40 protein-coding genes and 2 tRNA genes (1 of these 42 running past the window's edge) are annotated in these 45,028 nt (G+C 65.3%); 18 read left to right on the top strand and 24 right to left on the bottom strand.

The features are described from left to right. The 6 genes from D7325_RS17740 to cysM all read right to left on the bottom strand — a co-directional run. Window positions 1-537, bottom strand: the 5' end (the start) of a protein-coding gene (locus D7325_RS17740; protein ID WP_120997782.1) for an MltF family protein. Its footprint begins 888 nt before the window's first position; 537 of the gene's 1,425 nt are visible here — the first part of the coding sequence; the start codon lies at window positions 535-537; the stop codon falls past the left edge of the window. 174 nt (window positions 538-711) lie between these two features. Next, on the bottom strand, window positions 712-1,251 hold the full coding sequence (locus tag D7325_RS17745) for a DUF2058 domain-containing protein (RefSeq protein ID WP_120997783.1): 540 nt from the start codon (window positions 1,249-1,251) through the stop codon (window positions 712-714). 118 nt (window positions 1,252-1,369) lie between these two features. Then, a complete protein-coding gene (gene mazG, locus D7325_RS17750) occupies window positions 1,370-2,200 on the bottom strand; it encodes a nucleoside triphosphate pyrophosphohydrolase (protein WP_120997784.1) in 831 nt (276 codons plus the stop codon). An 83-nt stretch (window positions 2,201-2,283) separates the two neighbouring features. Continuing rightward, on the bottom strand, window positions 2,284-4,527 hold the full coding sequence (relA, locus tag D7325_RS17755; protein ID WP_120997785.1) for a GTP diphosphokinase: 2,244 nt from the start codon (window positions 4,525-4,527) through the stop codon (window positions 2,284-2,286). 93 nt (window positions 4,528-4,620) lie between these two features. Next, a complete protein-coding gene (gene rlmD / locus D7325_RS17760) occupies window positions 4,621-5,976 on the bottom strand; it encodes a 23S rRNA (uracil(1939)-C(5))-methyltransferase RlmD (protein ID WP_120997786.1) in 1,356 nt (451 codons plus the stop codon). 53 nt (window positions 5,977-6,029) lie between these two features. Beyond that, window positions 6,030-6,932 (bottom strand): cysteine synthase CysM, encoded by a 903-nt coding sequence (gene cysM / locus D7325_RS17765; RefSeq protein WP_120997787.1) that lies wholly within the window; start codon window positions 6,930-6,932, stop codon window positions 6,030-6,032. 198 nt (window positions 6,933-7,130) lie between these two features. On the opposite strand from cysM, the gene D7325_RS17770 reads away from it, so the two are divergent. The 3 genes from D7325_RS17770 (at window position 7,131) to D7325_RS17780 (ending at window position 13,889) form a co-directional block, all read left to right on the top strand. Further along, window positions 7,131-9,878, top strand: a complete 2,748-nt coding sequence (locus tag D7325_RS17770) for a response regulator (RefSeq protein ID WP_177431811.1) — start codon at window positions 7,131-7,133, stop codon at window positions 9,876-9,878. Between the two features lie 103 nt (window positions 9,879-9,981). Then, window positions 9,982-11,622 (top strand): VRR-NUC domain-containing protein, encoded by a 1,641-nt coding sequence (locus D7325_RS17775; RefSeq protein ID WP_120997788.1) that lies wholly within the window; start codon window positions 9,982-9,984, stop codon window positions 11,620-11,622. Further along, window positions 11,619-13,889, top strand: a complete 2,271-nt coding sequence (locus D7325_RS17780; RefSeq protein WP_120997789.1) for an ATP-dependent DNA helicase — start codon at window positions 11,619-11,621, stop codon at window positions 13,887-13,889. The genes D7325_RS17775 and D7325_RS17780 overlap by 4 nt, the downstream gene beginning before the upstream one ends. Before the next feature lie 8 nt (window positions 13,890-13,897). Here the strand turns inward: D7325_RS17780 and D7325_RS17785 are convergent, their stop codons facing one another. Beyond that, window positions 13,898-15,943 (bottom strand): TonB-dependent receptor, encoded by a 2,046-nt coding sequence (locus D7325_RS17785; protein WP_120997790.1) that lies wholly within the window; start codon window positions 15,941-15,943, stop codon window positions 13,898-13,900. Between the two features lie 229 nt (window positions 15,944-16,172). Between D7325_RS17785 and zigA the strand changes: the two genes are divergently transcribed. Continuing rightward, window positions 16,173-17,378 carry a zinc metallochaperone GTPase ZigA gene (gene zigA / locus D7325_RS17790; RefSeq protein ID WP_120997791.1) on the top strand — a complete coding sequence of 402 codons (1,206 nt, stop codon included), beginning with the start codon at window positions 16,173-16,175 and terminating at the stop codon, window positions 17,376-17,378. Between the two features lie 396 nt (window positions 17,379-17,774). Next, window positions 17,775-19,025, top strand: a complete 1,251-nt coding sequence (locus D7325_RS17795; protein WP_120997792.1) for an OprD family porin — start codon at window positions 17,775-17,777, stop codon at window positions 19,023-19,025. Between the two features lie 88 nt (window positions 19,026-19,113). On the opposite strand, the gene rssC is transcribed toward D7325_RS17795, so the two are convergent. Further along, window positions 19,114-19,596, bottom strand: a complete 483-nt coding sequence (gene rssC / locus D7325_RS17800; RefSeq protein WP_120997793.1) for an anti-sigma factor antagonist RssC — start codon at window positions 19,594-19,596, stop codon at window positions 19,114-19,116. Further along, window positions 19,593-20,777, bottom strand: coding sequence for a two-component system response regulator RssB (rssB, locus tag D7325_RS17805; protein WP_120997794.1), 1,185 nt, complete (start codon window positions 20,775-20,777; stop codon window positions 19,593-19,595). Before rssB ends, rssC begins: the two co-directional genes overlap by 4 nt. Before the next feature lie 193 nt (window positions 20,778-20,970). Here rssB and D7325_RS17810 point away from each other — a divergent pair, with 193 nt between their 5' ends. Next, window positions 20,971-21,270, top strand: coding sequence for a PilZ domain-containing protein (locus D7325_RS17810; RefSeq protein ID WP_120997795.1), 300 nt, complete (start codon window positions 20,971-20,973; stop codon window positions 21,268-21,270). A gap of 78 nt (window positions 21,271-21,348) precedes the next feature. Here D7325_RS17810 and D7325_RS17815 read toward each other — a convergent pair whose 3' ends face one another. Next, window positions 21,349-22,032, bottom strand: a complete 684-nt coding sequence (locus tag D7325_RS17815) for an MlaA family lipoprotein (protein WP_425452329.1) — start codon at window positions 22,030-22,032, stop codon at window positions 21,349-21,351. Window positions 22,033-22,233: 201 nt separating this feature from the next. Between D7325_RS17815 and D7325_RS17820 the strand changes: the two genes are divergently transcribed. Then, window positions 22,234-22,500 carry a DUF4404 family protein gene (locus D7325_RS17820; protein ID WP_120997797.1) on the top strand — a complete coding sequence of 89 codons (267 nt, stop codon included), beginning with the start codon at window positions 22,234-22,236 and terminating at the stop codon, window positions 22,498-22,500. A gap of 9 nt (window positions 22,501-22,509) precedes the next feature. Here D7325_RS17820 and queF read toward each other — a convergent pair whose 3' ends face one another. The 3 genes from queF to D7325_RS17835 form a co-directional block, all read right to left on the bottom strand. Continuing rightward, entirely contained in the window at window positions 22,510-23,340 is an 831-nt protein-coding gene (gene queF / locus D7325_RS17825; protein ID WP_120997798.1) for an NADPH-dependent 7-cyano-7-deazaguanine reductase QueF, read from the bottom strand. Between the two features lie 72 nt (window positions 23,341-23,412). After that, complete coding sequence (locus D7325_RS17830) at window positions 23,413-24,192, bottom strand: ABC transporter permease (RefSeq protein WP_120997799.1); 780 nt, start codon at window positions 24,190-24,192, stop codon at window positions 23,413-23,415. Continuing rightward, window positions 24,189-25,121, bottom strand: a complete 933-nt coding sequence (locus tag D7325_RS17835; protein WP_120997800.1) for an ABC transporter ATP-binding protein — start codon at window positions 25,119-25,121, stop codon at window positions 24,189-24,191. Before D7325_RS17835 ends, D7325_RS17830 begins: the two co-directional genes overlap by 4 nt. Window positions 25,122-25,336: 215 nt before the next feature. Between D7325_RS17835 and D7325_RS17840 the strand changes: the two genes are divergently transcribed. Together D7325_RS17840 and D7325_RS17845 are read left to right on the top strand one after the other, a co-directional pair. Then, window positions 25,337-27,784, top strand: coding sequence for an acyl-CoA dehydrogenase (locus D7325_RS17840; RefSeq protein WP_120997801.1), 2,448 nt, complete (start codon window positions 25,337-25,339; stop codon window positions 27,782-27,784). Between the two features lie 58 nt (window positions 27,785-27,842). Further along, on the top strand, window positions 27,843-28,250 hold the full coding sequence (locus D7325_RS17845; protein ID WP_120997802.1) for a PA2817 family protein: 408 nt from the start codon (window positions 27,843-27,845) through the stop codon (window positions 28,248-28,250). Window positions 28,251-28,360: 110 nt separating this feature from the next. Here the strand turns inward: D7325_RS17845 and D7325_RS17850 are convergent. Together D7325_RS17850 and D7325_RS17855 are read right to left on the bottom strand one after the other, a co-directional pair. After that, a tRNA-Gly gene (locus D7325_RS17850) sits at window positions 28,361-28,436 on the bottom strand. A 2-nt stretch (window positions 28,437-28,438) separates the two neighbouring features. Further along, a tRNA-Glu gene (locus D7325_RS17855) sits at window positions 28,439-28,514 on the bottom strand. A 216-nt stretch (window positions 28,515-28,730) separates the two neighbouring features. On the opposite strand from D7325_RS17855, the gene D7325_RS17860 reads away from it, so the two are divergent. Together D7325_RS17860 and D7325_RS17865 are read left to right on the top strand one after the other, a co-directional pair. Continuing rightward, a complete protein-coding gene (locus D7325_RS17860; RefSeq protein ID WP_177431812.1) occupies window positions 28,731-29,498 on the top strand; it encodes a hypothetical protein in 768 nt (255 codons plus the stop codon). Between the two features lie 29 nt (window positions 29,499-29,527). Further along, the gene (locus tag D7325_RS17865) at window positions 29,528-30,196 is read left to right on the top strand and encodes a glutathione S-transferase family protein (RefSeq protein ID WP_120997803.1); all 669 of its coding nucleotides are present in this window, start codon (window positions 29,528-29,530) and stop codon (window positions 30,194-30,196) included. 34 nt (window positions 30,197-30,230) lie between these two features. On the opposite strand, the gene D7325_RS17870 is transcribed toward D7325_RS17865, so the two are convergent. Both D7325_RS17870 and D7325_RS17875 read right to left on the bottom strand, forming a co-directional pair. Further along, window positions 30,231-31,112, bottom strand: a complete 882-nt coding sequence (locus tag D7325_RS17870; protein WP_120997804.1) for an ATP-binding protein — start codon at window positions 31,110-31,112, stop codon at window positions 30,231-30,233. A gap of 28 nt (window positions 31,113-31,140) precedes the next feature. Then, entirely contained in the window at window positions 31,141-31,626 is a 486-nt protein-coding gene (locus D7325_RS17875) for a glutathione peroxidase (protein WP_120997805.1), read from the bottom strand. A gap of 219 nt (window positions 31,627-31,845) precedes the next feature. On the opposite strand from D7325_RS17875, the gene D7325_RS17880 reads away from it, so the two are divergent. The 3 genes from D7325_RS17880 (at window position 31,846) to htpX (ending at window position 34,501) form a co-directional block, all read left to right on the top strand. Beyond that, a complete protein-coding gene (locus D7325_RS17880) occupies window positions 31,846-33,057 on the top strand; it encodes a pyridoxal phosphate-dependent aminotransferase (protein WP_120997806.1) in 1,212 nt (403 codons plus the stop codon). Between the two features lie 6 nt (window positions 33,058-33,063). Next, a complete protein-coding gene (locus D7325_RS17885; RefSeq protein ID WP_120997807.1) occupies window positions 33,064-33,501 on the top strand; it encodes a hypothetical protein in 438 nt (145 codons plus the stop codon). 112 nt (window positions 33,502-33,613) lie between these two features. Continuing rightward, the gene (gene htpX, locus D7325_RS17890; RefSeq protein ID WP_120997808.1) at window positions 33,614-34,501 is read left to right on the top strand and encodes a protease HtpX; all 888 of its coding nucleotides are present in this window, start codon (window positions 33,614-33,616) and stop codon (window positions 34,499-34,501) included. An 83-nt stretch (window positions 34,502-34,584) separates the two neighbouring features. Here htpX and D7325_RS17895 read toward each other — a convergent pair whose 3' ends face one another. Further along, on the bottom strand, window positions 34,585-35,244 hold the full coding sequence (locus tag D7325_RS17895; RefSeq protein ID WP_120997809.1) for a thiopurine S-methyltransferase: 660 nt from the start codon (window positions 35,242-35,244) through the stop codon (window positions 34,585-34,587). 150 nt (window positions 35,245-35,394) lie between these two features. On the opposite strand from D7325_RS17895, the gene D7325_RS17900 reads away from it, so the two are divergent. Next, complete coding sequence (locus D7325_RS17900) at window positions 35,395-35,712, top strand: ABC transporter substrate-binding protein (RefSeq protein WP_120997810.1); 318 nt, start codon at window positions 35,395-35,397, stop codon at window positions 35,710-35,712. Window positions 35,713-35,722: 10 nt separating this feature from the next. Next, window positions 35,723-36,313 (top strand): ANTAR domain-containing response regulator, encoded by a 591-nt coding sequence (locus D7325_RS17905; protein WP_120997811.1) that lies wholly within the window; start codon window positions 35,723-35,725, stop codon window positions 36,311-36,313. A 95-nt stretch (window positions 36,314-36,408) separates the two neighbouring features. Here D7325_RS17905 and D7325_RS17910 read toward each other — a convergent pair whose 3' ends face one another. The 6 genes from D7325_RS17910 to pqqA all read right to left on the bottom strand — a co-directional run bounded on the left by D7325_RS17910 (window position 36,409) and on the right by pqqA (window position 41,653). Further along, the gene (locus tag D7325_RS17910) at window positions 36,409-38,307 is read right to left on the bottom strand and encodes an alpha/beta hydrolase family protein (protein ID WP_120997812.1); all 1,899 of its coding nucleotides are present in this window, start codon (window positions 38,305-38,307) and stop codon (window positions 36,409-36,411) included. Window positions 38,308-38,384: 77 nt separating this feature from the next. Beyond that, on the bottom strand, window positions 38,385-39,539 hold the full coding sequence (gene pqqE, locus D7325_RS17915; protein WP_120997813.1) for a pyrroloquinoline quinone biosynthesis protein PqqE: 1,155 nt from the start codon (window positions 39,537-39,539) through the stop codon (window positions 38,385-38,387). Continuing rightward, window positions 39,511-39,789: a pyrroloquinoline quinone biosynthesis peptide chaperone PqqD gene (gene pqqD, locus D7325_RS17920; protein WP_120997814.1), complete on the bottom strand. Its 279-nt coding sequence runs from the start codon at window positions 39,787-39,789 to the stop codon at window positions 39,511-39,513. Before pqqD ends, pqqE begins: the two co-directional genes overlap by 29 nt. A gap of 39 nt (window positions 39,790-39,828) precedes the next feature. Then, window positions 39,829-40,581, bottom strand: coding sequence for a pyrroloquinoline-quinone synthase PqqC (gene pqqC, locus D7325_RS17925; RefSeq protein WP_120997815.1), 753 nt, complete (start codon window positions 40,579-40,581; stop codon window positions 39,829-39,831). A gap of 43 nt (window positions 40,582-40,624) precedes the next feature. Then, complete coding sequence (gene pqqB / locus D7325_RS17930) at window positions 40,625-41,536, bottom strand: pyrroloquinoline quinone biosynthesis protein PqqB (RefSeq protein WP_120997816.1); 912 nt, start codon at window positions 41,534-41,536, stop codon at window positions 40,625-40,627. 45 nt (window positions 41,537-41,581) lie between these two features. Further along, a complete protein-coding gene (pqqA, locus tag D7325_RS17935) occupies window positions 41,582-41,653 on the bottom strand; it encodes a pyrroloquinoline quinone precursor peptide PqqA (protein WP_072432761.1) in 72 nt (23 codons plus the stop codon). A 264-nt stretch (window positions 41,654-41,917) separates the two neighbouring features. Here pqqA and D7325_RS17940 point away from each other — a divergent pair, with 264 nt between their 5' ends. Further along, on the top strand, window positions 41,918-43,819 hold the full coding sequence (locus D7325_RS17940; protein ID WP_120997817.1) for a sigma-54-dependent Fis family transcriptional regulator: 1,902 nt from the start codon (window positions 41,918-41,920) through the stop codon (window positions 43,817-43,819). A gap of 1,089 nt (window positions 43,820-44,908) precedes the next feature. Beyond that, window positions 44,909-45,028 (top strand): transposase (locus D7325_RS17945; RefSeq protein WP_162988071.1); only part of this gene is annotated, 120 nt, incomplete at its 3' end.

Genomic DNA, 45,028 nt, shown 5'->3' on the forward strand with positions numbered 1-45,028 from the left:
GCTCAGCACCGGCCCCGCAGCGCTGCCGGCCGACAACGCAATGCTGCGGCCCGACAGCTGATCGAGCGAACGGTAGGCTGGCCCGCCCTTGCGACCGACCAGCAGCAGGCGCACGTCATCGACCACCGGCCGTCCGCCGACCACATCCTGCTTGCCGCCACGGGGCATGCGCTCGCCGGGCGCAACGAGGTCGCCCTCGCCGCGCCGTAGCGCACCGAGCAACTGGTCCTTGGGCTTGGGAATCAGGCGGAGCCGGATCTGTGGCTTGCCAGGGTCGCGGTTGAGGTATTGCTCGAAGGCACGCAGGCGCGCGTACTCGACGCCAATGGCCTGATCCTTCACTTCGCCGGAGCTGTTGCGGCTCTGGTTGATCAGCACGCGGAGCTCGCCGACGCGCCGGATATCGGCCAGGTCGCGAACCTCCCGCGCTTGCTGGAAGGCCTCCACCGGGCCGACCGCCATGCGTGCCGCCGCCTCGCCGGTAAGGGACACCAGCAGGCAGAAAAGCAGCAGCGTCAGTCGCCGTGCGCAGACCATGTTTGCATTTCGAAAAGCCCCGTTGAAATCGCGGCTGCCGCACCGCAAGCCGCGGAGGGTCTCACACGGCGTGCCCGCCGCCAACCGCCGCCTCGTCCTTCACTTCACAAACAGCTTGCAACCGCTTGATTCATAAGGACAAGAGCAGGCGACCGCCAGTCGGGCAACGCCGTATCACCACATCAGATCGTCCGGCACCTTGTAGGCTGCGTACGGATCGTCGGCATCCGGTTCTTCGGTCTGGGTGTTCAGCAACACGACCCGACGCGGATCGCGCTCCTGGATCTTCACCGCCGCCTCGCGCGGGATGACCTCATAGCCACCGGCGTGACGAACGATGCCCAGCGAGCCGCGCGAGAGCTTGTCGCGCATCATCGCGTTGACCGACAGGCGCTTGACCTTCTTGTCGTCGACGAAGTTGTAGTAGTCCTCGGTCGTCAGCTTGGGCAGCCGGCTGCTTTCGATGAGCTGCTTGATCTGCGCGGTCCGCGCCTTCTGTTCGGCCTTTTCCTGCTGCTGGCGATTGAGCTCACGGTCACGCTCCAGCTTCTCGGCCTGGGCGGCGAGTGCGGCCTGACGCTGGGAGTCGTCCTTCTCGGCCTGGCCCTTGTTCTCCAGACGCTGCTGTTTCTGCTTCTGCTTGGTGGCCTGCTTGGCCTGCTTCTCGTTGACCAACCCAGCCTTGAGGAGCTGGTCACGGAGGGAAAGACTCATGGTTCGGCTCGTCTCGTCGTGATGTGAGGTGGGACCCAGGGCGATCGCTTCATCGACCCGTGCGTGATTGTGGTGGATGTGAAAAGCGACATCCACCCCACGGAGTCGCCAAGGGCCGTCAATCGCAAGAAAGCGGTCGTTCGGATTTTTTCGCCTCGACCCAGAGGGCTTCGAGGGTGTCGAGGTCGCTGTCGGCAATGCCGCGCCCGCTGTCGCGCAGGGCCTGCTCGATGAACCGGAAGCGTCGCTCGAACTTGCGGTTCGCCTGGCGCAGCGCATGCTCGGGATCGACCTTAAGGTGGCGCGCCAGGTTGACGACCACGAACAGCAGATCGCCGACCTCCTCGGCGATGGCCGGCGCGTCGGCCTCGCTCATCGCCTCGAGCACTTCGTCGAGTTCCTCACGCACCTTGTCGACCACCGGCAGGGCATCGGGCCAATCGAAGCCGACGGTGGCCGCCCGCTTTTGCAGCTTGGTCGCCCGGCTGAGCGCCGGCAGCGCCGCAGGCACGTCGTCCAGTAGCGACAGCTGTTCGGGTGCGGCGGCTTTCTCGGCTCGCTCCTCGGCCTTGATCGCCTCCCAGCGCTGCTTGATCTGGGCCTCGGTCAGACGCGGCAGATCGACCGCGCCGTAGAGATCGCCATCGGGAAACACATGGGGATGGCGCCGAACGAGCTTGCGGGTGATGGCATCGACCACCGTGGCGAACTCGAAGCGGCCGTCCTCCTTGCCCAGCTGGCTGTAATAGACGACCTGGAACAACAGATCGCCCAGCTCGCCCGGCAGATGATCGAAATCGCCTTGCTCGATGGCATCCGCCACTTCGTACGCCTCTTCCAGCGTATGCGGGACGATGCTCGCGTAATCCTGCTGCAGATCCCACGGGCAACCGAACTGCGGATCGCGCAGCCGGGCCATCAGGTGCAGAAGATCGGGAAGTTGGTACATGGCGGGTCCTGAGGCTGGAAGCTGGAAGCTGGAAGCTGGAGAGCCTGACACCGAAGCGCTCCAGCTTCCAGCCCGCCGCTGCGTCAACTGGCTCTGTGCCGCCGCGCCTCGATGATGTTCGGCAGCTGCGAAATGCGGCTGAGCAGGCGTCCGAGCGCGTCCAACCCAGGGATCTCGATGGTCAGCGACATTTTTGCCGTGCTGTCTTCCTTGTTCGACCGGGTGTTGACCGAGAGCACGTTGATCCGCTCGTTGACCAGCACCTGCGAGACGTCGCGCAGCAGCCCGGAACGGTCGTAGGCCTTGATGACGATATCGACCGGGTAGGTCTTCTCGGGGATCGGGCCCCAGTTGACCTGGATGATCCGCTCCGGCTCGCGCGACGTCAGTTGCAGCACCGAGGCGCAATCCTGCCGGTGAATGCTGACGCCGCGCCCTTGGGTGATATAGCCGACGATCGGATCGCCCGGCAGCGGCTGGCAGCAGCCGGCCATCGTAGTCAGCAGGTTGCCGACGCCCTGGATCTGGATGTCGCCGCGCTTGCCAGGCCGGCTGGGGCTGGATTTGCGCGGAATCAGTTCAAGCTGGTCGTGATCGCGTTCGGGTTCGACCAGCTGCTGAGCGAGGTGCACCAGGTGCGCAAGCCGCAGGTCGCCGGCTCCGAGCGCGGCGAACATGTCCTCGGCGAGCTTGTGGTTGGCCTTCTCGGCGAGGCGGTCGTAATCGACTGGCGGCAGATCGAGCCGGCCCAGCTCCCGCTCCAGCAGCGCCTTGCCAGCCGCGACGTTCTGATCGCGCGCCTGCAATTTGAACCAGTGGACGATCTTCGCGCGCGCGCGCGAGGTGGTGATGTAGCCGAGGTTCGGGTTCAGCCAGTCGCGGCTCGGCGAGCCCTGCTTGCTGGTGATGATCTCGACCTGCTCGCCCGTCTGCAGGCTGTAGGTCAGCGGCACGATGCGGCCGTTGATCTTAGCGCCACGGCAGTTGTGGCCGATCTCGGTGTGGACGCGGTAGGCGAAGTCCAGCGGCGTCGATCCCTTGGGCAGGTCGATGGCATGGCCGTCAGGGGTGAAGACGTAGACACGGTCCGGCTCGATGTCGACGCGCAACTGATCGGCCAGCCCGCCGATATCCCCGAGCTCTTCGTGCCACTCCAGGACCTGTCTCAGCCAGGAGATCTTCTCTTCGTAGTGGCTGGACGTCGCCTTGACGTCGGTGCCCTTGTAGCGCCAGTGCGCGCAGACACCCAGCTCGGCTTCCTCGTGCATGGCGTGGGTGCGGATCTGCACCTCCAGCACCTTGCCCTCGGGCCCGATGACCGCGGTGTGCAGCGAGCGGTAGCCGTTTTCCTTCGGGTTGGCGATGTAGTCGTCGAACTCCTTGGGAATGTGCCGCCAGAGCGTATGGACGATACCGAGCGCGGTGTAGCAATCGCGCATTTCGGGCACCAGTACGCGCACGGCGCGGACATCGTAGATCTGGCTGAACTGCAGACCCTTGCGCTGCATCTTCCGCCAGATGGAATAGATGTGTTTGGCGCGACCGTCGATATCGGCCTGGACGCCGGTCGCCGCCAGCTCGTCCTTCAGCTGCTGGACGACGTTGGCGATGTACTGCTCGCGGTCGAGCCGCCGCTCGTGCAGCAGCTGCGCGATCTGCTTGTATTGCATCGGCTCGAGGTAGCGGAACGACAGGTCCTCGAGTTCCCACTTGATGTGGCCGATGCCGAGGCGGTGCGCCAGCGGCGCATAGATGTCGAACACTTCGCGGGCGACCCGGTGGCGCTTCTCGTCCCCGGCATTCTTCACGGCGCGGATGGCGCAGGTGCGCTCGGCGAGCTTGAGCAGCGCGACCCGAACGTCGTCGACCATCGCCACCAGCATCTTGCGCAGGTTCTCGACCTGCGCCTGCGAGCCGAGCACCAGCGAGTCGCGCGGGTTGAGGCTGTCGCTGATGGCCGCCATGCGCAGCACGCCTTCGATCAGCTTGGCGACCACCGGGCCGAAGCGCTGGTGCACCTCGGCCAGGGCGATCTTGTCCTCGCGCACGCCCCGATAGAGCACGGCGGCGACCAGCGAATCCTGATCGAGCTTGAGGTCGGCGAGAATCTCCGCGATCTCGAGGCCGGTTCGGTAGCTGCTGGTGCCCTCGCCCCACAGGTTCTTGGCCGCGTTGGCCTGCTGCTCGGCATCGCGGGCGAACTCGCAGGCATCGCGCAGGGCGTCACGATCGAGCGCCGGGTCCATGCCCAGCACATGATCGAGCCACCCCTCCAGATTGATGCTGCCGTCGGTGTTGACTGGCTGGACTGCTCTAACCTGAACCATCTTTACCTTCCCTTCTTCGCAGCGAGTGCGTAACGCCGGCCTCTGCGTGCCGGTCGGTCGTCCAGGCAAGCGCCTGTCACGTCATCGGCGCGCTCACGCCATTCGTTCGAAATAGGCCATCGCCTCGACATGCGCCGTCTGCGGAAACATGTCGAGCACGCCAGCCTGCCGCAGCCTGAACCCCTGTCGTCCAAGCGCGGCGGCATCGCGCGCCAGCGTCGCCGGATTGCAGGAAACATAGACCACGCGACGCGCACCGAGCCGGCTCATCTGCTGCACCAGCTCGAACGCCCCGTCACGCGGCGGATCGAGCAGCACGGCGTCGAAACCGCCGCGCGCCCAGGGCGCATCGGCCAGCGGCTTCGACAGGTCGGCCTGGTAAAAGTGCGCATGGTCCAGCCCGTTACGCTCGGCGTTGCCTGCTGCCCGCTCCACCATGTCCCGCACACCCTCGACACCGATGACCTCGGCACCCTGACGCGCCAGCGGCAGCGCAAAATTGCCGAGTCCGCAAAACAGATCGAGCACCCGCTCGCCCGGCTGCGGCGCAAGCCAATCGAGCGCCTGATCGATCATCGCCTCGTTCACCACCGCGTTGACCTGGACGAAATCGCCCGGCCGCCACGCGAGCGTCAGGTCCCAGCGCTCCAGCCGATAGCCGAGTGGCTGCGCCGGCCCGGCGGGCTCCGGTGCGCCAGCGCCCTGTAGCCAGAGCTGCGCCTGATGGGCGTCGCAAAAGGCCCGCAGGCGCTGGATGTCTTCCGGCGGCAGCGGCGTGACGTGCCTGATCAGAAGGGCCTGCGCCGTTCCACTGAACAACTCCACATGGCCGATCGCGCGGGGGTTGGCCAATGCCCTCAAGGCGTCGGGTAACGCCAACGCCAGGGATTGCAAGGGCTGTACCAGAACGGGGCATTCGGTAAGCGCGACGATGCGCTGGCTGGCCGCGGCACGAAAGCCCACCTCCAGCCGGCCCGCGGCGTCATCCCAGCGAACCGCCAGGCGCGCGCGGCGGCGGTAGCCGAACGCCGGCCCGGTCAGGGGTTCTGCCCAACGCTCGGGCACCAGTTCGGCGAAGCGCTGGAGCTGGTCGGCCAGCGTGCGCTGTTTGAGGGCTAGCTGATCGGCATGCGTCGCATGCTGGAGCGTGCAGCCGCCGCAATCGCGGGCGTGTCGGCATCGCTCTGGCTGACGCGCCGGGCTCGCCTCGATGAGTCGTTCCAGGCGGGCATCGACCACCTGGCTACGCGCGCCCAGCACGCGAACCTCGGCCTGCTCGCCCGGCAGCACGCCCTCGACGAACCAGGTGCGGCCGTCGTGAAAGGCGATGCCCCGCCCGTCGTGGGCGAGGCGCTCGATCGTCAGGGTCTGTTTCTTGCCCGTCGGCACGCCGGGTTTGCGCCCGCCGCCGGCGGGCTGGAAGCGCAGGCTCGGGCTGCGTCTGGCCATCTGGAATAACCTGCTGATACCGCTTGGGAATGGCGGACGGGCCGCCGGTCACGTCACTTCGGTTCGTCGTACACACCGGTGGAGAGGTAACGGTCGCCGCGGTCGCAAATGATCGCGACGATCACCGCGTTCTCCACCTCGCGAGACAGCCGTAGCGCCGCCGCCACCGCGCCGCCCGACGACACGCCGCAGAAGATGCCTTCCTCGCGCGCCAGCCGACGCATCACCTCCTCCGCCTCGGCCTGCGACATGTCGACGATGCGATCGACGCGATCGCGCTGGTAGATCTTCGGCAGGTACGCCTCAGGCCAGCGCCGGATACCGGGGATCGCCGCGCCCTCCATCGGTTGCAGGCCGACGATCTGGATACCGGGATTGCGCTCCTTGAGGTAGCGCGAGACGCCCATGATGGTGCCGGTGGTGCCCATCGAGCTGACGAAATGGGTAATGGTGCCGTGGGTCTGCTGCCAGATTTCCGGGCCGGTGCTGGCGTAGTGCGCCTCGGGGTTGTCGCCGTTGCCGAACTGGTCCAGCACCTTGCCGCGCCCTTCGGCCTGCATCTTCACGGCCAGATCGCGCGCACCTTCCATGCCCTCTTCCTGGCTCACCAGGATCAGCTCGGCGCCGTAGGCGGTCATCGCCGCCTTGCGTTCGGCGCTGGAGTTGTCCGGCATGATCAGCACCATGCGGTAGCCCTTGATCGCCGCCGCCATCGCCAGGGCGATGCCGGTGTTGCCGGAGGTCGCTTCGATCAGCGTGTCGCCGGGTGCGATGTCCCCGCGCGCTTCGGCGCGGGCGATCATCGACAGGGCCGGGCGGTCCTTCACCGAGCCCGCCGGGTTGTTGCCTTCCAGTTTCAACAGCAGGGTGTTGCTCGTCTGGCCGGGAAGTCGTTGCAGGCGAACCAGCGGCGTGTGGCCGACGCAGTCGGCGATGGTGGGGTATGCGGTGGTCATGGCGGGCGTTCCACGGCAGAAAAAAGGCGCACATGATAGCGGCATTCGATGCGAGGCCGCAGCCATCGCGCCGGACGGCAGCCCCGACCGACCTGGCGGTCACGCACGAAGGCATTCGAAGCCGCGCCGCCGCGCACGGGCAGATTCCCGCCAGCCGAGTCGCTACACTAGCGCGCTCTCCAGCGAAGGAACCCCATCGTGCTCAGAGACCTGGGAATCAAAGGCCGTGTGCTCGCGCTCACGCTGCTGCCGTGCATCGTGCTGGCGATCGTGCTGGGCGGCTATTTCACCTGGATGCGGCTGCAGGACATGCGCCTGCAATTGAACGAGCACGGCCGCGTGGTCGCCGAGCAACTCGCCCCCCTGACCGCCCCGGCAATCGCCCAGGGTTATGACAATCGCCTGCAACGCATCCTGGTACAGGTGCTCGATCAGCCCGACGTGCGTGCGGTCACCGTGCTGGACCCGCGCCGCAACCGCCTCGCCCACGCCGGCCCGACCATGCTCACCCCGCCGCCACCGAGCGATCCGGAAGGCCTGACGCTGGTCAACGGCGAGCAGAGCACGCGCATCCTCATGCCGGTCCTGGGCAGGCACCTGAACCTCGCCGAGGACAGCCGCACCAACGATATCCGCCTGCTCGGCTGGCTGGAGCTGGAGCTGTCGCACCAGGCCACGCTGGTACGCGGCTACCGCAATCTGCTGGCCAGCCTCCTGTTGATCGGCGCGAGCCTGATCGTCACGGCCATCCTCGCGCTGCGCATGAGCGGCGCGATCAGCCGGCCGCTCCAGCGCATCAAGCTGGCGGTCGCCCAGCTCAAGGACGGCCATCTGGAAACCCGCCTGCCGCCGCTCGGCAGCCACGAGATGGACGAACTCGGCGCCGGCATCAATCGCATGGCCGAAGCCCTGCTCAGCGCCCGCGAGGAGTTGCAGCAAAGCATCGACCAGGCCACCGAAGACGTCCGCCAGAACCTGGAAACCATCGAGATCCAGAACATCGAGCTGGACCTCGCCCGCAAGGAGGCGCTGGAGGCCAGCCGCATCAAGTCGGAGTTCCTGGCCAACATGAGCCATGAGATCCGCACGCCGCTCAACGGCATCCTCGGCTTCACCCACCTGCTCCAGAAGAGCGACCTGACGCCGCGTCAGCAGGATTACCTGTCGACCATCGAGAAATCCGCCGACAGCCTGCTGTCGATCATCAACGAGATTCTCGACTTCTCGAAGATCGAGGCCGGCAAACTGGTGCTCGACCACATCCCCTTCAACCTGCGCGACCTGATCGAAGACACGCTCACCATCCTGGCGCCGGCGGCGCATGACAAGTCGCTCGAGCTGGTGAGCCTGATCTACCGCGATACCCCGCTGTCGCTGGTCGGCGATCCACTGCGCCTGAAGCAGGTGCTGACCAACCTGATCAGCAACGCCATCAAGTTCACGCACGAAGGTTCGATCGTGGTCCGCGCGATGGTCGAGGACGATCACCCCGACCGCGCGCAGCTACGCATCAGCGTGCAGGACACCGGCATCGGCCTCACCGACATGGACCTTCGCGCGCTGTTCCAGGCCTTCAGCCAGGCGGACAACTCCCTGTCTCGCCAACCCGGCGGTACCGGGCTGGGGCTGGTGATTTCCAAACGGCTGATCGAGCAGATGGGCGGCGAGATCGGCGTCGACAGCATTCCCGACGAAGGCTCCGATTTCTGGATCAGCCTCAACCTGCCCAAAGCACGGGAAGACATCGAGGACATGCCGCGACTGGCGCTGGCCGGCCATCGCGCGGCGCTGTTCGAAGCCCACCCGCTGGCGCGCCAGGCGTTGCTGCACCAGCTCGAGGACTGCGGCCTGGAGGTCGTCACGTTCGACCAGCTCGACCACCTGCACGCCGAGGTCGAGCAGGCTCGCCAGAACGGCAAGCCGTTTACCGTCGCGGTCCTCGGCATCACCTGCGAGGACATCGCGCCCCCTCAGCTCGGCGAGCGAATCCGGGCCTTCGAGCAACTCGGCAGCAAGTCCCTGATGCTGTGCCCGACCACCGAGCTGCCGGCCTATCACGAGGCCTTCCCCGATGCGCATGCGCATATCCAGTCCAAACCGGCCTGCACCCGCAAGCTGGAGCGTGCACTGACCGACCTGGTGATGCCGCAGCGCCCGCTCCAGGAGAGCCTGCCGCCGCCAAGCACCCGTGCGCCGCGCGTGCTGTGCGTCGACGACAACCCGGCGAACCTGCTGCTGGTCAAGACGCTGCTGGGCGACCTCGGTGCCGAGGTGACCGCCGTGGATAACGGCCATGCGGCGATCGAGGCCGTGCAGCAGGCGAGCTTCGACCTGATCTTCATGGACATCCAGATGCCGATCATGGATGGCCGGGAAACCACGGTCGCGATCCGCCGCTGGGAAAGCGAAACCGGCACGCCGCCCACGCCGGTCGTGGCCCTGACCGCCCATGCACTGGCCAACGAGAAGCGCGCCCTGCTGCAAAGCGGCCTCGACGACTACCTCACCAAACCGATCAGCGACCGCCAGCTGTCGCAAGTCGTGCTCAAGTGGACGGGCCTGGCATTGCGCGGTCAGGCGCCCTACCGCCCGGCACCTCCCTCGCCCGAGCCTGTCCTTAGCGTGCTGGATGCCGAAGAGGGCCTGCGTCTGGCCGCCGGCAAGGCCGATCTCGCGGCGGACATGCTGAGCATGCTGCTCGGCTCGCTCGGCGACGACCTGCGCATTATCCGCGACGCGCGCGCCACGGGGGACGTCTCGGCGCTGCTCGAACGCGTCCATCGCCTGCACGGCGCGACTCGCTACTGCGGCGTGCCGCAACTGCGCGCGGCCTGCCAGCGTAGCGAAACCCTGCTCAAGCAGAGTTCGCCGGATGCCGCCGGCGCCCTGGACGACCTCGAGGCGGCGATCGAGCGGCTGCGCGAGCATGCCCGCACGACCGCCTGAGAGGTCCGCCGCACCGATCAATGGCGGTTGCCGGCAACCGTCATTGCTGGATAAATAGCCAGTTCTAAATCGGCGCCTGCCGACCTGACGAACCGGACGTTCGATGCGCCAAGCCCTGGAAAACCCCTTCTATTACCTGGACAACTTCCAGCGCGTGCTCGGCTGGGTGGCCGAGCATCACGGCGACCTGCTGGTCGAATCCGAACAGGCCTTCCTCGATCGCTTCGCTACCCTGCCCGAGCCATCCCGCGCGCTGCTGGTGCGCATGGTCATGCGCAAGGGCGAGCTGTTTCGTACCGGCAAGCTGCGCTACGCCGAAATCGGCTGCCCGCTGCGGGCCAGCGAGCCGCTGATCGAGCAAGGCTGGGTCGACCCCGCGCCATTGCTGACGCTGGAGGAGCTGTTCGGCCTGCTGCGCAAGCATGAACTGGCGCAGAGCCTCGGCGCCCTCGCCTTGCAACATCTGCGCAAGGCCGAGCTGTATGCCCGGCTGAGCGACGCGCACAACGAGCCGCGTGCCTTCGAGCAGTGGTGCCAGGCGCTCGACGAGCGCGTGCTGCGGGTGCGGATCGGCGAGCTGTGCGAGCGGCTGCGGTTGATGTTCTTCGGCAACCTGCGGCAGGACTGGACCGAGTTCGTGCTGGCCGACCTCGGCATCTTCCGCTATGAGCAGGTGCCGTTCTCGCCCGCCTCCCGCGCCTTCGACAGCCGGCGGGAGCTCGATGACTACCTGCATCTGCAGCGGTGCCGCGAGCGTTTCGAAGCCGGCGAGGCCACCGCGTCGGTGTTGGCCGATATTCCTGACAATGCGTTCGACAACCCCTGGCTCGAGACACGGCGCGGCAAGCTGCTGCTGCGTCTGGGCCAGCAACTCGAGCGAGAAGGCGCCCTGCCCGAGGCACTGCGCGTTCATGCGGGCAACGCCTACCCTGGCGCACGCAGCCGGGCAGTGCGCGTGCTGGAACGGCTCGAGCAACCCGAGGCCGCCCTGACGCTCGCCCGGCAGGCGGCTCAGGCCCCGGAGAGCGAGACCGAGGCGCAACAACTGAGCCGGATGATGCCGCGCCTGCAGCGCACGCTGGGCGGCCGGGCCGCGGCGCGCCAGGCCCGCGCGGACGACATCCGCATGGACTTGGTGCTGCCCTATACAGGGGTTTCAGTGGAACATGCGGTTCGCGCACAGCTCGATCGCCCCGGGGCACCCGTTCATTACGTCGAAAACGCGCTGATCAACTCGCTGCTCGGGCTGCTCTGCTGGGAGGCGATCTTCGCGCCGTTGCCGGGCGCCTTCTTCCATCCGTTTCACGCCGCGCCCGCCGACCTCGCCAGCCCGGATTTCGCTGCGCGCCGGTCCGCCTGGCTCGATCCCTGCCTCGATCTGCTCGACACCGGCGCCTACCAGGACTGCATTCGCCGCACCTACGCCGCCAAGTTCGGCATCCAGTCAGCGTTCGTGAGCTGGGGCCTGCTCGACGAGGCATTGCTCGAGCGGGCGCTGGCCTGCCTGCCGGCGGCCCACCTCAAGGCGTTTTTCCGCCGCATCCTGGCCGACGTGCCGACCAACCGCTCCGGCTTGCCGGACCTGATCCAGTTCTTCCCGGCCGAAGGGCGCTACCGGCTGATCGAGGTCAAGGGCCCCGGCGATCGTCTGCAAGACAACCAGAAGCGCTGGCTGGCCTACGCGGCGCAACACGGCATTCCGGTCGCGGTCTGCCATGTGCGTTGGGAAAGCGACGCGGCGTGAGCTATCGCATCGCCGTGCGCGAGCTGTGCGAGTTCACCGCCAAGTGCGGCGACCTCGACCTGCGCTTCGTCCCCTCGCCGACGGCCCAGGAAGGTATCGCCGGCCACGCCACGGTCACCGCGCGCCGCGGGCCGGCGTATGAGCGCGAAGTGACGCTCGAAGGCGAGTACGGCGTGCTGCGCGTACGCGGGCGCGCCGATGGCTACGACGCCGCGGCCAACCGGCTCGAAGAAATCAAGACCTACCGGGGCGATCTCGCCCGCCAGCCGGCCAATCATCGGTCGCTGCACTGGGCGCAGGCACGCATCTATGGCTGGCTGCTGTGCAAGACCCGCGGGCTTTCGCAGATCGAGCTGGCGCTGGTGTATTTCGACATCGTCAGCCAGAAGGAAACCGTGCTGCTCGAAACGCAGCGGGCGGACGAGCTGCAGCGATTCTTCCAGGCGCACTGCGAGCGTTTTCTCGCCTGGGCCGAGCAGGAGCTGACGCATGTCGGCCACCGCGATGCGGCCCTGCGCACGTTGGCCTTTCCCTTCGCCGACTTCCGCATGGGTCAGCGCGAGCTGGCCGAAGCCGTCTACAAGGCCGCCTGTACCGGCACGCAACTGCTCGCGCAGGCGCCGACCGGCATCGGCAAGACGCTGGCGACCCTGTTCCCGCAGCTCAAGGCGATGCCGGGCCAGCAACTGGACAAAGTGTTCTTCCTCGCCGCGAAGACGCCCGGCCGGGGCCTGGCGCTCGAGGCGCTGGAGCGCCTGCGTAACGCCGGCGCCACGCCGCTGCGCACGCTCGAGCTGATCGCCCGCGAAAAAAGCTGCGAGCACCCGGACAAGGCGTGCCACGGCGACTCCTGTCCGCTGGCCGCCGGCTTCTACGATCGCCTGCCGGCCGCGCGCGCCGCGGCGGTCGCTCGCCAACGGCTGGATCGCGCCAGCGTGCGGGAACTGGCGCTCGCACACGCGGTGTGCCCGTACTTTCTCACGCAGGAGCTGGCGCGCTGGGCCGATGTGGTGGTGGGCGACTACAGCTATTACTTCGATACGACCGCCCTGCTCCACGGGCTCACCCAGGCCAATGGCTGGCGTGTCTGTCTGCTGGTGGACGAGGCGCACAACCTGCTCGAGCGCGGCCGCGGCATGTACAGCGCAGCGCTCGATCAGCGCCGCTTCCAGGCGCTGAAGCAGGAAGCGCCGGCGGTCTTGAAAAAGCCGCTGGAGCGGCTGCTGCGGGCCTGGGCCGAGGTGCATCGCGAGCAGGCCGTCGCCTACCGCGTACTGCCCGACTTGCCGAATCGGCTGATCGGCGCCTTGCAGCAGCTGGTCGGGGCGATCAACGATCACCTCGCCGAACAGCCGGAAGGGCTCGATTCCGACTGGCGTACCGCCTATTTCGATGCGATGCAGTTCTGCCGCATCGCCGAGACCTTCGATACCCATTCGCTGATCGACTGCACGCTGCAACCCGCGCGCACCGGGCGCCGGCCCACCTCGCGGCTGTGCCTGCGCAACGTGGTGCCAGGTCCCTTCCTGGCGCCGCGCTTCGCCGTCGCGCGGTCGGCTGTGCTGTTTTCCGCCACGCTCAGCCCACGGGGTTTTTATGCCGACACGCTGGGGCTGGACCGCGGCCATTGGCTGGAGGTGCGTTCGCCGTTCCAGGCCGAGCAGCTCGACGTCCGCGTGGCGCGTCATGTATCGACCCGCTACGCCGACCGCGAGCGTTCGATCGAACCGATCGTCGACCTGATCGCCGGGCAATACCAGCGCCGGCCGGGCAACTATTTGGCCTTCTTCAGCAGCTTCGACTACTTGCTGCAGGTCCAGATGCGGCTGGCCGAGCGCCATCCGCACCTGCCGCACTGGACACAGACCCGCTCGATGGACGAAGCCGCGCGCGAGGCCTTTCTCGCGCGCTTCCAGGCCGCCGGGCAAGGCATCGGGTTCGCGGTGCTGGGCGGCGCCTTCGCCGAGGGCATCGACCTGCCGGGCGACCGGTTGATCGGCGCCTTCGTCGCGACGCTGGGGCTGCCGCAGGTCAATCCGGTGAACGAGCAATTGCGCGATCGGCTGGAGTCGCTGTTCGGCGCCGGCTACGACTACGCCTATCTCTATCCCGGATTGCAGAAGGTCGTGCAGGCCGCCGGGCGGGTGATCCGCACGCCGGATGACCGGGGCGTGGTGCACCTGATCGACGATCGCTTCGCGCAGCCGCGGGTCCGTCGGTTGCTGCCCGGCTGGTGGCGGATCGATATGCACACCGAGCCGGGCTAGCCGCGCCGTCAGAAGGTCAGGCGCGCACCGAGGGTGAGGTTGCGTCCCGGCAACAGCACTTCGTCCTTGATGAAGGACGTGTGCTGGCGGGCCTTCTCATCGAGCAGGTTGTTGCCCTTGAGGTAGAGCTGGTAGTCGGTGCGCCCCCATTGGCCGTGATACGCAAGGCCGGCCGAGAGCATGTCGTAGCCGGCGGTTTCGGTTTCATAGGCGGCGACGTCGTCCTGGCGATCGACACGGTAGTACTCGAGCTGGCCATCCAGGCTGGCCGTCAGGCGCTGGTCCATACGCACGCCGAGCCGGTCGGCGGGAATGCGCGGCAAGTCACCACCATCACGCAGCTCGCCGCGTACGTGATCGCCGAACAGGGTCACGGCCGTCGCCTCGGTGGCCTGGTATCGCACCTCGGCTTCGGCGCCGGTCAGCACCGCGTCGGCCTGGCGGTACTGGATTTCGCGATAGCCGCCACCCACGTCATGCCCGGTATCGGCCGCGTGGATGTAGTCGTCGACCCAGTTGCGGAACAGGCTGAAGGTGAATGTGGTACGGCCGGCGAACTTGCGCACGGTGAGCTCGGCGTTGTGAGCGGTTTCCTCGTCGAGGTCCGGGTCGCCCAGCTCGACGGTGCGGGTCGCCGCGTGCGGGCCGTTGGCGTAGAGCTCTTCGGCGGTCGGCAGGCGCTGCGAACGGGTCAGCGACAGACCCAGCGAGTACGACGGCGCGAAAGTCCAGACGGTGCCGAGCGCGATCGAGTTGCCACGGTGGCGGCTGTCCGGCGCGCCGCTGGCGTCGATGTCCTGCCATTCGTGGCGCAGGCCGAACTCATGGCGCCAGTCGCCGGCGGTGTATTGCTCGAGCAGGAACAGGCCATGATTGCGGGTCAGCGTCGGCGGCACATAAGCCTCTTCGCCCAGCGCCTCGAAGTCGCGGCGCAGCGTTTGCCCGCCGACAACCCCGCGCCAGCCGAACAGCGGTGCGTGGGTCAGTTCGAGTCGGGCGTCGGTCGCCTGGCTGTCGAAGCGGGTGCCGACCTCGTCGCCTTCGATTTCCTCATGCTGGTAGTCGCTGTGGCCAACCCGCAGCCTGGCCCGTTCGAACCCAGGCAAGGGGTCGCTCAGCTCGCCGCGCAGGTCCCAGCGTTTGCGCTGCATGTCGATGTAGGGCACGCCGGCGTGCTCGTCGTGCTCGTGTTCGTCGCCATGCTCGTCTTCTTCATGCTCATGCTCGTCATGGCCGGCGCAATGCCAATCGGCCGGACCGTGCGTGTGGCAATCGGCGTGCTCATGGGCCAGCAGGCCGTAGCGATTGTTCTGCTCGCCAAACGCCAGCCCCAGGTAGCCACGCTCGCCGATGAAACTGGCGCCGAGGTTGTAGCTGTCGGTGTCGTTGTAGGAGCCAGCCTGCTCGTCCGGCGAACCGGGGATTTCATAGGCGTCCGCGTTGCGCTTCACGCCCTCGGCACGCACGGCGAACTGACCGGCGCCGGCGGTGATGCCGAACACCCCGGCCGTCTCGTCGGCAACGGTATTGCCGCGCAATTCCAGTTCACCGTCGTAGCCATCGACCGGTACGTAGGTCGGCACCTTGCGGTCGACCACGTTCACCACGCCGCCGATCGCGCCGCCGCCGTAGAGCAAGGTCGCCGGCCCCTTGAGCACCTCGATGCGCTCGGCCAGCAAGGGCTCGAGGGTAATGGCGTGATCCGGGCTGATGGTCGAGGCATCCAGCACATCGACGCCATCGCTCAGGACCTTGACCCGCGCGCCGGACTGCCCGCGGATGACCGGCTGCCCTACGCCCGCGCCGAAGCCCGCCGAGCGCACACCAGGCAGGCTGTCCAGCGTCTCGCCAAGGGTCGCCTCGCGTCGCAGTACCAGCTCATCGCCTTCAAGCACCTCCGCTGGCGTGTTCATACGGTGTCGCGGGTTATCCAGCGCACTGGCGCTGATGACGGTTTCCTCCAGCTCGACGGGATCGACAGGTGCCTGGGCCCAGGCCAGCGGCGACAGCGCCAACGAAACGGCGAACGTTAGAGGGTGGGGTTTGCATTGCATGAGGGTGTCTCCACACCAGTGCCAGCCGAATGCCGGCGAGCGGACGATCAGAGGCGCGCGCTCGAGCGCCCCGTGTAGACGTGCGCAGCCGAAGCCACGGACGGTTGCGATGAAGGTCAAATGTTATGTTATAACGACAATTAACCGCAACCTGGCAAGCGCCATGTCCGCACGACCGTTCGCAAGGCCAGGCACTGCAAAGAGCGCCGCCATCTCCAGAGGAACCATCATGAGTGACCGATTGCCCGTGACCGTCCTGTCCGGCTTTCTCGGCGCCGGCAAGAGCACCCTGCTCAACCACTTGCTGCGCAACCGGGAAAACCGCCGAATCGCCGTGATCGTCAACGACATGAGCGAAATCAACATTGATGCCCGCGAGGTGCAGCGCGACGTGACGCTCAACCGAGGCGAGGAGCGACTCATCGAAATGAGCAACGGCTGCATCTGCTGCACGCTGCGTGAGGACCTGCTCGAAGCGGTCAGCCGACTCGCGCGGGAGGGCCGCTTCGACTACCTGCTCATCGAGTCGACAGGCATTTCCGAGCCGCTGCCGGTCGCCGAGACATTCACCTTCCGGGACGAACTGGGCCACAGCCTGTCGGACCTGGCGCGACTCGATACGCTGGTGACGGTAGTCGATGGGGTGAACTTCCTGCGCGACTTTCACGAAGCGCCGGATCTGGCCAGCCGTGCCGAGCCGATCGAGGCGGACGACGAGCGCTCGGTCACCGACCTTCTGATCGAGCAGGTCGAATTCGCCGATGTGCTGCTGATCAGCAAGATCGATCTCATCAGCCAGGCCGAGCGCAACGAGCTGGAGGCCATTCTGCGCCGGCTCAATACGCATGCCCGTATTCATGCCATGCACATGGGTGCTGTTCCGCTCGATCTGTTGCTCGACACCGGGCTATTCGATTTCCAGCGGGCCGCGCAGGCACCGGGCTGGTTGAAAGAACTACGAGGAGAACACCAGCCCGAGACCCTCGAGTACGGCATCGCCTCTACCGCCTACCGGGCACGGCGGCCTTTTCACCCACAACGTTTTCACGACTTCCTCAACCGCGATTGGCGTAATGGGCGGCTGCTACGTTCCAAAGGGTACTTCTGGCTGGCCAGCCGCCCGCATCAGGTCGGGAGCTGGTCGCAGGCTGGCGGACTGATGCGTCATGGTTATGCGGGTCTCTGGTGGCGCCATGTACCGCGAGAGCACTGGCCGCAGGACGAAGAAAGCCGGCGGGTCATTCTTGCCCAATGGCACGACGAGACCGGCGATTGCCGACAGGAGCTGGTATTCATCGGCCAGAACGTCGACTTCGATCGGCTGGTCTTGGAGCTCGATGCCTGTCTGCTGACGGACAGCGAGTACCACCGCGGCGCAGAGGGCTGGCTCGCACTGCCCGACCCGTTCGCCCCCTGGACGGAAGAAGCCAGCTGATCGCAAGGCCGGGCTGTCGCATCGACGACAGAGGTCATCATTCGTCCGACCACATTTTGGGATTAAAAGCAGATATCGCTGTTTCTGCCATCAGGGTGGGCCACCGAAAACAACCGCTATCCGATTGGTCAATAGCTGGACCACTAGCCACGGCGCCTGCGGCAGCTAGCGAAATCAGCTGCCTCCGCGCGTTCTTTAGCCGAAGGTAGGGATCGGCATGCGTTGACAAAGCGAAGACGTTGCCCATAATCGCCAATGTCGTATGACGACCGATAACAAAAACCCATCAGCTGTTGCCGACCGGAACCTGGCAAGCAGCCGGTGAACACAACCTGCCTCGACGCCGTTATAGGGCAGACGTCTCTAGCGGCCGATCCGAAAGGGAGTAGAACAACAATGACCCTACGCAAGCCACTCGCCAATGCCATCATGCTGGGCAGCCTCGGGCTCTCGCTGGGACTGCCGGCTACCGCACTGGCACAAGAAGGCTTCGTCGATGGTGCGAAGGTTGGCCTCAACCTGCGCAACTTCTACATCAACCGCGACCTGCTCGATGACGCCAACCCGCAGAATCGCGCCGAGGAATGGACCCAGAGCTTCATTCTCAACGTCCAGTCCGGCTACACGCCCGGCCCGGTCGGCTTCGGCGTCGATGCCATCGGCATGCTGGCGATCAAGCTCGACGGCGGCAACGGCACCGACGGCACCGGCCTGCTGCCGCGTACCGCCGAAGGCCCGCGTGACGATTTCGGCCGCGTCGCCGTAGCCGCCAAGGCCAAGTTCTCCGAGACCGAACTGAAAGTCGGCGAGATGATGCCCGTCCTGCCGATCCTGCGCGCCGACGACGGCCGCTCGCTGCCGCAGACCTTCCAGGGCGGCATGGTCACCTCGCGCGAAATCAGCGGCCTGACCCTGTACGGCGGCCAGTTCCGTCAGAACAGCCCGCGCGACGATGCGAGCATGGAGGACATGAGCTACGCCGGCGGCGAGTCCGATCGCTTCAACTTCCTCGGCGGCGAGTACGCCTTCAACGACAAGCAGACCACCGTTGGCCTGTGGACCGCTGAACTGAAGGACGTCTACGAGCAGCAATACGCCCAGTTCCTGCATGTGCAGCCGCTCGGCGAAGACCTGGCCCTGACCGCCAACCTCGGCTACTTCCAGGGCGAAGACGAGGGCAGCGCGCTGGCCGGCGAGCTGGACAACAAGACCTACTCCGGTCTGTTCGGCCTCAAGTTCGGCGGCAACACCCTCTACGTCGGCCTGCAGAAAGTCAGTGGCGACACCGGCTGGATGCGCGTCAACGGCACCAGCGGCGGCTCGCTGGCCAACGACAGCTTCAACAACAGCTACGACAACCCCGGCGAGCGGTCCTGGCAGCTGCGCCATGACTACAACTTCGCCGCGATGGGCGTACCGGGCCTGACGCTGATGAACCGCTACATCAGCGGCGACAACATCGAGGTGGGTGCAATCGACGATGGCGAAGAGTGGGGCCGCGAAACCGAGCTGGCCTACACCGTCCAGAGCGGCCCGGCGAAGAACCTCAACGTGAAGTGGCGCAACTCCAGCTTCCGCTCCGAGGTCAACGCCCGCGACCTGGACGAGAATCGCATCATCATCAACTACCCGATCTCGATTCTGTAAACCGCAACTTGCTCCGCTCCTGATGTGACACCTTCAGCCCGCCCATTCGGCGGGCTTTTTTTCGCGAGCAGAACAGAGCAGGCAGCCGTCAGCTGCGTTCCAGTGCACTGACCAGGTCGTGGAAGGCTTCGCGATTGGATTCGTTGAGGCTCATGAGGATGCGGTGCGCTTCGAGCACCTTAGACTTGACCACTTCTTCGGATTGGTCCTGTACCGGGAGATCCGACAGGCAGTCCGGACAGGGCAAGGGTTCATCGATGATGTTGAACACCTGATCGAACCCCATCGATGACAGCAGGCGGGTGATGTCCGGGTGGGTGGTCACCACCGTGGGCAAAAGGCCGACCTTCTGCCGGGACAGGATGGAAAGCTTTGCGAGCAAGCCGAGCGTGGTGCTGTCGATGCTGCGCGATTCGGTCAGGTCGATGACGATCGACGAGAAATTGAGCGCCGAGAAGATCTTCTCGATGGTTGCATCGAGCGCGGAACACAGCGTCAGACGAATCTCGCCAACGAATTTCAGGACAAAGGTACCGTCCAGTTCGGCGAACTGGATCTTACCAGTACTCATGCAAGGTTCCTGCTCAACACCAGCAAGGCGATATCGTCCGGCATTTCCGCCAACTCGGCCAACCCAAACACTTTGCGTAACCCATTCAGCGACCCACCGGCCGTTTCGACCATCTCGGGCAACACACGCTCCTTGTCTTTGAGCGTGTCGCCGGGCAAAAGGTCCAGAATGCCATCGGACAACAGCGTCAGGCTGAACGATGGCGGCAACTCCATCTGGTAATCCTCATACTCGGCCTCGACGAACAGACCGACGGGCAAACCGCGCCCCTGCAGATAGCGCGCCTTGCCGTCTGTATACAGCACCGGTAGCGGCAAATGCCCACCGATGGCGTAATGCAGCAGGTTGCGTTCCTGATCGATGACGCCGCCAAGCATGGTGACGTGCTTGCCCAGCTTGCAGTTGATCAGCCCGCGATTGATGTGGCCGAGCACTTCCGACGGCTTGAACTCCGGCAACGCGCCCTGACGGCGCGATTCGTACAGCAGGCGTGTCGTCATGAACTTCAACAGCACGGTGACGAACGCCGACGACGCCCCGTGACCCGACACATCCGCCAGGTAGAAAACGACCCTGCGTTCATCGACGCGGAAGTAGTCGACGAAGTCGCCCGACAGATACAGCGAGGGAATGATCTGGTGCGAAAACTGGAAATCATCCGCCGACCAGGGAGTGACCGGCAGCATGTTCATCTGGACCTGCCGGCCGGCGTTCTGGTCTTCCTGGAGCAGGTTGAGGCTGGCTTGGAGGTCGCGGTTGGCATCTTCGAGCTGTTGCCGGTAGCGCCGATTCTCCAATCGAAGACGTGATCGATCGAGGGCACGATGAACCGAGTGCTCAAGGACCGCGAGGTCTTCGAGCGGCTTGATCAGGTAATCGGCGGCGCCGAGCCGCAGCGCCTCGACGGCATCGCTCATGACGCCCGCTCCGGACACCACGATGACCGGCAGGTCGGCCTGCCGCTCGGTGACCAGCCGGATCAGTTCGAGGCCATCCATCTGCGGCATGCGCAGATCGCAGATGATCAGGTCAGGATGATGCGCATCGAACAATTCGAGTCCCTGCGCGCCACCCGCGGCCTGGAGGACATTGAAACCGCTGTCCTCCAGATAAGCTGCCAGGCTGGCTCGAACCTCGTCGTCATCATCGATGATCAGCAGCGTGGCGATTGGGTTGTGCATGTTCCTACCGGCCAGTGCGCCAGGACGATTAAAAGCTACCCGCAACGCAGGCGTTCCCAGGTTCGTTCAAGGCGCAGACGGTACTCCCATACGTTCGGTGTTTCAAGCGTGCGCCAGCGCACGCCGCGCGCCTTTACAGCCTGGAGACGGCGACGCTATAAGGTCGAAACCGACCGAAAAAGCGAGCGCTCCGATGAGCCAGCAAAACCGTGATTACAGTGAAAAACGCGACTTCATCCGCATGCAAGTGGAAGCCGGCATGACCATCGTGCAAGGCGATACCCGCATCGAGGCCACGTGCCTGGATTTGTCCAGCACCGGCATGCAGGCCAAGGCTTCGTCACACCTACAGGTCGGTGACCGCGTGCGCATTCTCATCCCGTCCGAGCATCCCTCGCTCAAGGGCCTCGAAGCCGAGGCCAACGTGGTGCGGGTAACGCCACTGGCCGATGGTTCCCAGCAACTGGGACTGGCGTTCGTCACGCTGAGCTGAGCGCCGGCATCGCGGGACCGTGTGAAGACCACTGCGCTCGCCAGGTTTCACACGGTCTGATCGACGGGCCTTTCGAACTCAGAAATCATCCTCGACCTGGCCGTCCTGAACGCGGAACTCCCGGTTCTGCAGGTAGGCATTGCGTACGAAGACATAGCGGTCGCCGGTGATCATGCGCTCTGCCGACAGCAGCTCCGCCCGGGTATCGACCGTCTCGATGCCGCGCATCGTGTTGCGCGCAGCGACATCGCCCATATAAGGATAGGGTTGCAGGTAAGCGTCCGGCACGCGGCCGAAGGCATCGCGCACCGTGCTCGGGCCGAACAGCGGCAGCACCAGGTAGGGGCCGCTGCCAAGACCCCAGGCACCGAGCGTCTGTCCGAAATCTTCGTCGTTGCGCGTCAGCCCCATCGGGGTCGCCACGTCGAACAGACCCAGCACACCGAAGGTCGTGTTGAAGAGGATGCGGCTGGCATCGATGCCGGCATCACGCATCTTGCCTTGCAGCAGGTCGTTACCCAGCACGACGACATCGCCAAGGTTTCCGAAGAAATTGCCGATGCTGTCTTCCACCGGGTCCGGCGTGACGCGCTGGTAACCCTTGGCCAGCGGCTTGAGGGTGTAGGTATCAAGCGTATCGTTGAACCGGAACACCGCCCGGTTGAAGCCTTCCCAAGGGTCCTGCTCCGCCGCGGCGACCGGCAGCGACACCGCACCCCATCCCAGCACCGCAACCATCAGCCAGCCCCGACCTGCCTTCATCCTTTGCATACCAGACCCCTGCGTTGAGTGGATGGCTGACCGCCACCGAAAGGCCGCCAGTATAAAGCCAAGCCAGCACGGCCAGGCAGCCATGCCGCGATGCTCCGACACATTGCAGGTCAGCCACGGACTGCTATACCGACGATAGGACCTTTACCGCGCTCATGCTGTCCATCCGACATAGCGACGGAGGATCGGAACATGCCCACACGGGAACTTCAGACTCAGCTTGAACTGCTGCGAAGCCAGCTACGCGAAGATGCCCCGCTGACCGAAGAGGAGCGCGCCGCGCTGCTGGCCATCACACGGGATATCGAATCGCGGCTCGAGCGTCAGGGCGTAGGCGAACCGGACGACTCGCTCGTCGATGGGGTCAACCTTGCGGTGGAGCGCTTCGAAGTCAGCCATCCCAGCACGGCGATGACGCTACGCAACATCATGCAAACGCTCGCCAGCATGGGTATTTGACGGCATCGCTCACTGCCGGGCGATACGGGCATTCGGCCAGGCGAGCGCCTCGGTGCTTCGATAGGGATTGATGTCCAGCCCCCCTCGCCTCACGTACCGCGCATAAACGGTCAGGCGCTCGGGTTCGAGCAGCCGCTGCAAGTCCATGAAGATGCGTTCGACGCATTGCTCGTGGAAGTCAGCGTGCTGACGGTAGCTGACGATGTAGGTCAGCAGGCTCTCTGGAATCAGCTCCGCCCCGACGTATTCCACCACGAGGCTGCCCCAGTCCGGCTGGCCCGTGACGGGGCAATTGGACCGGAGCAGGTGGCTGTGCAGGCTGGCCTCGACCCGGCTGTCCTGCCGGCAGCGCAGCAGCCCTGCATCCGGCTGGTCGTAGGCCTCGATCCGCACGTCCAACTCATCGATGCAGCGGCCCGGCAAGGGCGCTATCCCTTCACGCTCAACCTCTGCGAGCGAACGAACGCTGACGGACACCGGCTTGCCGGCGACCTGTGAGAGGTCTTCAGCCAGGCGTAGCTGTAGCGCCTGCACGTCGGCGAACACGCTCTGATTGAGCGAATTGAGGTAAAGCTTGAACGACTTCGACTCGATGATGTTCGGCGAGTCGGCCGGAATGGAGAAACTGCCGACCGCGACCACTGGCTTGCCCGACGGCAACAGCCAGGACAGCTCGTAGCTGTTCCAGACATCGACGCCCCGGTAAGGAAGCGTCTCGGCGGTGAGGCCCAGCTCGGCCCACTTGGTGGTGCGGGCGATGGGAAAGAGCAACGACGGATCGTAGCTTGCGGTGTAGGCGGTCGATTTCCCCAGCGGGGACTGCTCGGCGGGATGGTGCATGCGGGCTCGTCAGGGCGGAAAAAGCGGCGAGTTTATCGCCTTCCGCCCCGGTGCACCCGGTTGGACGACGAATTACTGCCGCATGCCGCGGCCGCTCTTCAACAACCGGATGCAAAACAGGTACAGCAGTACGGCGGCGATCGCCATGAAGCCGATGGCCGTGCCGATGCTGATGTCCGACACGCCCAGTATTCCATAGCGGAACGCGTTGACCATATGCAGGATCGGGTTGGCGAGCGAAACCGTCTGCCAGACGTCAGGCAACAGGTGGATCGAGTAAAACACCCCGCCCAGGTAGGTCAGCGGCGTCAGGATGAAGGTCGGCACGATCGAGATGTCATCGAAGTTGCGCGCGTAGACGGCATTGATGAAGCCGCCGAAGGCGAAGATCGTGGCCGTCAGCACCATCACGATCACCGTCACGCCGATGTGGTGGACCTGCAACTGGGTGAAAAACATCGACAGCAGCGTCACGATGATCGCCACCGCCAGCCCCCGCGCGATCCCACCCAGCGCGAAGCCGGTCAGGATCACGTGCGGCGAGACGGGCGAGACCAGCAACTCCTCGATGGAGCGATGGAACTTGGTGCCGAAGAAGCTGGACACCACGTTGCTGTATGCGTTGGTGATCACCGACATCATGATCAGCCCCGGCACGATGTACTCCATATAGGTGAAGCCATCCATCTCCCCGATGCGCTGGCCGATCAGCCGGCCGAAGATGACGAAATAAAGCACCATCGTGATGGCCGGAGGCAGCAGCGTCTGCGGCCAGATGCGCATGAACCGGCGGATTTCCCGATAGACGATGGTGTTGAGCGCGACCAGATTGGCCCGTAGTTCGGCGTTCATTTGGCCTCCTTGGCGAGGTTGTTCTCTACCAGCGAGACGAACAGTTCCTCCAATCGGTTGGTCTTGTTGCGCAGGCTCAGCACCTCTATGCCCTGGAGGGCGAGTAGACGAAACAGCTCGGTGACGCCCTGGCTTTTCTCGACCTGGACTTCCAGCGTGTGGTGGTCGACCAGCCTTGCCGGATACGCACCCAGCTCAGGCGGAACCAGCTGCGACTCCTTGAGATCGAGCAGGAAGGTCTCGACATGCAGCTGCTTGAGCAACTCGCGCATGCTCGTGTTCTTGACGATCTGACCATGGTCGATGATGCCGATGTTGCGGCACAACTGCTCGGCCTCCTCCAGGTAGTGAGTCGTCAGGATGATGGTGATGCCCTGCCGGTTGAGATCGGTCAGGAAGCTCCACATCGAGCGGCGCAGCTCGATGTCCACGCCGGCGGTGGGCTCGTCGAGAATCAACAGGCGCGGCTGGTGGATCAGCGCCCGGGCGATCATCAAGCGCCGCTTCATGCCACCTGACAGCATCCGTGACGGCACGTCGCGCTTGTCCCACAGCCCAAGCTGGTTCAGGTACTGCTCCGCCCTCGCCTTCGCGATACGGGCTGGAATGCCGTAATACCCGGCCTGGGTCACGAGGATGTCGAAGGCCTTCTCGAACTGGTTGAAGTTGAACTCCTGCGGCACGACCCCAAGGCAGCGCTTGAGCGCCGCCGGGTCGCGGTCGAGATCGTTGCCGAACACCTGCACGGTCCCGCCGCTCTTGTTCACCAGAGTCGAAAGGATGCCGATGGTGGTGGACTTGCCCGCTCCGTTCGGCCCCAGCAAGGCGAAGAAATCGCCTTCGGCGACGTCCAGATCGATGCCCTTCAAGGCCTGGAAGCCGTTGCCGTAGATTTTCGTGAGGTTCCGAATGGACAGAGCTGGATTCATCGGATGCACGCTCGTAGCCGCAAAGAAGGAAAGCTAGATGGGGATTGTCTCGGCAAAATGCAACCGCGGCCCCAGCGGCATTCCCGAACTCCGCCAGTGGTACGGGGGTCACTGAGTAGACGCGCGGCGTCCCGACTGCCGCCCGCCTCCGATGGCCTGCCTGTCACGCCGCGACGACGGCCCGGCCATCGATCATCAACCGCAAGGAGGTCGCAATGGCTTGGCTCTGGATAGTGGTTCTGCTGCTCGGCGTGGCGCTGCTCGCCCACCTCGGCGTACCTGCGATCGCCTCGCTGACGATTGTCGCCCTGTACCTGGTCGCCATGGGTGTCTCGGAGAGCGTACCGGCCGGTTTGATGGTCCTGTTCTGGTTGCTGTGGGCCGTCGTCGCCGTCTTCCTGTTGGCAACCGACCTGCGCCGCCGCTATTTCAGCGCGCCGATGTTCGAGTGGTTCAAGACCGTCTTGCCACCCATTTCCGCGACCGAGCGGGACGCGATCGATGCCGGTACCGTCTGGTGGGATGGTGAGCTATTCAGCGGACGACCCGATTGGCGTCGCTTGCTGGACTATCCCCGCCCGCGCCTCACGGAGGAGGAACAGGCCTTCCTGGACGGCCCTACCGAGACCCTGTGCGCGATGGTCAGCGAGTGGGACATCGCTCAACGCATGGATTTGCCCGCGCACGCCTGGGACTACATCAAGGCGCAGGGCTTCTTCGCGCTGATCATTCCCAAGGCGTACGGCGGAAAGGGATTCTCGGCGTTCGCCCATTCCCAGGTGGTCATGAAGCTCGCCACGCGCAGCAACGATCTCGCCAGCACCGTGATGGTGCCCAACTCCCTCGGACCAGCCGAATTACTGCTGCGCTACGGCACCGATCGACAGCGCGAGCACTACCTGCCCAGGCTGGCTGACGGTCGGGATATCCCCTGCTTCGCCCTGACCGGACCCTATGCGGGCTCCGACGCCGGCGCGATGAACGACACCGGCGTGGTCTGCCGAGGCCAGTGGCTGGGTGAGGACGTCATCGGTCTGCGGCTGAACTGGGAGAAGCGCTACATCACGCTCGGGCCGGTCGCCACGCTGCTGGGGGTCGCGTTCAAGACCTACGATCCGGACCATTTGCTGGGCGACGAGACCGACCTCGGGATCAGCCTGGCGCTCATCCCGACCGATACCGTCGGAGTCGATATCGGGCGTCGTCACCTCCCGCTCGGGGCCGCCTTCATGAACGGCCCCAACTGGGGCAAGGACGTCTTCGTCCCGCTGGATGCCGTGATCGGCGGTCGCGAGATGCTCGGCAAGGGCTGGATGATGCTGATGAACTGCCTCTCGGTCGGCCGATCGATCTCTCTGCCGGCAACCGGCACCAGCGCCGCCAAGCTGTGCAGCTACGTGAGCGGACGCTATGCGCGGGTGCGCGAGCAATTCAATGTCCCGCTCGAACGCTTCGAAGGCATACAGGCCCCGCTCGCCCGCATCGGCGGCAATGCGTGGCTGATGGACGGCGCGCGCAGCCTGACGGCCCTGGCGGTCGATCTCGGCGAGCGGCCATCGGTACTGTCGGCCATCCTGAAATATCACCTCACCGAACGCGGCCGCGAGTGCATTTCCCATGCGATGGACATCCACGGCGGCAAGGGCATCATGCTCGGCCCGAACAACTACCTGGCGCGCTCCTGGCTCAGCGCGCCGATCTCGATCACGGTCGAGGGGGCGAACATCCTGTCGCGCAACCTGATGATCTTCGGCCAGGGCGCCATTCGCTGCCATCCCTTCGTCCTCCGCGAGATGGAGACCCTGCTCGAGCCGGATCACGAGCAGGCCATCGCGCGCTTCGACAAGGTGCTGCTCGAACACATCGGTTTCGCGGTACGCAACGCGGCCAGCACCTTGATACTCAGCCTGAGCCTGGGATTGCTCGGCCGGGCTCCCGGCGACGCGACCGCGCAGCCCTACTTCCGTGCACTCGATCGCCTCGCAGCGGCCTTCGCGATGCTCGCCGACCTGTCGATGATGCTGCTCGGCGGCGAACTCAAGCGCCGCGAACGCCTCTCGGCGCGCCTGGGCGACGTACTCAGCTACCTTTACCTCGGCTCGGCAGCCTTGAAGCAGTACCACGACGCCGGCCATCCCGAAGACCAGCGGCCGCTTCTGCGCTGGGCGATGGAAGATTGCCTGGCCAAGGCCGAACAGGCGCTGGATGAGCTGCTCGCCAACTTCCCGAACCGGGTCCTCGGCGCGCTGCTGCGTCTGGTGGTATTCCCGTTCGGCCGTCGTCACAGCGGGCCTTCGGATGCGCTGGAGGCACAAGTGGCGGCGATTCTCGGACGACCGGAGGGCGATCCGGCGCTCGAATCGATCCTGTCCGGGGTCTACAGACCAGAGGACGACAACGAGCCCCTTGCAGCGCTGCGCCAGACCTACGAGGCCATCGAACGGAGCCAGCATGCCGAACGCAAGCTCGACAAGGCGCTGCGCAGTGGCGCACTGACCCTCGACGCTGATGCAGAACCGGTTCAGGCGGCGACGTTGGCCGGCGTGCTCACGCCGGAAGAAGCCGATCTGCTGCGAGCGGCCCGTCAGGCACGGCGCAAGGTGATAGATGTCGATGACTTCGCCAAGGACGAGATCCAGCTCAGCCCCGGCCGTGTGCGCTGAGCCCCACAAACCAGGCGCGAGACGGCATAATCGCGCCCCCAACTGATACAGGTGCTCAATGGCCAACCCGTACGTCGACCACAACCTGGCCCTGCTGGCTCATTTGCGCGGCATCCTGATCGCGATGGGCGAGTCCGGTCAGGTATCCGAAGAGAGTCATGCGCTTTTCCTGGAGCGCTTCGACGACCTCATCATGCGTTTGCCGGATGTCCCCGAAGAACGCCACCTGGGGCAGGACCTGATCTGCCAGGTCTTTCATCGCTACCCCCAGATCGCGCACCTCGTTCCCCGCGACCTGCTGTGGTTCTTTGGCGGAGACTGCCTGCACTACATGCCGGACGAGGAGATCGCCCTGTTCCAGGCGCTGGAAGAGCGGCGCCACGAGGCCGAGATCAATGACGAACCCTTCGACTGGAATCAGGAGCGACAACTCTTGGCCCTGCCGGACCAGGATGTAAGGCACTGACGACAGCGGCAGGCGCGCATTCATGCAGCGCCTGCTCTGGGGCCTGGCTTTGGGCCTTTATTTGACGCAAACGAAAACGCCTCTCCGAAGAGCGGCGTTTTCGTTTGATTTGGAGCGGGAAACGAGACTCGAACTCGCGACCCCGACCTTGGCAAGGTCGTGCTCTACCAACTGAGCTATTCCCGCAATGGCGTCCCCTAGGGGACTCGAACCCCTGTTACCGCCGTGAAAGGGCGGTGTCCTAGGCCACTAGACGAAGGGGACGCAGCCCGGAACTTACAACAGACTTTCCGGCTTCCCTCGTTCTGCCATCGGCTTCACGCTGGAAGTGGCGCGCATTCTATGGAGGCCCTCCAAGGCCGTCAACCCTTCGTCAAAACTTTTTCGAGATCAGTGACTTCCTTGAAAAGGAGGAGCTATCAGACTGCCATGCAAGTCACTACACTCAGCCGAAATCCCGGTAGCAGAGAGGTACAGGGAGTGTCCCCCATACTGATCACCAGCCTCGTTCTGGGCGGCCTGTTTCTACTGGTTGCCATCGGCTACATCAATCACATCGTCGAGCGGAACAAGCTGGAGAAGGCTCGGTTGAAGGCCGACCTGAGCGACCGCGTCCGGCGCTGCGCCAACCTGGCCGACTCCATTCCCGGACAGATGGTGACGACGCCGCTCCTGCATGCCCTCGCCCGGCTCGAGCTGCACCTGTGCGAGCGACTCCAGCCTCTGGATCGCCACAACGCCACTCTTGGGCAGCGCATGGAGCGCCTGCGCGCCAGCCTCTCCCAGGGCGATGGCGCCGATGCGCGCGTACCTCCGCAACCGATCATGTCCGAAGCCAAGGCCAAGGAAGTACGCTTCCTGCTCGAGGACCTCGTCGCCCAGATGACCTGGGGCGCCAAGGAGGGCCTGCTCGATGCCAGCGAAGCCAAGCGCTGGATACGCGAGGCGCAGCGAATGTCGGTCCTGCTGCACATCGAGTTCTTTTCCAATGTCGGCCGCCAGGCGTTGCAGCAGAACCAACCCCGGCAGGCGCGCCTGGCCTTCGAGCGCGGCGTTCAATACATCCGCAAGCAGCCCGATCCCACCGCATTCAAGGCGCAACTCGCCAAGCTCGAGGCGCAGCTCGAACATACCAACGCGTTGGTACTGGAGCAGGGTCAGCCGAAGGATGACGAACCGAGCGAGCTCACCGATGGCCTGCGCTCGCTGGATGACGAAGACTGGAAAAAGAAGAACATCTACGAATAACCGGACTGGCAACCAGACGAGGAAGCGCCATGAGCCTGACCGTTTTCGGAGCTCCACTGTCCCCTTTCGTGCGCAAGGTACGGCTATGCCTGCTGGAAAAGCAGGTCGATTACGAACTTGAGTTCGTCATGCCCTTCACGCCACCGGACTGGTATTACGAGCTCAATCCGCTGGGCCGCATTCCGGCGCTGCGCGACGACCAGGTGACGCTCGCCGACTCCAGCGTGATCTGCCAATACCTGAACGAACGCCACCCCACTAACGACCTCCTCGGCAGCACCCCGGCGGCACGCGCTCAGGTTCGCTGGCTGGAAAAATACGCGGACTATGAAATCGCCCCCCTGGCGACGTTCACCGTATTCGCCAACCGGCTGCTCAAACCCAGCATGGGCAAGCCCTGCGACGAAGCGCTCGTGCAAAAGGCGCTCAATGAAAAACTGCCCCCGCACTTCGATTATCTGGAGCGGCAGCTCGGCGAGCGCGAGTACTTCGTGGAAGATCGGCTCTCAATGGCCGACATCGCCGTCGCCTGCCAGTTGATCAACCTGGAACACGGCGAAGAGACGGTCGATGCCACTCGCTGGCCCGGGCTGGCGGCTCACCTCGCCCGGATGAAGGCGCGCCAATCGGTCGGGCAGATCCTGCCGAGCGAACAGCGGATGGTGGAAAAGCTCCGGGCACAGGCGCCACAGGCCTAATGAAACCGTCGGGCGCAATCATCGCGCCCGACGCTCAGCCCAATAGCTGGCTTCCCACCCATTGCCGCGCGAATTGATAGGCGCAGCGGCCATTACGATTGCCCCGTGACGTGGCGAAGCGGATGGCCTCCTTTTCCAACCCTTCGCTCCAGCTCCAGGACAGCCCCGCGTCGGCGGCGAGACGCTGCAGCCAATGGCGAACCACGTCCAGGTAGTGATCCTGGCTGAACGGGTAGAAGGACACCCACAGCCCAAACCGATCCGACAACGCGATCTTGTCCTCGACCGCCTCGTTGGGATGAAGCTCTCCGTCGACCATCTGCCAGTGTTCGTTGTCGCTCTGCTTCTCGGGGACCAGGTGTCGGCGGTTCGATGTCGCATAGAGCAAGACGTTGTCCGGCGCGCGTTCGAGAGAGCCATCGAGCACGCTTTTCAGCACCCGGTAATCCCCCTCGCCAGCTTCGAAGGACAGGTCGTCGCAGAAGACGATGAAGCGCTGGTCGCAGCCCTGGAGGGCGTCGATGACGCGCGGCAGATCGGCAAGATGATCGCGCTCGATCTCGATCAACCGCAGTCCCTGCCCCGCATGCGCCGCCAGCAGCGCCCTGACCAGCGATGACTTGCCGGTGCCGCGAGCGCCCCAGAGCAGCGCATGATTGGCCGGTAAACCCGCCACGAACTGCCGCGTGTTGCCCAGCAGCAAGGCGCGCTGACGGTCCACCCCGACCAGATCGTCGAGCGACACGTCCAGGTCAACACGCAATGGCAACAGATAACCGGAGCGGCTTTCGCGCTGCCAGCGCGCCGCCACGACCGAACCCCAGTCGATCGGTTCACGGGCGGCTGGCAGCCAGGGCTCAAGCCGATCGACCAACCCATCCAACCGCTTCAGCAGTTGCTTGATATCGGAATCCATCAACACTCCTGTACGAAATCAAGGCCGCTCAGGCGAGCAACCGCTCTATCACGGAACCAAGCGACTCAGGCGTGCGCTTGGGCGAAAACCGCGTCACCCTCCCCTGCGCCGTATCCACCAGAAACTTGGTGAAATTCCACTTGATGGCGCGCGTACCGAGCAGCCCTGGCGCCTCGTGCTTGAGATGCTCGAACAACGGATGGGCGTTGGCGCCGTTGACCTCGACCTTGGCGAACAAGGGAAAGCTCACGCCATAGTTCAGCTCGCAGAACGACTGGATTTCCCCCGAGTCGCCCGGCTCCTGATGACCGAACTGGTTGCACGGAAAGCCAAGGACGACCAGACCGCGATCCCGGTACCGCTGCCACAGCGTCTCCAGGTCCCTGTACTGCGGAGTGAAACCGCAGCGACTCGCGGTGTTGACCACCAGCAGCGCCTTGGCAGCGTAGCTATCGAGGGTCCGGGTCTGGCCGTCCAGGGTGACACAGGGAATCTGCAGCAGCGCTTCGTTCATGATCGGTGCTCCGGGTGAAACGAATCGGTCGTCGACGCCGCTGCAGACGCACAGCGTGCCGCTTAAAAAGGGCCGGACTGTACCTTCCCCCGGCGCAAGCCGCGCACGTATCATGCCCCGCTCTTGGACGCCAAGTCTGGCAGCCGGCCATCAGCCTGCCAAGGCGCGGCAACGCACGCAGCCGCCTGCCCGGCGCTGCTCATTTCGGGACTCAAGATCATGCAGGTCAGCAAATCGAACAAGCTCGCCAACGTCTGCTACGACATTCGCGGGCCCGTGCTCAAGCACGCCAAGCGCCTGGAAGAGGAAGGCCATCGCATCCTCAAGCTGAACATCGGCAACCCGGCGCCGTTCGGTTTCGAAGCACCGGAAGAAATCCTCCAGGACGTCATCCGCAACCTGCCAACCGCCCAGGGCTACAGCGACTCCAAAGGCCTGTTCAGCGCGCGCAAGGCGGTGATGCAGTACTACCAGCAGAAGCAGGTCGAAGGCGTCGGCATCGAAGACATCTACCTGGGCAACGGCGTCTCCGAGCTGATCGTGATGAGCATGCAGGCCCTGCTCAACAATGGCGATGAAGTGCTCATCCCGGCACCCGACTATCCGCTGTGGACCGCTGCCGTCAGCCTGGCCGGCGGCAAGCCCGTGCATTACCTCTGCGACGAGCAAGCCAACTGGTGGCCGGACCTCGATGACATCAAGGCGCGCATCACGCCGAACACCAAGGCGATGGTCATCATCAATCCGAACAACCCGACCGGCGCGGTGTACTCCAAGGAGGTGCTGGCCGGCATGGTCGAGATCGCGCGCCAGCACAACCTCGTGCTGTTCTCCGACGAGATCTACGACAAGATCCTGTACGACGATGCGGTACACCATTCGACGGCCGCGCTGGCGCCCGACGTGCTGTGCCTGACCTTCAATGGTTTGTCGAAGTCCTACCGCGTCGCCGGCTTCCGTTCCGGCTGGGTCGCCATCTCCGGGCCGAAGAACAAGGCCCAGAGCTACATCGAAGGCATCGACATCCTCGCCAACATGCGCCTGTGCGCCAACGTGCCCAGCCAGCATGCGATCCAGACCGCCCTCGGCGGCTATCAGAGCATCAACGACCTGGTATTGCCCAATGGCCGGCTGCTGGAACAACGCAACCGTGCCTGGGAACTGCTCAACGACATTCCGGGCGTCAGCTGCGTCAAGCCGATGGGTGCGCTCTATGCGTTCCCGCGCATCGACCCGAAGGTCTGCCCCATCCACAACGACGAGAAATTCGTCCTCGACCTGTTGCTGTCCGAACGCCTGCTGATTGTCCAGGGCACCGCGTTCAACTGGCCGTGGCCGGATCACTTCCGGGTCGTCACCCTGCCCCGGGTCGACGACCTGGAACAGGCCATCGGGCGCATCGGAAACTTCCTGCGCAGCTATCGGCAGTGACCGGACATGGACCTGCAGATCGGTGACTTCTACCGGGACGCCGCCGCGGCGCTGCTGAGCCTTTACCAGGCGTTCCCCCGCAAGGTCGCGCTGTATGTCGACGACCTGATCGGGCCGGAGGAACCGGATGAGTTCGGCCTGCCGAGCAAACGCCACCAGAGCTGCCTCGCCGCGATGATCTGGCTGGCCGAAGAAGGCTATCTTCGCTACGAAAGCACGCTGCAGTTCCTCGCGATCGATCAGGCGGTGCTGACCGAGAAGGGGTTCCTGCGGCTCAGCGGTGCGGCGGCCGATGCGATCGTCGATCCCACCTTGCCGCCCAGCATCCGGCGAGCGAGAAGCTCGGTGGCCAACCGGCTGCGCGAAGCATTGGCCAGCGGCGACGGCGAGGCGCTCGCAATTGCCGCCGACGCGCTGTTCCGGCCTGGCGCAAGCCGCAGCTGACCGCTCCGCCCAAGCGAAACAGCTTGAAATGGTTGGTCGGTTGAATAGGCACTGGGGGTCCCTTATATAGCCCGCATAGCAAATCCGCCTCTCTCTGGAGACCGTTTTACCCATGATGCGCATCGTGCTGTTCCTGGCCACCAACCTGGCCATCCTGTTGATTGCGAGCATCACCCTGAGCCTGCTCGGCTACTCAGGCTTCCTCACGCCCGACCGGACCGGTCTGGACCTTCAGCAGCTGCTCATCTTCTGCGCCGTGTTCGGCTTCGCCGGCTCGCTGATTTCGCTGTTCCTGTCCAAGTGGATGGCCAAGATGGCCACCCGCACCGAAATCATCAGCCAGCCGCGCACCCGCCACGAGCAGTGGCTGCTGCAAACCGTCGAGCAACTGTCGCGCGAAGCCGGCATCAAGATGCCCGAGGTCGGCATCTTCCCCGCGTACGAGGCCAACGCCTTCGCCACCGGCTGGAACAAGAACGACGCACTGGTCGCCGTCAGCCAGGGCCTGCTGGAGCGTTTTTCGCCCGACGAAGTACGCGCCGTGCTGGCGCATGAAATCGGTCACGCAGCCAATGGCGACATGGTCACGCTGGCGCTGATCCAGGGCGTCGTGAATACCTTCGTGATGTTCTTCGCGCGGATCGTCGGCCACTTCGTCGACCGGGTCCTGCTCAAGAACGAGGAAGGCCACGGCATCGGCTTCTTCATCGCGACCTTCGTCGCGGAAATCATCTTCGGCATCCTGGCCACGATGATCGTCATGTGGTTCTCGCGCTTCCGCGAATACCGCGCCGACGATGCGGGCGCACGGCTGGCCGGTACCGGTGCCATGATCGCCGCCTTGCAACGCCTGCGTGCCGAGCAGAACGTGCCGAGCGGCATGCCGGACACCCTGACCGCCTTCGGCATCAACCCGGCCAAGAAATCGTCCATCGGGCGCTTCTTCATGAGCCACCCGCCGCTGGAAGACCGCATCGAGGCGCTGCGTCGCCGCGGTTGATGCGCGAACGAACGAAAAAGGGCGGCTCAGGCCGCCCTTTTCGTTACCGCCAACAAAGTCGTTACGCCAAGCAAAGCCCGTGATCAGCCGCGCTTCTCGAGCCGGTAGACATTCTCATCCGTGCGGGTCAGCCCGTAGCTGTCGAAGCGCCAGTTCTTGCCGAGCACATCGTTGCGCTCCAGCAATTCGGCGCGCCAGCCCGGCTGGAACAGCCGCTGAACCTCGCCATCGTCGACCGAGAACGGCGGGCCATCCATTTTCTCCTGCTCGTAGTCGAGCGTGATCAGCAGGCCCTTGCATCCGCCGGGCAACAGGTCCGTCAGATGCGCGACGTAGCGCTCGCGCATGGCCGGCGGCAAGGCGATGAGCGCTGCGCGGTCATACAGCCCAGCGCAATCGCTGACCTGCTCGCGCGTCAGGGCGAAGATGTCGCCGCACCAGAGTTCGATCGAACCCGACGCATAGACGCTGAAGCCCCCCACCTCCCGTACGCTCGGTTGCAGCTGCTGCTCGGTGAAAAAGTCTTCGACCGCCTTGCGTGCCAGCTCGACGCCCATGACACGCAGCCCCTCGCGCACCAGCCAGGCCAGATCGTGGCTCTTGCCGCAGAGCGGTACCAGTACCCGGTCGCCTCGCTGCAGGCCCAGGCCCGGCCACTGCTGGCGCAGGTACGGGTTGATGTCCTTCTGGTGAAAACCGATCTGGCTGCTTGCCCACCGGTCGATCCAAAAACCTTCGTGCATCGCGCTCGCTCCGTATGAATGCCCAACGAGCTTAGCAGCGCGAGCCGCAGGGCAACCGCTGCGTTGTGGCACACCCCTTGCTGATCTCTACGGCACACCCGTTCCGTCGAGGGCCCCGCTTCTTCGACACGCACCGCCGGAAGCCTACCGATGAACGAGACACCCGCCACCACCCCCGCCGACGCTCTGGCTTGGAACGCTGGAAGCGATGCGGCCCAATTCCTGTACGGCATGATCCATGGAGCGCCCCTGGAAATTGTCTCGCCACCCCGGGAGATGGCCGTGCTGATGGGCCTGTCGCGCAACGGCCAGGGCATCACGCTGCCCACGTGGTCGCATCAGGCTGGCGTGACCAGCACCAGCGCACTGCGTCGGCATGTGCGCCAGAACGGTGCGCCGCTTGCCTTGGTCGTCGTCGGCAAAGGTGGCGTCGGCATGCCCTGCCGCTACGACGGTCTGGCCCGCTAAGGAGCGAACCATGCGGCGCATTCTGCTCATCGAAGACACCCCTCGGGTCGCGGGACGAATCACCGGGCGGCTCCGGTCGGCGCTGACCGAAGCCGGTTTCGACGTCATCGGCGAGTCGGATCTGGACGTGAACCTCGCCGAACGCATTCAGGCGCTGCAGCCCGATGTCGTGCTGATCGACACCGACTCGCCGGGACGGGACATGATGGAACAGGTTGTCGTGGTGACCCGCGACCTGCCGCGCCCCATCGTACTGTTCACCGACGACCAGAGCCCTGCCACCATGCGTCAGGCGATCAAGGCCGGCGTGAGCGCCTACATCGTCGAAGGCATCCAGGCCCAGCGACTCAAGCCCATCCTCGACGTGGCCATCGCACGCTTCGAAAGCGACCAGACCCTACGCGCGCAATTACAGGCACGCGATCAGCAACTCGCCGAACGTAAACGGATCGAGCTCGCCAAAGGCATGCTGATGAAGATGAAGCACTGCGACGAAGAAGAGGCCTACACCCTCATGCGGCGGCAGGCGATGAGCCGTCAGCAGAAGCTCATCCAGGTTGCCGAACAGATCATTGCGATCGACGAAATGCTGGGGCACTGACCGGACCGGCCGGCCGACGCGAGCCTGTCCGTGGATGCGGGCACACGCGATGCAACCGAGCTTGCCTCGTCACCGCTTGACGGACGGGGCAAGCGCTACAGCCAGCGCTGGTAGAACAGCCACTCGCGCTCCAGCGCATCGGCGAGATTGTCCGCCCGTCGGAACCCGTGCCGCTCTTCGGGGTAAAACCGGTAGTCGACCGGCACGCCTCGCGCCTGCAGTGCAGCCACCATCGCCTCGGTCTGCGCCGGCACCACGACCGCGTCCAATCCGCCCTGGAAGAAGATCACCGGCGCCTCGATCCGGTCCGCATGATGCAGCGGCGCCCGCTCGCGGTAGCGCTCGGCATCCCGCTCGGGATCGCCGATCAGCCAGTCGAGGTAGTCGGCCTCGAACTTGTGGGTCACCGCCGCCAGCGCCAGCGGATCGCTGACGCCATAGAGGCTCGCGCCGGCGCGAAATACCTTGCTGAAAGCCAGCGCGCACAACGCCGTGTAGCCGCCTGCGCTGCCGCCGCGCACGAAGGCGCGGGCCGGGTCGACGCGCTCGGCCAGATGGGCGACCACGGCGCAGGCATCGGCCACGTCGGTCACGCCCCAACGCTCCCTCAGCGCGTCACGATAGGCACGGCCGAAGCCGCTGCTGCCGCGGTAGTTGAGGTCGGCGACGGCGAAGCCACGCTGCGTCCAGAATTGGATACGCGCATCGAACACGGGATGACAGGCCGAGGTCGGCCCCCCGTGCAGGAACACCACCAAGGGCGGCCGCTCGCCCTCGGGGCCACGATGGTCCACATTCAGCGGCGCATAAAAGAAGCCGTGGGCGGTCTCGCCGTCCGATGTACGGTAGCGCAACGGCTCGGGACGCGAGACCTGCGACGGAGGCAGCGGACGCTCACCGCCCGCGAGCACGCTGACCGCCCCACTCGCCCGGTCGATCGCAATCACCGCCGAGGTGCTGTCCGGGCCTGAAGCCAGGGCGTAGAAGCAGGTGGCGTCATGGCACAGCTGGCGGAAACGGGTGAAGCCCTCGGCCAGTCGCTGTTCCCGGCCGTCTGTGATCTTCGACAGACGACCGAACCCCTCCTCGAAGCGCATCGCCAACAGGCCGTCTTCGAGCGGCTGGAAGGTGCTGGCGCCGAATTGCCACGGCGCACCGGCGTGATCGGCGAGCGCGATGGGCCCCGGAGCCGGCTGCCAGGTGCCACCCTCGCCCTGCTCGGCCCAAGGCTGCCAGGCCCCGAGACGATCGCTCAGCGCATGGAGCCGGCCATCGGCGCCGAAGCGCGGCTGCTGCAGGGACTCACCCCCCTCCGCGCCGGCGACGCACTCCGCCGTGCGCCATCCGCCGTCCGGCTCTCGCGATGCCACGCACAGCCGCGTCGCGGTCCAGGGCTGCTGCGGGCGATCCCACTCGATCCAGGCCAGGCGCTGGCCGTCCGGGCTGGTGATCGCCGAACTGTAGAAATCGGCGCCCTCCAGGACGACCCGGCGCACCCCGCCGGGCAGACCGATGCTGACCACCCGATGCTGCGTGCCCGCGGGGGTGTCGTCCTCTTCGAGCGCCAGCACGGTATGGGTGCTGGCGTCGTAATGGAGGTCCCCGTACCGCCGCGTGCCGGCGGTCAGCGCCTTGACCCGCGAGCGCGGCGGCGTGCCGTCGCCGGACCAGCTGTCGTCATCGCAGCCGGTGAGGCTGTAGAGCTGCTGGTCCGCCTCGTTGACGAACACCACGCCGCCTTCGGTCGTGCAAAAGGCCGTTCCGCCGTATTCATACACCCGGCTGCGCACCGAAAAGCCATCCGGCGTCAGGCAGCGCGCGCGCCCGGCGCGCCAGCGCCAGAGCCTGCTGCGGGCATCGGCCGGCTCGTAAAGGACCCAGTACACCCCCGAGGCCGCGCAGTGCAGGTCGGCAAATTCGCTGGCGGCCGCGGCAGCCTGGCTGGCCGTCCAGTCGCTGGGCCAGAAGCCGTAGGGCGTTTCTGTCGTGCTCATGTCATGTCCTTGCTCAGACGAATCGAGGTCCGATGAATTCGAGCTCAGGCGAATCGCTCCCGAAGCGCGCCGAACCGTCAGGCCTTGGCGATCAGTCGCGACGCCCGCTCGTTGCGGTACTGCAGCTGATCGAGCGGCTGCGCGGCGGTTTCGGCCTCCTGGCGCGCAGCGAGGATGACGCCGTGGTGCGCCGACTTGCTGCACACCGGATCGGCGTTGCTGGCATCGCCGGTGAGCATGAAGGCCTGGCAGCGGCAGCCGCCGAAGTCCCGCTCCTTTTCATCGCAGCTGCGACAGGGCTCGGGCATCCAGTCGTCGCCACGAAAGTGGTTGAACCCCAGAGAATGGCGCCAGATGTGCTCGATGCTGTGCTCGCGCACATTCGGAAACGCCACCGGCAGCTGGCGCGCGCTGTGACACGGCAGGGCGGTGCCATCGGGCGTGATGTCGAGAAAGAGGTTGCCCCAACCGTTCATGCAGGCCTTGGGGCGCTCTTCGTAATAATCCGGCGTGACGAAGATCAGCTTGCACGGGTGGTTCCGGGCCGCCAGCCGCTCGCGCCACTGCTGGGTGATGCGCTCGGCGCGCTCGAGCTGCGCGCGCGTCGGCAGCAGGCCGGCGCGGTTCAGCTCGGCCCAGCCATAGAACTGGCAGGTCGCGAGTTCGACGAAATCGGCCTCCAGCTCGACGCACAGCGCGATGATGCGATCGATGTCATCGATGTTGTGCCGGTGCGTGACGAAGTTGAGCACCATCGGATAGCCCTGCGCCTTGACCGCCCGCGCCATCGCGAGCTTCTGCGCGAAGGCCTTTCGCGAGCCGGCGAGCAGGTTGTTCACTTCTTCGTCGGCCGCCTGGAAGCTGATCTGGATGTGATCCAGCCCCGCCTCGGCGAAGCTCGCGATCCGCGCCTCGGTCAGGCCGATGCCCGACGTGATCAGGTTGGTGTAGTAGCCCAGCCCGCGCGCGGCGCCGATCAGCTCGGCAAGGTCTTGTCGCACCAGCGGCTCGCCGCCGGAAAAGCCAAGCTGGGCGGCGCCGAGCGCGCGTGCCTGGCGGAACACCTCGATCCACTCGGCGGTACTCAGCTCGTCGTGATGCTTGGCGAAATCCAGCGGATTGGAGCAATACGGGCATTGCAGCGGGCAGCGATAGGTCAGCTCGGCCAGCAGCCACAACGGCGGGCCGGGCTCGTAGCCCGGCTTAGCGAAGCTCGATCCAGTGCCGTCCACGGGCCACCTCGAGAAATTCCATCACATCCTGGCGCAGGCCCGGCGCCTCGGGGAAGCGCTCGGCAAGTGCGTCGGTCAGTTGACCGACGCTTTGCTGGCCATCGACCTGCTCGAGGATCAACGCCGCGCTTTCGTTGAGCTTGATCATCCCTTCCGGGTAGAGCAGCACATGGCAGCCCTGCGCCGGCTCGAACTGGAAGCGGTAGCCCCGGCGAAAGGTCGGAACCTTCGGCAACTCGTCGTCATTCATCGCATTCATCCTCCAGACGGCGCGCGGCGAACGCCGTGTTCATAACGCAATGCCTCGATGCCAGACCCGTTCGGTCGTCACGGTGTGGTACGGCGGTCGGTCCAGCGCGTAGGCCATGCTCATGGCGTCGAGCATGCTCCAGAGCACATCCAGCTTGAATTGCAGGATGTCGAGCATCCGCGCCTGCGACTCGGCCGTGCGGTAATGGGCCAGGGTGATGCGCAGCCCGTGTTCGACATCCCGGCGCGCCTCGGTCAGGCGCTTGCGGAAATAGTCGTAGCCGGCCGGATCGATCCACGGGTAATGCTGCGGCCAGCTGTCCAGGCGCGACTGGTGAATCTGCGGCGCGAACAGCTCGGTCAGCGAGCTGCTGGCCGCTTCCTGCCAGCTCGCACGCCGCGCGAAATTGACGTAGGCATCGACCGCGAACCGCACGCCAGGCAGGACCAGTTCCTGCGACAGCACCTGCTCGCGGTCCAGCCCGACTGCCTCGGCCAGCCGCAGCCACGCCTCGATGCCACCCTCCTCGCCCGGCGCCCCGTCGTGGTCGAGGATGCGCTGTACCCACTCGCGGCGCGCATCCCGGTCCGGACAGTTGGCCATGATGGCGGCGTCCTTGAGCGGGATGTTGACCTGGTAATAGAAGCGGTTGGCCACCCACCCCTGGATCTGCTCGCGCGTGGCGCGGCCCTCGTACATGGCGCGGTGGTAGGGGTGGTGAATGTGGTAGTAGGCGCCCTTGGCTCGCAGGGCCGCCTCGAATTCGGCGGGCGTCATGGCGGTTGGGTTCATGCCGGGTCCTCGTGCGAGCGCATGGCGCCGCTGTCTGTGATCGCTAGAGCCGCAGGCTCATCCCGTCGAAGGCGACCTCGATGCCTCGGGCGTCGAGCTCGGCACGCTCGGGCGATTCCTCGTCGAGGATGGGGTTGGTGTTGTTGATGTGGATGAGCACCTTGCGCCGCGCGGGCATGCCGTCGAGCAGCGCCAGCATGCCGTCCGGGCCGCTCTGGGCCAGGTGGCCCATCTCGCTGCCGAGCTTGTCGCCGACCTCGCAGACGCGCATCTCGTCGTCGCGCCAGAGCGTGCCGTCGACCAGCAGGCAATCGGCCCGCAGCATCGTCTCGCGCAGCCCCGGCGTCACCTGGCCCAGGCCCGGCGCGTAGAACAGCGTGCCGCCGCTGCGGGTGTCTTCGATCAGCAGGCCGATGTTGTCGCCCGGATGGGGATCGTGACGATGCGGCGAATACGGCGGCGCGGCGCTGCGCAACGGCACGGGCGTGAAGCGCAGGCCCGGACAGCACGGCACCACGAAAGCGTGGTCGAGGGCGATCGGGTTCCAGCGCAGGCCGCCGTTCCAATGTTCCAACATGCGGAACAGAGGAAAACCAGTGCTGAGGTCTTCGTGCACCATGGCGGTACACCAGACATCGTGCGGACAGCCTTCGCGCAGGGTCAGCAGACCGGTGGTGTGGTCGATCTGGCTGTCCATCAGCACGATGGCGCCGATCGCCGTGTCGCGCAGGTGTCGCGCCGGTTGCAGCGCCGGAAAGCTTTCCAGCTGGGTTCGGATATCAGGCGAGGCATTGCAGAGGATCCAGTTCACGCCGTCGTCCGACAGCGCGATCGAAGACTGGGTGCGCGGCTGCGCCTTGAGCGTGCCCGCGCGGACGCCCCGGCAGTTGCGGCAATTGCAGTTCCACTGCGGGAACCCGCCGCCGGCTGCGGAGCCGAGAATCTGGATGAACATGGACAGGCCCCGGTTGAAGCCCCGGCCGGGCCGGGGCCGGGTGGATCAGCGGTTCGCGAAGTACAGGGTGACTTCGAAGCCGATACGCAGGTCGGTGAAGGCGGGTTTGGTCCACATGGCGCAGTCCTCTTGTTATCGCCGGAGCATTCCGGTGGTTGCAGTAAACACCCTGCGGCCGCCGCACCGAACAGTACTTTCGTATCGGTTACACCGAGACGGCCGTCCTGCATTGGTACTGTGCGAAGCGGTCGAGTTGCATGCCGCCGGTCCGGTTGTCGGGTGCTGCGACCTGGCAAGTCGGTGGGCGCGCGTCGATACTGGCGACATCGCCACGCCGTGGGTAGAACAACAACAGCCGTCACCGACGGCACTGGAGACGCCATGTCCCTGGCACCGCCCGAACCGTCGCGCAGCGAACTGCTCGCCCTGATCGGCGACCGTTTCGTCGACCGCGCCGTTACCCCCGAGCCGCTCATCCTCCAATCCTGGTACCGCAGCATCGCCGAACACGGGCTCGACCCCGATCGTCCCGTCGCCGCGCAGATCCTGCCGGCCGACCGGATTCGCCAGCATCAGGCCGAGCACGAGGATTACCTGATGATCGCGCGCCAGGGGGTCAGTGGGCTGGCGCGCCGCGTGGCCGACGCCGGGTTCGCCGTGGTACTGAGCGATGCCGCGGGGGTTGCGCTCGACGTGCGCCTGCCGCCGGCGGATCAGGCATTCAGCGGCTCGGGACTGGCGATCGGCGCCTGCTGGGATGAATCGGTGGCCGGCACCAACGGCATCGGCACGGCGTTGGCGGCCGGGAGCGCACTGACCATCCACCGGCAGGAGCACTTCCTGTCGCGCCACGCCCGGCTGAGCTGTTCGGTGGCCCCGCTGTTCGACTGCGATGGCCGGCTCATGGGCTGCCTGAACGCCACGACCCTCGGCGCCAGCGGGCCGAAGGCGGCCCAATCCCTCACCTTGCAACTGGTCACGCTCTACGCGCGCATGATCGAGAACGCCCAGTTCCGACAGCGCTTCCGCGGCCAGGTGAGCCTCTCGGTCAAGCCGCGCGACCGCATCAGCGACCTGGCCAGCGAACGGTTGATCGCCGTCGACGAGTCCGGTGCCATCATCGGCGCCAATCACGCCGCCTTCCGCGCCTACCGATCCCTCGGCCAGGCGCTGCTCGGCGCACCGATCGAACGGCTGCTCGCCACCGATCTCGACGAACTGCTCGCACTCAGCGACGGCGGCACGCGCGGTGTGCGGATCATCGGTCCGCATGACGAAGGCCCGCTCGACATTGGCCTCGAAGCCGCCCCTCGCCCCGTTTCGCGCCCGGCCGTCCGCCGCACCGCCACCGGCTCGCCCCGCCACCCGGACCTGGCGCAGCTCTGCGGCGACGATCCCGGGCTGCGCAGGAACGTCGAGCGGGTGCGCCGGGTGCTGGACCGCGACATTCCCATCCTGCTGACCGGCGAAACCGGAAGCGGCAAGGAAGCCTTCGCACGGGCCATCCACGCTGCCAGCGCGCGCCGCCACGGCGCCTTCGTCGCGCTCAATTGCGCCGCGATCCCGGAGAGCCTGATCGAAAGCGAACTGTTCGGCTATCGCGGTGGCAGCTTTACCGGCGCCAACCGCAAGGGAATGAAAGGCAAGCTGGAACTGGCCAATGGCGGCACGCTGTTTCTGGACGAGATCGGCGACATGCCCGCGCACCTGCAAACGCGCCTACTGCGGGTACTGGCCGAGCGCGAACTCCTGCCGCTCGGCGCCGAGACGCCCGTACCGCTGAACGTGCAGGTGATTTCCGCCACCCACCAGGACCTCGACGGGATGATCGCCAACCGGCAGTTCCGGGAGGACCTCTTCTATCGCCTGAACGGCATGCGCCTGAGCCTGCCGCCGCTGCGTGAACGGCAGGACCTCGGTCTGCTGATCGAGCGCCTGCTGCACGCCGAGGACGCGAACTGCCGGCTGGCCGAGGGCGTGCTGGCGCGACTGGTCGGCTACCACTGGCCGGGGAATGTGCGGCAGCTTATCAATACGCTGCGCTATGCCGTGGCGCTGGCCGACGGCGGGCTGATCGACCACGACTGCCTGCCCGCCGAACTCGAGATGCGGCCTCCCGCCTCTTCCACGCCTACCGATCATGACGGCGAGCGGCTTCACGAGGCCTTGCGCCGAGCGAAATGGAACATCAGCGAGGTCGCCGCCGAGCTGGGCGTCGCGCGGTCGACGCTGTACCGGCGGGTGAAGAAGCACGGAATCGTGGCGCCGAATGCGGTGGGGTGAGTTCGGGTAGCCCTTGTTCGGGCGTTTCAACGCGGCGCTTTCCTCGACCCGGCCTACAGGTTGCGCCTTGCACGGCGTAAAAGCTTTGCAGGTACGTAGGAGCCCGCTTGCGGGCGATGCTCTTGTTTTTTGGCTTTGCGGTCTGGGTTTCGGACGCCGCGCTTTCCTCGGCCCGGTCTACAGATTGCGCCTTGCACAGCGTGAAAGCTTTGCAGGTACGTAGGAGCCCGCTTGCGGGCGATGCTCTTGTCTTTTGGCTTCACGATCTGGCGTTTCGGACGCCGCGCTTTCCTCGGCCCGGTCTACAGATTGCGCCTTGCACGGCGTAAAGGCTTTGCAGGTACGTAGGAGCCCGCTTGCGGGCGATGCTCTTGTTTTTTGGCTTTGCGGTCTGGGTTTCGGACGTCACGCTTTCCTCGGCCCGGTCTACAGATTGCGCCTTGCACGGCGCCTCACTTTTTTTCAGTCGCGAAAAAAGTAAGCAAAAACGCTTGCCCCTGCATCCGGCCCCGGCTTCGCCAGGGTTCCCTCGCTCCGGCGCCGCTCCAGGGGCCCGCCACGAAGGGCCATCCATGGCCCTCGCGGCTCTCGCGGCATCCCTGCCGCTCGACCCCTTTCACGACACCTGCGCTCGGCCTGCTGATGGGGCAGTGGTGTGGCCTGATGGTTTGGGTGGGAAAAGCCAGAAAGCGAAGCTGTTGTAATCTCGAACGTGAGACAACCGTAGGGTGCATTCGCGAAGCAATGCACCGGTTTCGCATCGGCGGCGGCGTCCCCGGCGGATTGTTCGCTTCGCTCCTGAATCCGCCCTACGTCTGTTGCCACCGTAGGGTGGAAAACCGCAACGCGTTTTCCACCACTTGCACGGCGATGAAGCTTTTACCTGCCTGACCATATACCGGTGTCCATCGCTCGGCTGGTACGACTTTCGATCTCGCCTTTTTTGCAAAAGGCACCCAACCATCAAGCCACTCGAACCACCCCCTTTCATCCGGCCGAACGCAGGCGTTGCGCAGGTGTTTGGGGCTCAATGATTCTGGACACCCCGATAGGGCGCTAAGCTTCGCCCAGCCATACGGTGTTGTTTACATGACCAGAAGATCATTCAGTACAGATTTCAAACTCGAAGCAGCCAGCCTGGTGCTGGATCAGGGTTACTCGGTTCCCGAGGCCTGCAAGTCGATGGGTGTAGGCCCGACGGCATTGCGT

Origin of the sequence: Stutzerimonas urumqiensis, from assembly GCF_003640395.1 — a bacterium.
Lineage (GTDB): Bacteria > Pseudomonadota > Gammaproteobacteria > Pseudomonadales > Pseudomonadaceae > Stutzerimonas > Stutzerimonas urumqiensis.

Bases quoted from the DNA above. Each gene is read 5' to 3' on its own strand.
- D7325_RS17745 (WP_120997783.1), bottom strand. From the start codon at position 1,251: ATGAGTCTTTCCCTCCGTGACCAGCTCCTCAAGGCTGGGTTGGTCAAC.
- mazG (WP_120997784.1), bottom strand. From the start codon at position 2,200: ATGTACCAACTTCCCGATCTTCTGCACCTGATGGCCCGGCTGCGCGAT.
- relA (WP_120997785.1), bottom strand. From the start codon at position 4,527: ATGGTTCAGGTTAGAGCAGTCCAGCCAGTCAACACCGACGGCAGCATC.
- rlmD (WP_120997786.1), bottom strand. From the start codon at position 5,976: ATGGCCAGACGCAGCCCGAGCCTGCGCTTCCAGCCCGCCGGCGGCGGG.
- cysM (WP_120997787.1), bottom strand. From the start codon at position 6,932: ATGACCACCGCATACCCCACCATCGCCGACTGCGTCGGCCACACGCCG.
- D7325_RS17775 (WP_120997788.1), top strand. From the start codon at position 9,982: ATGCGCCAAGCCCTGGAAAACCCCTTCTATTACCTGGACAACTTCCAG.
- D7325_RS17785 (WP_120997790.1), bottom strand. From the start codon at position 15,943: ATGCAATGCAAACCCCACCCTCTAACGTTCGCCGTTTCGTTGGCGCTG.
- zigA (WP_120997791.1), top strand. From the start codon at position 16,173: ATGAGTGACCGATTGCCCGTGACCGTCCTGTCCGGCTTTCTCGGCGCC.
- D7325_RS17795 (WP_120997792.1), top strand. From the start codon at position 17,775: ATGACCCTACGCAAGCCACTCGCCAATGCCATCATGCTGGGCAGCCTC.
- rssC (WP_120997793.1), bottom strand. From the start codon at position 19,596: ATGAGTACTGGTAAGATCCAGTTCGCCGAACTGGACGGTACCTTTGTC.
- rssB (WP_120997794.1), bottom strand. From the start codon at position 20,777: ATGCACAACCCAATCGCCACGCTGCTGATCATCGATGATGACGACGAG.
- D7325_RS17810 (WP_120997795.1), top strand. From the start codon at position 20,971: ATGAGCCAGCAAAACCGTGATTACAGTGAAAAACGCGACTTCATCCGC.
- D7325_RS17815 (WP_425452329.1), bottom strand. From the start codon at position 22,032: ATGAAGGCAGGTCGGGGCTGGCTGATGGTTGCGGTGCTGGGATGGGGT.
- D7325_RS17820 (WP_120997797.1), top strand. From the start codon at position 22,234: ATGCCCACACGGGAACTTCAGACTCAGCTTGAACTGCTGCGAAGCCAG.
- queF (WP_120997798.1), bottom strand. From the start codon at position 23,340: ATGCACCATCCCGCCGAGCAGTCCCCGCTGGGGAAATCGACCGCCTAC.
- D7325_RS17830 (WP_120997799.1), bottom strand. From the start codon at position 24,192: ATGAACGCCGAACTACGGGCCAATCTGGTCGCGCTCAACACCATCGTC.
- D7325_RS17835 (WP_120997800.1), bottom strand. From the start codon at position 25,121: ATGAATCCAGCTCTGTCCATTCGGAACCTCACGAAAATCTACGGCAAC.
- D7325_RS17840 (WP_120997801.1), top strand. From the start codon at position 25,337: ATGGCTTGGCTCTGGATAGTGGTTCTGCTGCTCGGCGTGGCGCTGCTC.
- D7325_RS17845 (WP_120997802.1), top strand. From the start codon at position 27,843: ATGGCCAACCCGTACGTCGACCACAACCTGGCCCTGCTGGCTCATTTG.
- D7325_RS17865 (WP_120997803.1), top strand. From the start codon at position 29,528: ATGAGCCTGACCGTTTTCGGAGCTCCACTGTCCCCTTTCGTGCGCAAG.
- D7325_RS17870 (WP_120997804.1), bottom strand. From the start codon at position 31,112: ATGGATTCCGATATCAAGCAACTGCTGAAGCGGTTGGATGGGTTGGTC.
- D7325_RS17875 (WP_120997805.1), bottom strand. From the start codon at position 31,626: ATGAACGAAGCGCTGCTGCAGATTCCCTGTGTCACCCTGGACGGCCAG.
- D7325_RS17880 (WP_120997806.1), top strand. From the start codon at position 31,846: ATGCAGGTCAGCAAATCGAACAAGCTCGCCAACGTCTGCTACGACATT.
- D7325_RS17885 (WP_120997807.1), top strand. From the start codon at position 33,064: ATGGACCTGCAGATCGGTGACTTCTACCGGGACGCCGCCGCGGCGCTG.
- htpX (WP_120997808.1), top strand. From the start codon at position 33,614: ATGATGCGCATCGTGCTGTTCCTGGCCACCAACCTGGCCATCCTGTTG.
- D7325_RS17895 (WP_120997809.1), bottom strand. From the start codon at position 35,244: ATGCACGAAGGTTTTTGGATCGACCGGTGGGCAAGCAGCCAGATCGGT.
- D7325_RS17900 (WP_120997810.1), top strand. From the start codon at position 35,395: ATGAACGAGACACCCGCCACCACCCCCGCCGACGCTCTGGCTTGGAAC.
- D7325_RS17905 (WP_120997811.1), top strand. From the start codon at position 35,723: ATGCGGCGCATTCTGCTCATCGAAGACACCCCTCGGGTCGCGGGACGA.
- D7325_RS17910 (WP_120997812.1), bottom strand. From the start codon at position 38,307: ATGAGCACGACAGAAACGCCCTACGGCTTCTGGCCCAGCGACTGGACG.
- pqqD (WP_120997814.1), bottom strand. From the start codon at position 39,789: ATGAATGACGACGAGTTGCCGAAGGTTCCGACCTTTCGCCGGGGCTAC.
- pqqC (WP_120997815.1), bottom strand. From the start codon at position 40,581: ATGAACCCAACCGCCATGACGCCCGCCGAATTCGAGGCGGCCCTGCGA.
- pqqB (WP_120997816.1), bottom strand. From the start codon at position 41,536: ATGTTCATCCAGATTCTCGGCTCCGCAGCCGGCGGCGGGTTCCCGCAG.
- D7325_RS17940 (WP_120997817.1), top strand. From the start codon at position 41,918: ATGTCCCTGGCACCGCCCGAACCGTCGCGCAGCGAACTGCTCGCCCTG.